The organism is Oceanobacillus sp. HCA-5259, from assembly GCF_037892815.1.
Taxonomy (GTDB): domain Bacteria; phylum Bacillota; class Bacilli; order Bacillales; family Amphibacillaceae; genus Oceanobacillus; species Oceanobacillus indicireducens.
On record NZ_JBBKBV010000029.1, the window covers coordinates 1 to 46,241 of the forward strand.

The following is a 46,241-nucleotide window of genomic DNA, read 5'->3' on the forward strand; positions in this document are numbered from 1 at the left end:
TGAAAACTTTATTTAAAAATTTATTTAAACAAATCGAATTATTATTAAGGACAACCCAGAAGAAGATACTTTGCGATGTCCCATTGTCATCAAGAGATGGATCTTGTGGGAATATGGCATAAGGATTATGAATAGATTTATCACTATATGGAGGATATAGAAAAGGAGAAATGTAGGAAATATGGTATTTCCCACCGAAAAAGAGCAGGATGATTCATTGGTAGACCCAAACTGGCTAGACCAGGAGGATTCTTTTGGTTTGAATGAGGAAATGGAAATGATCCTATTCAAATGTTTAGATTGTCACAAAACCGATGAAGTACCAGCATATAACATTGGTGAATTTAGTGTGGATTTGAATGAAGGGGAAGAACTGAAGATACACTGTCCCTACTGCAATGGCACTATGATAGAAACGAGATAAGTCCCAAATGACTAATTCTCATTTGGGACGTGAAAGGCGCGATAACGCTTTTGTTCTATACTTTGTTCTATTATTTATTCTTGTTCACGAAGCGCTTTCCTTTCTTTTTCTTCTCTCATCCGCTCCATGTATATTTCGCCTTCTCTTTCTATAAATTCCTGGTCTACTTTCCTATCCGTCTGCATTGCGCGAAAAGCCATATAGCCGCTGAAGAATACTAATAAGATGACAATAAATACCCATAAAGGAACACCTCCAATTATCATCTTTTCCCCCTCCTTGTCCAAGTGTTTCTATCTAACTATATGAAAAGAAACGGACAAAAATTCCTCTCCAGTGGAAAAGAAAATTCCTATTTCACAGTTTCTGTGTTCTCATATCTACTGTCCAAGTAGTCGACGATATGAATCAGATAGCCTTCAATAGTTTGCGGTTTCACACTTGCACCCCATTCCGGCAGACCGTGATGACAGAGGATGCAATGCGACATGAGATGGATATCTTCTATCGTAAATGCTATCCCCTCTCGCTCTACCATTTTTGTAAGGATTAATGTCCCATATGGAATATGGCCTATCATCACACCAAGTTCATCCATCGCTATTCCTGCCTGCTTTCTTTTTTGTAAGCTGCTCTTACCAGCCGTCGGATAAAGAAAGTCAAACGATTCATAGTGCTTACCGGCAAAATCATATTCAAGCATTTTCCCGATATCATGTAAAAGAATACTAGTAAGCAGTGCATCGTAATTCGCAACTTCTTCTTTATGATCCATCATCCCAGCGAGCATTTGATAGAGGTGATCAATTGTCTCTTGCCAGACCGGTCTCACCCATCTTTCCTCTGACTGGTAATTCGACCACAATTCCTGTTTGTAAGCTTTCTCGACGATTTGAATTAATTTCATCACAGCTTGAAACGGATTTTCTTCCTGCTTCACGATATAACGGGCAAAGCGCATGAGACCGACCGTGTGCTTCAACAAACCACCTAAATAATTGTGATGGAATCCTTTTGCGGCAGGACTAATGGAAAATTCTTGCCAGAACTGATCCAAAACAGCTATAGAAAATTCACGATACGGGCTGGATAATTCATCGATATAAGAGAAGATTTCCACCGTATAATCTTCAATACTCTGTTTTGTATAAGGCAAATAGGAAAATGGATCAATTTCTCCCTCACAAGGTTCAAGGCGCTGGATTGTAAGCGACTTAAAACCGCGAAACTCATCAACTACTGCATCCACATCAAAAACAGAGTATGCTTCTAGCAATGGCAAATTTTTCTCAACAGCTCCTTGATTATCCCACATTTTCGCTTGTATTGTTCCTGTATTATTACTGAACGTCATTTTTAAAAATTGCTTATTTGTCTTTGTCGTCTGGACATTCACTTCATTTAAAAGGAGCCTTAATGTGACGCTATTTCCCTTTGCTTCCTGATCTATTTCAAAAGTTGCTCCCTCGTCAGGCAGGACCGGAACCGGGTATTGCTGTAATATCTCTTCCTTTCTTTCCGGCGTCATCCGAACTTCAACGGGAATCACCCCATAGAAATAGTGTTGCTGCTCGTTCATCCTCTTCCCCCCATAAACATAAATTTATCACGTATTAACGCTCTGTAATACCCCGCTTCTAAACATGGGGAAAGCCCAATATGGGAAAGTGGGGGCTATACAGTCCGTAAATACCTGATTCTGTTCAACTAACATTTAGTGGGGGTAAGGATTCCCCACTGAATGAAGTTTCACTTTATACGTAGACACTTGGAATATTCTCTCTCTCACAAGCCGTCCTCACGTCTGATTTACAAGTAAACATAATGACCTGCTGCTTCGTTGCAATCTCTTGAAGGACACTGATCATTCGCTCGACGCGCAGCTCGTCAAAGTGAACGAATGCATCATCCAAAATGAAAGGAAGCTGATGTTTCTCAGTCATGACTTTACTAATCGCAAGACGCAAAGAAACATAAAGCTGATTCACTGTCCCTTGAGAAAGTTCATTCACGTTAAAGCGCAATCCTTCCGCCGACATTACTTGAAACGTCCCCTTCTCTTTTGGTGCAAAAACGTTCGTATAGCGTCCATCCGTAATGGTATGTAAAATAGTAGTTGTTTCCTCCACTACTTTCGTCAAATATTTCTTCTGGTATCGTTGCTTTGTCTCCGCTAACATTTCTCTCTGCATGCTAGCAATCGCCCAATCTTTTGCAAGTTGGTTTAATTTTTCCTTTTCCATTTCAAATTGATGGAGCTTCGATGAATAAGCATCCGAGCCTTCGAGTTTTTTTAATTCCATCTTCACTTCGGTAAGTTTCTTTTGAATTTCGTCTATTTCAGTCTCTGTTGTTGTTGCGAGAGATTCGAGTGCTTGCGCGCGTTCTTCCAAACTAAATGGATCGAGCTCTTCTTTCACAATGCTCGCCCAAGAATGCTGCGGAAAAATCGAGTCGAGCTGCTGTTTATTCGCTTCCAGTGCTGCTTCCAGCTCTCTTTTTTCTTTAAGATAATTTGCCAGCTTGTAAAATTCCTCTTCAGTTTCCACTTGAGCTTTCTGTAATAGCTCGGCTAACTCTTGCTGGTGCACAGCTATGCGTTTTAACATATTTTCTTTCTGTTCCTGAGTGTGATTGATTAATTCATGAATCTGGTTGATTCTTTGCTCTAGCTCCACTTCTCTGTCTAATGTTTGCTCAATGAATAGAAAAGCTTCCGCCAGTGATCCAATCGAAGTTTCCCCGAATTGATGAAGATAAGTGATCAGTTCTTCTTCTATTTGCTTTTCATCCATTCGAATCTCTTCTATTTCTTTTACCAAGCGATCCCGTTCGTTTTGTAGGCGAAGCAGTTCCTTGATTCGGTTAAAATAGTCTGGCCAATAACTGCTATTAATCGGTTCAAGGAACGGATATAACATAAGCTGTTCCTCTGTTTGATCCGTGAGTCGTCTTACCTTTTCCAAATACATACGTTCTTTTTCTTCCCATTTGAGGATATTTATTTGCTGTTTTTGAATATCCGATTGTACAGCTTTTAATTCACGCAACTTTTCATCCTCTGCTTCAAGCTGACTTTGCATGCGGTATATTTCTTCATCCGACAATTTTTGCGCATTACTTAATCCTGGTTGAGACCGGATGAGCTTCTCCATAGCTTTGATATGCAGTTTATGAAATAAATATTGTCCCGTCGCAAGCAGGAATAGGAACAGTGCAGCACCATAAAGTAAAGACACGTCCATACTAAATGCAAGAACCGTCGAGAGGATAGAAAGGATGATTCCAATTAGAAATAGTTGATTCGCACGCTTGATTCTTTGTTTCTTGTCTTCTGCAAAAGATTGCTGCTGATTCATACTTGCTTCATACAGACGTTCCAGTTGTTCCTGTTCCTTCCCTTTTTCCAGTTTCCGTTTCAACGAGGCGACTTCTTCTTCCGGTAAAAGCATGGTTTTTATCTCACCGAGTTTTGCTTGCAAGTAATTTTCTTCTTCCATAAATCCGTTCTTTTCCGTTTCAAGACTGATACTTTCCTGTTCAAGCTTCTCTTTATCTTCTTTGATTTGCTTCCATGTTTCTTCAATATAAAAGGGTAAGGATAAGTCCTGAAGTTCAGCTACATCTATCTTTAATTGTAAATCCGTTAGCTCATTCGTAATTTTCTTCGTAAGTTCCACTTTCCGCTGATACAAGTTTTCTTCTGTATTTTTTAAAACTGTGTATCGTTCTTTGTGACGTCTTTGAATTTTTAACGTTTCAACTGTCGATTCGGCCAAGCGCTGATTTTCTAATTGGGAAGCGTTATCGCGGTAATTTTCTTCATTACTCTTCAAAACTGCGAGTTCACTTTCAAGTGGTCGCAGTGTGTCGTGTAATTTTTCAAGGCGTGCGATGCCGCTTGCAGGAAAGTCATAGGTTGTTTCATATTGCTCTTGTTTCTTGGTGAGATGCTGGAATTCTTTCAAGACTGGTAGCGCTGTGAGTTTCTTTGTTATTGTGCGAATTTCTCCTGTCAGATTTGCTTGCTGTCGCTTAAGCTTGTTTAACGCATCCTCGAGTTCAAGGGATTCGAGAACTTTTTTGCGGTAAGTGGACTCTTCTTTTTGGATAGCGGCAAGTTCTTCTCCTAGATGCTCGACAACTTGCAATTGCTTGTTGATTGCCGGATTTTTCCCATAAGGTTTAAACATCTCCCCAAGCCGGTTGTCCAGCTGTTTCTCTAATTCATAAATGTTGCTTGAGCCAGTCAATCCGATACTAAGCAATACATCACCAAGATTTTCTTCCCGCATTTGTTTAATTGCGTTCAAATCTAGAGCTGAAAAAGAGAATATAGCTTCATAGATAGCTAGATTCATTCCTTGAAGTCGTTCTTTTAACCAAGTTTCTTCATACGTATCGCCAGAAGAAGTGAAGCATACTGCTTTCCCGTTATATTTATCATCGAAGCGTTCAATCGTGTAAGTACCGACTTTTGGATCTTCAATAACTAATTGTCCACCTAATTTGCTGCCCATCTTCGGCTGGTAAAACTTCCGCTCTTTCGGCTGCATCCCAAATAGCATAAACAATATAAATTGATGGAGCGTCGATTTGCCCGACTCATTTTCCCCGTAAATAAAAAGTGGATTGGCATTAAAATCAAATTCCTTATCGACCCATTTTCCAAAACCAAATAACTTGGCACGAACAAATCTCATCGCCTTCCCCCTCTCAACAGTTGATCGAACAGACTGGACTGTGCTGTTTCTTTCCATTCTGATATTTCCTCTTGGGTTGGAGGCTCTAAAAATTTCCGGGCTTGACGGTGCTGATAAAGTTGTTCTAAATATTCCATTCCAGAGTTCCTATCAAAAGTCCGCTGGAGTTCACCGATAAAATGCTCCCCATCCTGTGTCTCCCTTAACTCAAACATTTCTTGTATATCTAACTGCACATGAAAAATATAGCGCCAATTCGGATTCGTAGTGAAAGATTCATTTATTATTTCTAAAATATCTTCCAGTTGCCCGTCCGTTTGCCAATTTCGTAATATTGAATCGTTCGCTTGAAGTGTAAGGTCGATGAGCTGCGGCTTGCTTGTTTTCATTGTTTTAAGTTTCTCCGTCAAGATCGTTTCAAGCTGATAGGCTGCCTCACATTCTGACACATCAACCGTGAGCGGGACAAACAAAATTTGATTTAGCGGGATAAATTCGAGGGTCGTTTGACTTTCTGTTAACTGAACGAGATAACATCCCTTCTCCCCAGTTTCCTTGCGGTGTCTGCCTTGAATATTACCTGGGTAGACGATATACGGATCTTCTTTTAAAACAGCACGCTTATGTATATGGCCAAGAGCCCAGTAACTGAAGTCTTTTTCCATTAGTTCGGATAGCCGGAAAGGTGCATATGTATCATGCTCTTCATTGCCTTGGATGCTCCCATGCAACATCGCGATATGGAATGGCACAGTCGCCTGATCCTCTATTACATATTCACTTGTTTTATTTTCCATAACTGCGCGGTTCTCATAGCTAAAGCCATATATTTTCGCCAGTACTTCTCCATTTTTATAAAAGTCGAGGGCACGCACCTGTTCATCCGGGAAAAGATGAACATTGTCTGGATAAGTGACTTGGTGAATATTCCCATTCAGGAAATCATGGTTCCCACAACTTAAAAACACTTCAATTTCTTGTTCCTTCAATTGCTCAAAGGCTTTTTTTAACCGGATTTGCGCTTTCAGACTTTGCTTTTCATTATCAAAAAGGTCACCAGTAATTAAAACGAAATCCACCCTATTTTCAATAGCGGCACGAACAAGCTCATGCAGTGCTTGAAAGGTGCTCTCCTTAATTTCCCCAAATAATTCAGCAGGCATATCCATTAAACCTTTAAACGGACTATCAAGATGCAAATCAGCCGCATGAATAAACGTAACTTCACGATCCATTTCCCTACCTCCGTCCAACATCATACCTCTATTTTAACAGAGCACCAATAAGAATGCACGTTCTATTCACGGGACATGGGGTCAGAGCATTTGTCCCAGTCTAGATATTATTTTTCTTTTTTTGAGAGGCGGATTGCTTTTGTGAAGTCTTTGAGGGAGCCAGTTCTTCCGTACATGAGTACGCCGCCTTTATATACTCGTGCTCCTATTAGACCAAGGATAATGATCGAGATGATTAATATCACAATGGATAAGCCGATTTCCCAAATTGGCAGACTTAGCATCCCAATTCGCAAAATCATGACCATTGGAGTAAAGAACGGAATGAAAGAAGAGATCGTTACGATTGTCGATTCCGGAGCTCTCAGTCCAAATATGGCAACAAGAAATGCAATAACAATAAGAATAATCATCGGCATGATCAACTGACCAACATCTTCCGACCGACTTACGAGTGAACCGAGCATCGCTGCCAAGGTTGCGTATAACATATAGCCAAGTAAAAAGAAAATAATTGCATAAATAATCAGATCAACCGGAATATCAACTAACCCGACCTCATCAAGGAAACTTCCGACAAGTTCCTCTTTCCTGCTGATGATGAGCGTGTAACCAACACCGACTAGCAAAAAGATCTGTGTTAAACCAACTAGCGCAACTCCAAATATTTTGGCAAACATATGGGTCACCGGTGAGGCACTTGAGATTAAAATCTCCATTACCCGAGATGATTTCTCATTCGCAACGTCTTGGGCAATCATTTGACCGTACAAGATAACAACCATATACATAAAGAAAAGCATGACATAGACAATGCCTTGTGCTTGGAACATTTCCTCCAATGTTTTAGCATCCTGGTCGAGCGCCACTGTTTCAAAATTCACCGGAGCGTAAATCTCTTGAATCGCTTGTTCATCAAAGCCAGCTTGCTCAATCGATAATGCAACTTTTATCTGTTGCAATTGCTCCTCAAGGACGGATTGCGTGAACGAATCGGTAATATTATTCGCATAATAGGTCGCTTCTGGCCTGCCCTCTTCATTCATTTGCATAACGACGAGAGCGGCAAATTCCTCTTCTTCGACAGCTGCTTTCCCCGCATCCTCCGAGCTGTCATAAGAAATCAACTCCAATGAATCGTTTGCTGCCTCGACACTTTGCTTATACGGTTCAAATAGTGTATCCGAATGGTCGATGACAGCAATTTGGTCCTTTTCATCTTCGCCACCTACAAAAAAGTCTGCAATCGTTTGAAAATTAGCCGCAGCAACAACGAGTAGCAGCATAAGGGCTGTCGTAATGATAAACGTTTTTGATTTCATCTTTTCCAAATATGTATGGCCTAAAATAATCCAAAATTTATTCATATGACGAACCCACCTTTTCTATAAAGATGTCATTTAACGATGGTTCTTCCAACTCAAACTTGCGGATGAATCCTTTACCTTGTAATTCCCTAAAAATATCTTGTGACACAGCCTCATTTAAAATCTGCAAGTCACATCCTTCATTCATCCTTCGGTACTTTACAACTCCTGGAAATTCCCTTAAAAAGTCAAGTGGAAAATCGCCATGAATTCGTAAATTTTTCTTGCCAAATGATCGTTTAATTTCACGTAACGATCCTTGAACGACTGGTCTTCCTTTTTGTAAAATGCAAAGGAATTGGCACAGTTCTTCTACATGTGACATCTGATGGGACGAGAATACAATCGTCGTTCCTTGTTCTTTCAAATCTAAGACAGCTTCTTTCAACATTTCTACATTAATTGGATCCAGCCCAGAGAATGGCTCATCTAAAATAAGCAATTCCGGGCGATGGATAACCGCTGAAATGAATTGAATCTTCTGCTGGTTCCCTTTCGAAAGCTCCTCTATTTTCTTATTCATATATTCCGGTACTTTAAAACGCTCCAGCCATTTTTCAAGCTCCGGCAGAATCGTTTTCTTCTTCATCCCGCGAAGCCTTGCTAAATACACGAGTTGATTTTTCACGGTTAATTTCGGGTAAAGTCCACGTTCTTCCGGTAAATAGCCAATCAGATTACTCGTCTCGTAATCAATCGCTTTCCCGTTCCACGTTATTTTTCCCTCCGTCTTATCCAATAATCCGAGCAACATTCGGAACGTCGTTGTTTTCCCCGCACCATTTCCCCCAAGAAATCCGAATATCTCTTCTTTCGGTATTCTTAAATTCAATTGATCGACGGCGGTAAATTCACCAAATCGTTTCGTAACATGATCAATAATTAGCGACATTCTTCCATCCCCTCCCTTTCTAATACTACGGCTTTCCTTAGTAAATGGTTTCGCTTATTTTTCTACCGCAATTATTTTCGCATAATTTCGAGTTATGAATTATAATGGAAGCAAGAAACAGAGAGGAGCATTACATATGAGAGAATACTTTCTGACCGTATTCAATCCAGACGGGGAAAAATTGCTCGATGAAGCATTCACAGCAGAAAACGATGAACAGGCAAAGAAAATTGGTGAAGAAAAACTTGCGGAACATAATTATTCCGAACACACTCACCGTTGCGTCACCCCCGAAGCGAAACTAATCTTATTCCACCGCTAGTATCAAAGGGACAGATGGCTTGGCTACCACTAGAAATTCATTTTTGTTTTATAGTTTCCTACCCATAAAAAACTCACAGATATTATTTTCTGTGAGTTTTTTTATGCGCTTACTGTTCACCTTGGTTAAATCCATAAACTTCCTCTAATGGCTTGGTAATAATCGAGCTAATATCGCCGATAATAACATTTAAACGCTGCTCTTCTTCCATAAGTTTAGCGATTGTTGGATTATCCTGAACGAGCTCAACTACATTCCGGGCTTTTTCTACTTCTTCATCTGTAATATCCAAGCCTTGCATTTGTTTCTCCTGTAAATTCAACTGGGTATCCCGGAAACTTTCAAACATTTGCTTAGACTCCGGATCATTCATTACTGCATCATAAGCTGATTTTAAGTTTTGGAAATCAGTACTTTCTCGAATTGCTTTTTCCAAATTATAAGCATGATCATAAATATTTGACATCATACAGCCTCCCAAAAGTAAGATAGCCTTACTATATCAAATGAATTGGAGAATGTATACCATGAACTTATGTAAGATTTCTAAAATGGAAGTGGGCAAGCATCACTGCCTGCCCACTATTTATTTGCTTTTGTTATTGTCCGCCACCACTAAGCTGTTGCTGCGCAGTACGAACTAGACGTTTTGTAATTTCTCCACCAACGGAACCGTTAGCACGAGAAGTTGTGTCTGCTCCTAGATTAACACCAAACTCTTGAGCAATTTCAACTTTCATTTGATCAAGTGCTTGTTGTACACCAGGAACTAGTAATTGGTTTGAGTTATTGTTAGCCATTGGACTTTCACCTCCTTCTGTAATCCTATTGTCAGCTAAAACAACTAATCTTATGACAAAAATTCACTGGTAAAATGTAGCTATGATTCCAGTTCGCTGTAAACTTAAAGTGAAACTTCATTCAATGGGGTTTCCTTACCTCCCCCACTGAATGTTAGTTGAACAAAATCAGGGATTTACGGACTGTATATCCCCCACCTTCACAAGTTGGGCTTCCCTCATGTTTAGAGGTCGGTGTAGCACAGACCGTTAATGCGTGATAAAAAACGACCCTGCTTCATCCTGTGAAGCAGAGTCGTTTCATAAGCATAAAACTTATTTCGGATGTGTCATTTCTTCCGGTACAACATATTTATCAAATTCTTCTTCCGTCAATAATCCTAATTTAACTGCTGTTTCTTTCAATGTTGAATTCTCTTCAAAAGCAGTCTTAGCTATTTTCGCTGCATTTTCATAGCCAATATGCGGGTTTAATGCCGTAACGAGCATCAACGACTCATTTAAATGCTTATCAATTACTTCATGATTTGGTTCAATGCCAATAGCACAACGGTCATTGAATGATATTATACTGTCAGCCAACAGCCCGGCAGATTGCAAAAAGTTATAAGCTATCACTGGTTTATAGACATTAAGTTCAAAGTTTCCTTGGCTTGCAGCAAAGCCTACCGCTGCGTCATTCCCCATTACTTGAGCAGCGACCATTGTTACTGCTTCACTTTGGGTCGGGTTCACTTTACCTGGCATAATCGAGCTTCCTGGTTCATTTGATGGAATCATTATCTCCCCCAGACCCGAACGCGGACCGCTTGCGAGCCAGCGCACATCATTTGCAATCTTCATCATATCTGCTGCAAGCGCTTTTAAAGCACCATGTGCAAATACGGTTTCATCATAGCTTGTTAAAGAATGAAATTTATTTTTTGCAGTTACGAAATCTTTCCCTGTATAGTCACTAATTTGTTTTGCAACCCGTTCAGTAAATTCCGGATGAGCATTCAGTCCGGTACCTACTGCTGTTCCGCCAAGCGCCAATTCTTTTAATTCCGGAATACTGCTCTTGATCATATTTTCTGCTTTTTCAAGCATTCGATGCCAGCCACTAATTTCCTGCCCTAGTGTCAGTGGTGTTGCATCCTGTAAGTGTGTACGCCCAATTTTTACAATATCGGCAAATGCATCAGCTTTCTCTTTCAATGTCTTTTTCAGTACGTCTACAGCCGGTAATACATGATCCTCAAGCTTTAGAACAAAGGCGATATGCATCGCTGTTGGGTATGTATCATTTGAGCTTTGGGATTTGTTAACATCATCATTTGGGTGAAGGCGTAAATCACTTCCCTCTTGCTCCAGCCACTCGTTACCGATAAAACTAAGTACCTCATTTACGTTCATATTCGATTGAGTACCGCTTCCAGTTTGCCAGACGACTAATGGAAAGTGTTCATCAACACGACCCGCCAATACTTCATCTGCTGCATATTCAATTGCATCTGCTTTTTTTGCATCTAGCAGCCCGAGTGCACTATTCACTTTAGCTGCACTCTTTTTCAATACAGCAAAAGCTTGAATAATTTCTTTCGGCATTTTTTCTGTACCAATTGGAAAGTTCTGCTTACTTCTTTGTGTTTGTGCTCCCCAGAATTTATCTGCAGGAACCTTAATTTCCCCTATTGTATCTTTCTCCAAACGATAATCCAATTCGAGTTCCTCCCTGTATTATGATGATACCTCCTATATTGTATCAAATTTTTACCGGAAACTACACTTCTTTACTTCCGCAGTTCTTTGAGCGTCAATTGACACAAATTTGTACTACTACGGAGGTGATTCGGATAGATTTTACTATATACTATAAAAAGATAAACGTTATCACAGCATTTTTATTTAATTTCTTATTACTAATAAAAAGGAGGAAATCACGATGCCAAATATATGGACGCATATTCTCTTTTGTGAAGATGTAATTGATACAGTTGGAAAGTTACATCCATTTTCACAGCAGATTGAGAATTATATGAGATTAGGTGCTCAAGGGCCAGATCCTTTTTTCTATTATAACTTTTGGCCGTGGGTAAAGGATGAACCGGTTCATCAAGTAGGCACATCCTTGCATACGAGTCAGTGCGGAACATTCCTCCTCGATATGATTGAAGCCGCTAAAAATAAATCCAAAGAGGTAAAAGCGTTTGTTATCGGCTTTGTCACCCATCATGTACTTGATCGTAATACACACCCATACATCCATTTTCGTGCAGGTTATGAAGGTAATGACCACCAACGATTAGAGATTCAAATCGATACACTGATGATGGATAAATACCATAATTTAAAAACATGGAAAACTCCAGTCTATAAAGAAATTGATATTGGAAGAAAGCTCGACTCCCGGATTACAAGGCTGTTAGCAGCACTAATAAATAAAAACTATCCAAGCTTAAGAAGAGATGATGATACTTATATTCAAAAAGCATACCGGGATATGCTGCTCGCATTAAAAATATTGTCAGATCCTTCTGGCATTAAAAATAAATTACTTGGAAACTTTATCTCCGCTTATTCCCATCAGCCAATTCGTAATAATGTCGATTACTTAAATTTAAAGCATACGACATGGTTCCACCCTGCAACGAAGGAACCATCTAATAAAAGTTTTATTGAACTTTATAATGAAAGCCATGTGGAAGGTATCGATATTGTAACGGAGGTGTTGAATTACTGGGAAAAAGGGGCTTCCTTTTCCATGGAAAAATTGAAAGACTTAATTGGAAACATTTCCTACGATACAGGAAAACCCCTCGAACTTGGATTGGTAAATAAATATAGCGAACCGATTGTGTAAAACCAAAAAAAGACCGGAAACCGAATCCCAGTCCTTTTGCTTTCATACAGCGAAAGTGCAAGTTCTACTGGAGGTTCGCAGTCCAGACACCTCTCGCTTTCCGCGGGCGGCTGGTGAGCCTCCTCGCAGGCAAGCCTGCTGCGGGGTCTCACCAAGCCTATCCTCCCGCAGGAGTCTCGAGGTGTCTGGACTGCTCCGAGGAAAGGTCGATTTGAATTACTGTTTAATGTTCTGGAAAAGTATACTCCTTATCGTGATGGAATAATTTCTAATTAAAATAACCATCTTACCAGTTCAGTTGCCCGGTGGACGGTGACTCCTGCGGGAAAAGCACGAGTCTGGAGACCCCGCAGGGCGGTAGCCCGAGGAGGCTCCAGCTGTGCCCGCGGAAAGCATCCGTCCACCGGGCAACTGAACGGCGATTAGAGCGTCTTAATTAGTGAAAGAGCAGACATTTACGCTGTATGAAAGCAGCAGTAATTTGATTAGATTATTCGTTCTGATATTTTAGATGTGAAAGTTGTCATTTGGGTTTTACTTCTACTTTGCCTTCCAGTTTTATTTACTGCCCCGCTTCTTGAATGCCTTTCTCTACATCAACAAAGCGTAATAAAATAATTCCCGCGATAAAGAAGAAGATGAGGGAAAGGATGCCATAGCGGCTGTTGCCTGTTATTTGTCCAATGAAAGCAAAAAGGAACGGTCCGAAAATAGCAGCAAATTTGGAAGAAATCCCATAAAAACCGAAGAATTCTGCATGTTTATTTTTCGGAATCATCCGGCCAAAGATAGACCTGCTAAGGGATTGTGCACCACCTTGCACCATTCCAACAGCGATTGCTAAAGCATAGAAATGAAATGCTGAAGTCATAAAGTAGCCAAGAACAGTAATCACCATATACGTGGCAAGTGTAATATATAATGCTCTTTTTGCCGTAATTTTTGATGCGAGCCAGCCGAAGAAAAAGGTAAAGGGGATCCCAACAAACTGTGTAATTAATAACGCAACAATCAGATCATTACCGGCAATTCCGATCTCAGCCCCATAAATCGTCGCCATCCGCATAATTGTAGAAATCCCATCATTATATAACCAAAAGGCAAGCAAGAAAATCAAAACTTGCTTATACTGCCTTATTTGCTTGAATGTATCTCCTACTCGGGAAAATCCAATAGCAATATACGATTTATTCTTTTTTACAATAACCTTCTTCTCTTCTTTAATATTCTTGAATAATGGAATAGAAAATAATAGCCACCAAATACCGACCGAAGCAAAGGATAGTTGGGTCGCGATAACCGTATCTTTTAATCCGAACCAGTGCGGATTCAATATCATTAAAATATTTATTGTGAGGAGAATGCCCCCACCTATGTAACCATAGGCAAATCCACCGGAAGATACCCGGTCCATTTCCTCTTTTTCCGCTACTTCAGGCAGGAAACCATCATAAAATATATTCCCGCCGGAAAAACCAATTGATCCGACGATAAACAGGACGGAGGCAAGTATATAATCGCCTTCTCCTACGAATGCTAATAAAATACTTGCGATTATTCCCATGAAAGCAAAAAATTGCAGGAATTTCTTTTTTGCTGCGGAAAAGTCACTAATTGCGCCTAATATCGGGGCTAGAACTGCTATTATTAGAACTGAAATAGACTGGGAATAACCCCAATAGCTTGTTGCAACTCCCTCATCAAGTCCACTTGCGGCTACGTTTGAATAGTAGACAGGTAGTACTGCTGCCATAATGGTTGTTGCAAATGCGGAGTTACCAAAGTCGTACATCATCCAGCTTCTTTGTAATTTCTTTTTATCTTCCACCCAATCGCCCCCCTTTTGCCACAAGCATAGCAAAGACTTTACTAACTCGGGTTTCCCTCAGCAAAAAGTTTACAATCATTTAACCTAAGCTAATGATTGTAAACTTTTACTGTTATTCCCAAAGATATTGTTTATATTGTGCACTTAGTTCTTCAAATGCTTTAATATCGTTCGTTTCCAGGGCGCTGTTAATTGCTTCTTCCAGTTTAGCACGATTGTATTCAAAACATATTACATCCAAATTTAATCTAGCTTGCAAACGGATTTCATAAGGTATTTCTTTTTTAGCTTGGACTGGCTTTCCACTGTATCTGAAAAAATGCAGAGAGACTTTTTCTTTTTTCATGGGAATGGCCCCCTTTACTCTTTCTTTTATTATCCTAAATTTTCCGAATAAAAGCAACATATTTGTTTTGTTTACTACATGAAACTTCCTTCCAGTTAGCCAAGAGTGATAGCTTCGTGCGTTTCTTTTTCTCTGGACCCACACGAATCACATTTGGTAAACTATTGAAACTAGATATATTGGAGGACAGCTTAATGAATCATGCAGATAATTTAAGACTTGCTGAAAAAGGTGCTTGGATAAGCATTATCACATATCTTACACTTTCCATCATTAAATTATGGATCGCAACCTGGGGTAACTCACTTGCCTTACGCGCAGATGGTTTAAATAATACGACGGACGTCATTGCATCGATTGCGGTACTTGTTGGTTTACGTATTTCCCAAAAACCGCCAGATGAAAACCACCGTTATGGACATTACCGTGCGGAGACGGTTGCCTCTCTTTTTGCAGCATTTATTATGATGTTTATTGGGATTCAAGTAATTTATGACACAGTAAGGAAATTTATAACCTTTGAGGTGGAGGAACCGAGCATGCTTACTGCCTGGACAGCATTAGGGTCCGCCGTCATCATGCTGTTTGTTTTCCTTTATAATTTGAGATTGTCGCAACGATTAAACAGCCAAGCATTATTTACTGTTGCCCAGGATAACCGGTCAGATGCGCTTGTTAGTATTGGGGCATTTATCGGAATTATGGGAGCACAGTTCGGCATCTACTGGCTAGACCCACTCACTGGGACACTAGTTGGATTAATCATATGCAAGACTGCTTTTGATATTTTCAAGGATGCAACATTAACACTAACCGATGCATTTGATGAGGAAGAATTAGCACTGATTAAAAAGACGATTGCGAATGTATCAGAGGTAGAGAGGGTTGTGGATGTGAAGGGCAGGATCCATGGCAGTCAGGCATTACTTGAATTGACAATTCTTGTTGACGCCGATTTAACCGTGGAACATAGCCATAAAATCACAGAAAGAATTGAGAAATACTTAGCAAAAAAACATGGAGTCACCCATGCTCATATTCATCTTGAACCATTTTATGAAGGTTTAAAGGAGGACTCTGCAGAAAATCAACGCTCCTAAAATGCTTAACAAAAAGAGACTACCCTTTTCTCTGAGTAGTCTCTTTTCATTTTCTTAATTATTCTTTATCCTGATCCGTCAAGATTAGCGGACCATCCTTTGTAATAACGATTTGATGTTCGTATTGTGCGGAGCGACTTTGATCAACAGTGCGGGCGGTCCAATTATTGGAATCCATCTTACTCTCCCAAGCACCCTCGTTAATCATCGGTTCGATCGTAATGACCATTCCTTCTTTCAGACGTAAACCTTTATTCGGTAATCCGAAATGAGGAACATTTGGATCTTCATGGATTGTTGGTCCAATACCGTGTCCTGTAAAATCGCGGACAACAGAGAAGCCTTCACCTTCCGCATACGTTTGGATTGCATGTCCTATATCACCAATCCGATTTCCAACTTGAGCTTGTTCTATCCCTTTATAAAGAGATTTCTTTGTGACATCCATTAATCGAAGTCCTGCTTCATCAACATTCCCAACAGCATATGTCCAGGCAGAATCAGCAAGTCCACCGTTTAAGTTAACAACCATATCAATCGTTACAATATCTCCATCCTCTAATTTCTCTTCCCGCGGGAAGCCATGACAGATTTCATCATTAAGGGATGCACAAGTTGCATACGGATAGCCATTATAACCCTTTTGCTCTGGAGTTGCTCCATGTTTCCTCATAAACTCCTCCGCAAAAGCATCTATCTCCATCGTAGTAATTCCCGGTTTAATCATTTTTGCTATTTCCTTGTGACATTGTACAAGTATATCCGCTGCCGCTTGCATTTGAGCAATTTCACGAGCGCTTTTTCTAGTTATCATTTTAAGCCTACCTTTCCAATTTTCTATCTTAATTAAGTTCCCATTTATTTTAAAGTTAGAAGGAGCAAATTTAGTTTCCATTCTCCAGTCTACCATAATTTTAATGATCTTTCAGTTCAGACGAAAGAGTTGGTGTGTATGAACAACCAATACCATGTGAAAACCGCATGCATCCTTTTGAATACATACGGCTTTTTTGTACCTTCATTTATACAATTTCAGTTAACAATAATATCCTCCACACCCGTACCTAGGTCCACTGTATGCTGTTCCGATGATGATTAGCAGGATAAATAGTACAACAAGCAGTGCGAATCCTCCTGATGTGAATCTGCCATCTACTCCTCGGCATTCTTTTTTGCTCATAGCATTCCCTCCCTATATTCTAGACTACAATAATGTATGCATGCCTATAGAATATGGGAGGGCGAATGACTAATTTTTTTCAGTCCCTATGTTCAGATATAATCATTAATATAATAAATCTCACCGTTCCTCACATCTTCGTCCGTAATAATATCGATAAGGACACCGGCCACGAGATCGGCTTGCCTTAATGAGTTGTTTGCTTTATAGTCTTTAAACTTTTCAATTTCAGCGAACTGCTCCTTCGTGGCTGAACGGATTTCCGTTTGCATGTCTGTATCCATAATTCCAGGACTGAATGCAATAATACGATTACCTGTCTTCAATTCTTCTTGCTCAAGGGCAACTGTTCTCGTGTACATGTTCAGACTTGCTTTTGTTGAGCAATAGGCACTCCAGCCAAAAATTGGATTCTCAGCGGCTCCAGAGCTCACGTTTGCAATAACGAGCGGTATTTCGAGTTCCTTTTGCTTTTTTAAAAAATAATTCGTAAGGACCATTGGAGCAATCGAGTTGATCATCACGTGGTCAATCAGTTCCTTACTCTTTAAATGCTGCGACTGATCAATCGGGTGAACAACTCCGGCGTTATTTAATATAAAGATCGTTTCAATTTCCTGTTCCGCATTTCTCACCTTTATCTCTTCATCGATAAGTCGGGCCGTTTCTTCGAGTTGTGGAATATCGGATACATCACAAGCAAAATGCTGATAAAACTGATTGTTTTCTTTAGCAGTTGTCGGTAAGCGCCTATTCTCCGACCGGGAAATGCCGATCACATCTATCCCCGATTCCAAAAGAAGATTTGCAAGTGAAGCTCCTAGACCTCTGGAAACTCCTGTAATAATTGCAAGTTTCGCCAACTTTATTCCCCCTTATAAAAAACAATTCCTTATTGTTCTTTCACTTTCCGCCAATAGTACACAAGTGTTTCCATCCCTTTATCAAAACTATCGAGCGGGAAGCTTTCATTTGGTGAATGGAGACGGTCCTCTGGTGTCCCGAAACCAAGTAAAACAATTGGCATACCATAGATTGCGTCAATCCATTCTACAACTGGAATAGAGCCGCCCATGCGAACGTATACAGTTTCTTTTCCAAATGCTTCTGTATAACTTTCAGCAGCTTTCTGAATGAGCGGGTGATCTGGCGCTACCTTATATGCTTTCGATGAAAGTTTTTCCTTCTTCACTTCCACCGTTACCCCACTTGGTGCATGTTTATATACATGGTCCTCAAGTAATTGCTGAATCTTCTCCGGATCCTGACCTGGAACAAGTCGACATGTGATTTTCGCGGTAGCATCCGTTGGAATAATCGTTTTCGTTCCTTCTCCCTGATAACCACCATACATCCCATTCACTTCAAATGTCGGGCGTCCCATCGTATGCTCCTCAGGTGTATAACCTTTTTCAGAAACCGTTTTAGGAATTCCAGTTGACTCTACAAAGTCTTCACTAGGTGCTTTTTTAATTAGTTCCCGTTCTTCTTGTGTCAATGGTTCGACGTCATCGTAAAAACCATCTACTGTAATTACTTCGTCTTCATTCTTCATTGATGCCAGTATATGACTAAGAGCCATGATCGGGTTCCGAACCGCTCCCCCGTACATCCCAGAATGCAAGTCATGATCTGGTCCAGTCACTGTTATTTCAATCCCAGTAAAGCCTTTCAGACCGTAAAGAATTGTTGGCTGATTTTTCGCAATCATTCCGGAATCTGAAATTACAGCAAAATCAGCTTGGAATTTCGCTTTTTGTTCCTGTAGGATCTCATAAAGATTCTCACTGCCAATTTCCTCTTCGCCTTCGATACATACTTTAATGTTTACCGGTAGCACTCCTTCTGTTTTCAAATAAGCTTCGAAAACAGCAAGATGCATGAAAACTTGTCCTTTATCATCACTTGAGCCACGGGCATAAAGCCTACCGTCACGAACTTCCGGCTGAAATGGGTCACTTTTCCACTGTTCAATCGGATCAACCGGTTGAACATCATAATGTCCGTAAAAAAGAACAGTCGGTGCATCGGACCCTGCTCCGTTATACTCACCATAGACTAGTGGGTGACCGGAAGTTTTCTGTTTTATAACCTGTTCAAAGTTTAGTTCCTCCAAGTAATCGACTAAGAAGTCTGCCGCTTTTTCCACATCTTGTTTATATGTAGAGTCTGTGCTTACACTTGGAATCGATAAAAAATCGTTCAATTTCTTAAGTAAGGCTTCCCTGTTTTCTTTTAAGTATTGAATTACCTTTTCGCTCATTTCATTTTCCTCCTTTAAAGGGTGGCAGGTGTGAGCATTTGGGCAAATGCTCACACCGTGATCTTGATTTAAAATACTTCATGCCATTCATTTCTTTTTTCCAGCATTTTTTCTGCGATTTCTTTTGCGCCTTCTAGGCTGTGGCTTGCTGCCCAGCCGCATTGGACTTCGTTACATGCTGGTACTTCGTCAGCTTTCAAGACGTCTTTCAATGTTTTTTCCATGACATCCATAACTTTTTCATCTGTCGTGTTATTAATAATTGATAAGTAAAAACCTGTTTGGCATCCCATTGGACTTAAATCAAGCACGTTTGGCTCATGGTTTCTTATATGTTCAGCCATGAGATGTTCTAGGGAATGGAGCCCGGGCATATCCATATGTTCCTTATTTGGTTGTTTAAACCGGATATCATATTTATAAACTTTATCGCCTTTTTCCCCTTTTGTTACGCCTGCGAGTCGGATATATGGTGCCTTTACCTGCGTATGATCGAGATTAAAGCTTTCTACATTCATTTTCTTTACCATTCATATCTCTCCCTCTGCAATCTTGTATCTTAAATCATACACTAAAAACGCAGTATCTAAAAGCAATTCAATAGTAATTCACATAACCTTCGAATTACTTACATACAGCGTAAGTGTCTAGCTCTTTCAGTTTTTTGGCGTTCTAATTACCGTTCAGTTGCCCGGCGGACGGCTGCTTTCCACGGGCACGGCCTCAGCCTCCTCGGAAGAAAACCGCTTCCTGCGGGGTCTTCGGACTCGTGCTTTTCCCGTAGGAGTCACCGTCCGCCGGGCAACTGAACTGGTAAAGAGCGTTATTATTAATGGAAACTAACCCACCACTATGATAAACGATCTAATTTCTAAAAATGAAAAATAGTGTTCCAAATCAGGCTTTCCCTCGGAGCAGTCCAGACACCTCGAGACTCCTGCAGGAGGAAAGGCATAGGCGAGACCCCGCAGGGCGGTAGCCCGAGGAGGCTCACCAGCCGCCTGCGGAAAGCGAGAGGTGTCTGGACTGCGGACCCCGAGACGATAGCTGCACTTACGCTGTATGTAATCAAAAAAAGCATGCTAATTCAATGATCAGCATGCTTCTTGTTTATTTTATCGTCCGGCATTTTCAGGGAAGAGCCTGTCTAACATTGTGCCGATTTGATCAAAGAACCCGCCGATAGGGCGTCCTTGGTTCAAATCATCAGCATAGTTCGTAGTTAAATCAAGAAAATCGGGATTCGTTGAAACATAAACATTATCTATATCTTCGTCAACAGAACGGACGATATCACCAATTTTATCTTTAATTTCATCTGATAATTCATCATTATCATATCCGTTATTCTGGTTACGATTCTCCGTACGGTTTTCACGATCAATATCCAAATCTGCCGCAACATAAGCATTATTCCTCATCGTAAGGACATAAGCATTGTCAATCTCATCAATTTCATTCGTAATTTTATCTGCAGCTTCTTCAGCTATTTCATACCGGGATTCACCATCGTTTCCATCATTCCTGCGGTTATCATCTCCAATCCCGTTATCATCCCTACCCCAGTTATAGTTATCGTCTGTAACTCGGTTTTCATCATTTCTAGCCAAGTTATCGTCTCTACCCCGGTTATCCCTGTTCTGATTCCTATCCGCATTGCGCTCCATCACATAGTCCCTATCATCATTAGCGATTCCGTCACCAGTATTTCGATACGTTGTTGGATTAACGTTTGGATTATTTGTTCCTCGCTCTGCATTATTTCCGCCTTGACATGCTATTAGAGCTAGGACGAGCACAGCAAATATACTTAACAATTTCCACTTCATTCGTAAATTACCTCCTTAACTATTTGCCCTTAGTATGTTTCGTACGAATGAGTTTATTCTGGATTTCGGTCATCCTTTTTTTGGTACGGAGACCATATTTGTAGGTGGGAGGTAAGAGTGGAACTGGGAACAATACAACTAACTGCTAAAGAGTTAGGAGGAGAGAGATGATTCCTGATTATGATAAAGCATTGTATTATACACTTTGGGGACAATGGGATGAATTGTTAGTTTTGATGGTTCGTACAAATGACGACTTTTTATCAAAGAAAATTGAACATTTTTTAAATGCTTACCACTACTCTTTGGATGAGGATAAAATTATGCATTCACATGATCAATTGCTGTATTATCTCGATCATGCGATGCGCAATAATGAGGATGCTACGATTTATTTAGAGGTATAAAAATACAATTAGTCCAAATACTTGCTTTAGAGTGTTTGGACTTTTTTAATATTCCTTATTTAATTTCTTTATTTGGAAAGGTTCTTCAGGGATTGTATCTGTAAAGTAGAACGAATGGATCTTATCCATTTTTTCTTCATCGATTTTAATTGTTTCCAGCAGTTCTTCCTCATCAGACTGAATAAGTGTCGCGAATTCCTCATTCATTGATATGTCGTTTTCCATGGCACGCTCTCTTACTTCACCTGGTACACGGAAAGCGGTGTATTGCCAATCGGTATTTTCTGTTTGGAAATATTCTTTAATATTATTTGTTATTTCCATTTTTTCATCCGTTGTATAGCTAACCCCAATAAGAACTTCTTTTCTTTCAAACGTATCACAGCTGCCAAGTATTTCAGATAGTACTTCTTGGAAATTTCTATGTTCCAATCCATTCAACTGTGAGACAAGACCTTCTGCATCTTGGTTAAGTGCAGTGATGTCAAGAACACTTAGATTCTCATCAACCTTCAGCTCGATACTCGGATTAATATCAATATTTACGTAAGCGTATGTATGATCTTCATTAACAAAATACAGCATAGAGAACAAACTCAGAATTAAGATAAGGCATAAAGAAATAAGCTTTACGTTCCAGCGTTTCCTTTTCCGGGAACGGACCTTTGATATATACCTGTTAAAATAAACTTCTTCGCCAACCGAAGTTTTTTCGTCATAAGGGACAGCTTTTTCAAAGGATCCGTCAGCAGTAAGGACAATGACAAAATTCCGATGTTTCTCCATGATGATTCCTTTCCTCACTGCTACCCCTCCTTTATGTACTCCTTTAGATATAAAAAGTTTTCATCAAAGATTATAAACATCGCTAAGATATACTTTCTGTTTCTTTCGAGTGTTTTCTTACTAACAGGTACACGACTTTCCATTTTTTTAATTGGTAGTTTCTTTTTGGTTTTTACATATTCCCTAAGTTCTTCATCTTTTATAAGCATACGCGCAATTTGTACAGATGTTTCTCTCGTATTTCGGTGTTTCGGAGCAATTTCCGTCAATTCAAGGAGAGATAGATTATATTCCTCCAGCTTTTGATGATATTCCAGCGTCTCTTCCCGGCGATTAAGGGCTAACTGCTCATCCTGATATTGTTCAATGACAGCCGAAATCTCAGCAGGATTCTCCATCGTTTCCTCATCATACGTTTGATCGAATGACACGATATGCTGTCGCCTTGCATTATACCGGATATAATCAATAACCTTCCTTGAAACAATTAATTTAGCAAAAGAAAGAAACGACGAACCTTTCGCCGGTGAATATAAAAATATCGCTTCATTAAATGCTGACAACCCAATACTGAATTCATCGTCCCGTAATGGATCAATATACCGTTTGCACACTTGGGATACAATCTTCACCATGAACGGTTGATAGGACTTCAAGAGGTAGTCATGCATTTCTTTATCTCCCTGTTGCACTTGCATTACGATGTCTTCCAGGGGTACCTGATCTGTCTGGTTAGATAATTCCATTGCCAGCACCCCCTGCTACTACTATATATTTCGTTTCTCTGATTACTTTTTTGGGTGTAGTATCTATTTGTTTTAATTCTAGGTAGTTTTTATTCAAAATTATCTTTTTCATGTTTCTCCCACCAGTTTTTTTCTCTTTTTGGAACAATTTTATGACTTATGTATTACTTATCTTACCGTTTTTCTATCTCAAACGGTTTACAGCCCGATTAAAAATGTATTACTTATTCAAATGAGCCAGTTCCCTTGCTGGATAAGAACGAAACATAAGGGCTTTATTCCCGGGAATGGTGGTATTTCGGAGTTGTCCTGTACGGGGAGTTCTTAATAGAACATCTTCTTTACCAGTAGGATATCAAGGTATAAAGCCCTTTTAGGTTTAGGTTCCTGTACTTCTTTTTATTGGAGTGATTTCAATATATCTTCATGACTTGGGTAATTCGTCTTGTCTGCGAATTGCTCAACCGTTTCATCAAGATAGACATCACCTTCATACCAATCAACTGAAGTAATCCGATCAATTGCGTAAGGGTAATAATCTTTAACCATTACATTACTACTTGTTATAATAATATACTTCACATTCCAATCATATCATATATAAAATTAGCGACTTTACCAAGTTTCCCATTTTTCCCATGGACACGGGCCTGCATGATTTCTTCATAGCTGCGCAGATTATTATCCCGATGCTGCCTTATTAATTCTTCCTCGTCCGCATCGTACACCGGGTTTGCGATTCGCTCATACCATTCTTCTTCGTTACTTCCTACTCTTCCAAGTGGCCGCTTTTCACCACTCAGAATTACATCATCTGGCCAGTAACGGGTCCAGCCAAAATAGTTGAAGAGCTGATTTTCTTTATCCCTCGTTAAATCCGTTCCTTCTGGGACAGGAGGACTGTTTTTAATCGTATTTTTGTCATATTCTACTTCCATTGCTTCCTTCTCTGTATTTACACCGATAAAAATGTCCGGTGGAAGCAGGACTTTCCGTTCAGGCAGCCATTTTCTTGTATCGACAATAGCGTAGCGGATCTTCCAATCGTTGTCATCAATATATATGTCTTTAATTTTTCCCATTTCTCCGTCTGTTGCGTCGATGTTATAAGTCAACAATAGAGATGTCAAATGATACATACATTTCGCCTCCATTAGGGTTTTTCTTCTAATTGTTTCTTACCCGATAAGGCTATGGTTAAACTAATTGACATGATCGTAATAATAGTCGATTGGAATGAATAGACCCACTCTGCCGTGGATATCGTGATTCAATGTTGCAAAGATGACGCCAATCACCTCTCCATTTTCCGTAATAATTGGACTCCCGCTATTCCCCCGGTAAACCGGGGCCTCGATCATTAAAACCGGTTGCTCCCAACTTGATAGCTCTGTAAACCCGATAATCGTTCCTTCATTGGCAATCCCATTAAAGCGGAGCGGGTTACCAATGAAATTAATTTTTTCATTTTCTGAAAAAGTTGTCGCTTCAGCAAGAGTTAGGTGAGGGAGTTCCTCTCCGTCCACTTCCACAACCGCCAAGTCGACATCAGGATAACTTGCAACAACTTCCCCCCGATGAAGCCCATGCTCAGGGAATGCTACTGTAACGAACGTCTCCCCTTCAATGACATGATGGTTGGTGATAATTGTTCCTTTATCATTAATGGAAAAACCAGTACCCTTCCCGTCTGTCGTTTCAATTACAACGACTGCTTTCTTATATTCCTGAATATCCGTTTGCTGGGATAATTTCATTGATGTCTGTAAGAAATCAATTGCCGGAATTGAAAATGTTTGAGGAAGTAACGCAATCACATTAAACAGCATTGCTAAAGCGATTACCCAGAAGACCCACTTTGGAAAAATACTTTTTGCCGGGGCTTCTCTCCGCTCCTTTGCACGCTGCAGTGCCTTTTCTCGCTCCTCTTCCACAAGTTCTAATAATTCTTCTTCATCTATTTCTTCATAAAGATCCGTATCAATAATATTATCAATTTCTTTTTCTTCCCGATCCTTCTTTTCCATCATGCACCCCGCCTATGACACACTCGCTCGTGTTCTGCCTTGCTGCATTTGATACATTTGATAGTATAAACCTTTCGCTTCAATAAGTTTATCATGGTTCCCCTGCTCTTTAACAGCCCCATGGTCAAGGACGAAGATCATATCTGCCTCTTGAATCGTTGATAAACGGTGGGCGATGACAAGCGTTGTCCGGTCCTTTTGCAGAACTTCCAATGCACGCTGAATGATGCTTTCCGTTTCTGTATCCATATTTGCAGTTGCCTCATCTAATATTAAAATCGCTGGATCAAATGCGAGGGCACGGGCAAAGGAAATAAGCTGTCTTTCACCTAAAGAAAAAGTACTGCCATCTTCCGTTACGATTTCATCATATTTTGCTGGCAGTCTTTCAATAAAACTTGCAGCTCCAACTGCTTCCAGTGCTTGGATTGCCTTCTCTCGTGAAATACGGGGATCATTCATTGTCACATTCGTCAGGATTGTTCCCGTAAATAAAAAGGGATCCTGAAGCACAATTCCCATATGACTTCTTACTTGCTGTCTTGACCATTCGATTATCGAATAACCATCAATTGTTATTTCACCTTGGTTCGTATCATAGAAACGGAACAACAAGTTCATAATCGTACTTTTCCCCGAACCTGTATGACCGACGAAGGCCGCTGTCTCGCCAGGCTTTACTTCAAAAGAGATATCTTTTAACACATCATCGACACCGTTATATGAAAAGGTTACCTTATCGAAAACGACATGTCCCCGGTACCGTTGGATACTTTCTGTATTAAGCATTTCTCCCTCATGGTCCATCAGTTCAAATACTCGGTGACCTGCTACCCGCGCTTGCTCTATCAATGGGAGCTGATTCACAATATCTGTCACCGGCTCAAAAAGCCTAGTTATATAATCAACGAAAGCATACAGCATTCCAATCGATAGGACACTTGTTGCATGGAGAGAACCGGAACCGAAATACCAAATAAACCCAACAAAGGTGAGATTACGGAAAACCGTCACTAAGTTATAGGAGGTGAGTGCACTTAATCGGACTAATTTCTTCTGGTACGTATAATGTCTTTCATTTAACTGTTCAAATTCTTCCTGCGTTTGTTTCTCCTGATTAAATGCTTGAATAATCGTCATTCCTTGAATCGCTTCATTAATCTTTCCATTTATATCACTGATCGTCTTGCGAATGACTTTATTATATTTCGTGCCAAAGTATTGATACCCTTTCATCCATAAATAAATGAGCGGAATAACGAGAAGACACATCGCTGCTAGCTTCGCATCAAGAATGAATAAGGCAATAAAAATCCCTGCCATATAAACGAGGCTGGAAACAACGATGGATAATACCCGTTCATATAAATCACGGATTGCCTCTGTATCATTTGTTATTCGTGCAACAATCGTTCCTGCTGGTCGATCGACAAAGTAATTGATCGGAAGCCGTTGTATATGACTAAATAAGTCCATACGCATTTTTTTAATAATTTGATTGGAAGCTTGTTGCAACAAGTAAGTTTCAAAGAATTGAAAGACACCTGCTAAAAGTAACAGCACCATATAAAGAGCGAGTAAGAGAATGATTGGACGTTGCTCCGGATAAAAGAAGGCGTATGATTCACTAAAGTTCAGTCGCGTTGCCTCATATTCTGCCGTTTCCTCACCGAGTTCAATTGCAATTACTCCATCATTTGTAATATCTCTTGTTCCCTGTAGCGGCACTTCGTTTTCAATAAGATAATAGGAAATACCGATTTGCATTACCGTAAGTGGTTCCCCAACAATATTATCGTCCGTGTCCAGGCGGTCGACCCGTTTATATAACTTATCATTATACCTAATTGTATAGCGGTCTTTCTCCTCTGTTACCTCCTGCCAGTATCCTTCCACCCCTAGAATATGATCGTCGATTACAGTTTTTGCAATCAACGGACCGGCAAGTTCCAACGTAACAGCAATTGCAAGACAGATTAAGCCAATCAAGATACCTTTTTTATAATGCAATGCATAGCGGAAGAGACGCCTTTCTGTTGAAGGCTTTTTCATCGTACTCACACCTCCGTTCCTTCCAGTTGTTGCTGTTCGTACTGGTGCTTATACCAGCCATTATTTTTCATCAATTCTTCATGATTCCCCTCTTCAACAATTCGGCCTTGTTCAAGAACGATTATATGATCAGCATGTGTAACAGCCGACAGACGGTGCGCAGCAATGAACGTTGTTTTATTTTTTCTTTCGTTCCGTAAATTTTTAATAATCATCGCTTCCGTCTTGCCGTCAACTGCAGATAAGGAATCGTCAAGGATTAATATTTCCGGTTCTTTAATAAAGGCTCTAGCAAGTGCAACCCGTTGCTTCTGGCCACCGGAAAGCGTAATTCCACTTTCTCCGACTTCTGTATCAAGTCCATTCGGAAGCTGCTTCAAATCATTCAAGAAATAGGCAAGATCTAAAGCTCGATAAATTTCCTCGTCGGTTGCTGCTGATTTACCAAACTGAATATTTTCCCGGATTGTTTTTGAAAACATCATTTGATCTTGTGGAACATAACCAATCCAACTGCGAAGATTGGCTAAGTTCAATTTATCAATCTGGATCCCAGATAAGGTAATTTCACCTTTCATACCAGGGTACTGGCGAAGCATAAGTTTGAAAAAGGTTGTCTTCCCTGCACCAGTCTTACCAACTACACCAATTGTTGCACCTTTAGGTACGTGTAAATTAATATCTTGCAGTTGATTATAATTCGTATCCGGATAAGAAAAGCTGACCTGTTCAAAATCAAGCCGAGAAATACTACTTAGCTCCTGAGCCGCTTCCGGGTTCGTTACATCCGCTTTATAATTCAATGTAGCATCTACTCGGTCGAGAGAAGCATTTCCTCGCTGCAAAATATTAATCAGCTCGCCTACCGCAAACATTGGCCAAATAAGCATTCCAAGATATACGTTAAAAGTCACTAGATCGCCTAATGTCAACTGATTTTCAAAAACGAGAAATGCACCATAACCTAACCCGATCGTATAAGATAGACCGACTAAAATTTTCATCGTTGGTTCGAATAATGCGTCGATTTTTGTCACTGCCATATTTTTGAGATAGACATCTTCTGTCATTCTGCCGAACCTTTGCAGCTCTTGTTCCTCTTGAACAAATGCCCGGATGACCCGCACTCCACGAACCGATTCAAGCACGTCATTATTCATCTCGCCAAAAGCTGCTTGGGCTTTCATAAACCGCGCATGAATTGCAGCACCATATTTATTCATGATAAATGCCATCACAGGTAATGGTAATAACGCTGCCAATGTCAGCTTCCAACTGATTGTAAATCCCATCATTGCAATAATCATCAACATGAAAATACTCGAATCAACTAATGTCAACACACCGAATCCTGCCGTTTGACTGATTGCTTTCAGGTCATTTGTCGCCCGGGCCATCAAGTCACCTGTCCGATACTTCCCAAAGAATGTCGGCGTCATTTTTAGAAAGTGTGTCATCAATTTCGTCCGCATCCACTTTTCGAGAATCACTGCCCCACCAAACAATGTGTAGTCCCATAAGAAGGAAATCGTATAATGGGCAGTTAACAAAACGATAAGGATAAGTATAATCGACTGGAGCAACTCCAGTGTCAATGTATTGAATTGAATCTGATCAATGGTAAATCCAATTACTTTCGGAGGGATTAATCCGATTGCACTTGCCGTACATAAAGCAATAATTGCAAAGCTATATCGCTTCCAATAATGTTTAAAGAACCAATTCAGTTTTTTAAAGACACCAAACATCCCTTCACCTTCTCCAATTTTAATAAATCTCCTAATTACTTTCATTCAGCGTAAGTATTTTGCGCGTTCTCCAGACTGGCTCTCTAACCGCCGTTCAGTTTCCCGGAGGACGGATGCTTTCCGCGGGCTCCGCGCTGAGCCTCGACGCACAGGACGTGCTAATGCAGACGTTGCCACAGGACGTGGCGTTCTTAGTCTGCCTCGGAAGAAAAGCACTTCCTGCGGGGTCTCATCGTCTCCGCTTTCCTGCAGGAGTCACCGTCCTCCGGGAAACTGAACTGGTAGGGATGATTATTATGAATGGAAACTATCACCCTAAGATCAGCGTTCTATTCCTAAAATGAAAAATAGTGTTCCAAATTCGACTTTCCCCTCGGAGCAGTCCAGACACCTCGAGACTCCTGCGGGAGGAAAGGCATAGGTGAGACCCCGCAGGGCGACAGCCCGAGGAGGCTCACCAGCCGCCTGCGGAAAGCGAGAGGTGTCTGGACTGCGGACCTCCAGGAGAAGGTTGCACACACTTACGCTGAATGAAAGTAAACATAATAAAAAAACACACGTATGGTTGATGATTCGTGTGTGTCGGGGTAACGGAAGTGGAAGAATATTTCTGATTCCGTAATAAGTATAGTATCTTAATTTTTAATAGTCAATCTATTTTTTGTTCTGTTATGATAACACTCTAATGCGGCATAGTTTTAGGCACAAAAAAAGAATATCTCAAACTCCTTGAGTTATTCCAAAATATACGTATATGGGATGTTGATAATTTATTCTCTATTTACCGCGCGTTGCTGTCGTTCTTTCCCAAAGTTAATCATTCGTTCGACTTTTTCAAAACTCACCTCTGTGGCTACAGATATATCCTTTATGGAGACAAAAGGGTTTTTCTTGATGAAATTCCAAACTTGTTCGCTTTCCTTAAGGCATGTCTGGCACAACATAAAAGGACTGTTATCCATAGATTCCTGGCATAATCGGCAATTTCGAACAATTTCTCTCATCATCCTTCACCCCTTATTTAGTTTTTCTAGTTCATCATACCCTATTATTTTAAATAATACAAGCATTATTTTAGAATTTTGCAAAAAATGATACTTCTGTATTACTTAGCTCCCATACTAATTACTCATGAATTTTATGTCTTTTATTAATTTTGTCGAATTTCGGGTGTATATTAAAATGGACAACTGGATAATAAAACTACTATCCCAGTTGCCCATTTTTTATCTTTTCTCTACTTCCTTAATAATTTCAATCACACGGTCGCGGGTCGCTCCTGGTTCAAATTGCTTCATCTTATCATGAATGACGGGTGCTGTTTTTACTAGTTGAAGCAATTCCTCCGTCAGTTTATCCGGAGTTAGTTCTTCTTCTTGAAGTACACGGGCAAATCCTTTTTCTTTAAACGATCTTGCATTGACAATTTGGTCTCCTCTGCTTGCTTCAAGCGATAATGGGACAAGTAACATTGGAATACGGAGTGCTAAGAATTCATATATTGCATTGGACCCCGCACGAGAAAGAACAAAGTCAGTCGCAGCGAAGATATCACGTAATTCTCCATGAACATATTCAAATTGTGCATAGCCACGGGCGTCAATGGTTGAATTGACTTTCCCTTGACCGCAAATATGAATAATTTCAAATTGCTGCAACAATTCCTGTAAATTAGTTCGCACTGCTTCATTAATAATTTCTGAGCCGCCGCTTCCCCCCATGATAAGCAAGACTGGTTTTTCTCCTTTTAATCCAGTAAACTTCAGTCCTTTTTCTCGATTACCAGTAAAGAGTTCTTCTCTAATGACCGCACCAACATATTCCCGTTTTTGTTCCGGAAGAAATTCAAGTGTTTCTTCAAAAGTAGAAAGTACTTTCTTCGCAAATGGTATCGATAATTTGTTGGCAAGACCTGGTGTGTAATCCGACTCATGAATAACAGCCGGAACACCGCGTAGTTTAGCGGCAATTACGACAGGAACAGAGACAAAACCACCTTTCGAAAAAATGACGGACGGTTTTCTTTTGCCGATAATCCCGTAAGCTTGCACCGTTCCTTTTAATACTTTAAACGGATCTTTGAAGTTTTCTATCGACATATAGCGTCTTAACTTCCCCGTTGAGATTGGATGGTACGTTACACCTTCCAATGGTTCAATTAAATCCCGTTCGATTCCTTCATAAGAACCGATATAATCAATCTCCCAACCAGCCTGCTGATATACTGGGATAAGGGCTAAATTCACAATCACATGACCGGCAGTTCCCCCACCGGTGAAAAGAATGCGTTTATCATTCTCCATCTAACGCTCTCCCTCTCTTTATTAGAAAACTTGGTTATCACCAAGCCTTTCGGTGACAACCTTAGTTGCACTTATGCAGTAAAAAGATTTATACTTATCTTTCCGCCATAATGCCATATCCTTCAATTAGTTTATATGAAATAGCAGTAAAAAGGAAGGATAAAGTGAAACTTCATTCAGCGGGAAATTCCTTACCTCCTCACTGAATGTTAATTGAACAGAATCAGGTATTTACGGACTGTATATCCCCCACCTTAACATATTGGTTTTCCCTCTTGTTTAGAGGTAGGGTATCACAGACCGTTAATACGTGGTAAAAGCAAAAGCGAATCTATCAGGGGCTCTCCCTAACAGATTCGCTTTATAAACTTTCGATTAATCTATTAACCTTCAAGCAATAAATCGTATGGATCTTCTAGCATTTGTTTAATACGGACAAGGAACTGTACTGCATCTTTACCATCTACAATACGGTGATCATAAGAAAGTGCCAAGTACATCATCGGACGGACTTCAATCGTATCATCAGGCATAACAACTGCGCGTTTTACAATGTTATGCATACCGAGAATTCCTACTTGCGGTGCGTTCAGAATCGGAGTCGACAACATTGATCCAAAGATACCACCGTTTGTAATGGAGAATGTTCCTCCTTGCAGGTCGGATAAGGATAGTTTGTTTTCCCTTGCCTTTATACCAAGGTTCATGATCTCTCGCTCTACTCCCGCGAAGTCCAAACGATCTGCGTCACGGACAACTGGAACAACGAGTCCTTCTTCTGTTGATACTGCAATCCCGATATCATAGAATTTCTTAATAACTAATTCATTATCTTGAATTTCTGCATTGAGCAATGGGAATTCTTTAAGTGCACCGACAACAGCTTTCGTGAAGAAGGACATGAAGCCAAGTTTTACTCCATTCTTCTCAAGGAATTTATCCTTCCGTTCCGCGCGCAATTTCATAATTGCTGACATGTCGATTTCATTAAATGTTGTAAGCATCGCCGCTTCCTGCTGAACATTTACAAGGTTTTTTGCAATCGTTTGACGACGGCGGGTCATCTTCACGCGCTCAACTGGCTTCGTAAACTCCGTCTTCTCTTGTTTTGGTGCTGCTTCTGCTTGTTTTTGCGCTTTTTCTGCCGCTGCAATTTGTTGTTGTGCTGCCCGCTCCACATCTTCTGGACGAACACGCCCTAACGGATCAACTGGAGCAATTGAACTTAAGTCAATATTTAATTCACGCGCACGTTTTCTTGCTGCTGGTGTTGCAATTACGCCGTTTGTACCTGTTTCTTCTGACTCCACTACTTCTGGTGCTGCCTCTGTTTCTTCTTTAGGAGCAGGCGCTTCTTCTTTCACGGGAGCTTTTTCCTGTTTCTGCTCTGATGTGCTCGTTGCACCTGCTTCTGCATTTTCATCAAGCTTGCCAACAACGTCCCCCACCGTTACATCTTCGCCTTCTGGTGTTAGTATTTCTGTAATAACTCCGGTAAACTCCGAATTAACCTCTACGTTTACTTTATCTGTTTCAAGTTCAATGAGCGGGTCGCCCTTCTCTACCTTTTCCCCCTCTTTAACTAGCCATTCTGCGATTGTACCATCTGTGATTGATTCAGCTAATTCTGGTATCTTGATATCTTGCACCAGTAACTCCTCCTTAGTTTTGTGTTAATGCCTGGTTAATAATCTTGCTTTGTGCTGCCTTGTGGAAGCTAGGAACTCCTCCTGCTGGTGCAGCTCTCCTAGGTCGGCTAATTACACGTAATGTTTGATCATCTTTCAACAGATCCCGTAAATAGTCATCTACGAAATCCCATGCCCCCATGTTTCTCGGTTCCTCTTGTACCCATACAATTTCTTTCACGTTGGGTAATCTATCTAATTCGGCTTTCAAGTCTTTCTGTGGGAATGGATAAAGCTGTTCGACTCGTAAGATTTGGAGCCAATCATAATTCTCTTTCGACTCGGACATCTCTTCTTCAATATCGACCATTACTTTACCGCTTCCGATTAGAAGACGTGTAGCTTTTTCACGATTCGGCTCAAAATTCGGTTGCTGGCGCAGCGGCATGAATTTACCTTCTGAGAACTCTTTCGCCTCCGCTCCCATTCTTGGATTTCGAATCATACTACTCTTCGGTGTCATCATCACTAATGGTCTAGCTTCATTACGGCCTCTTAGCGCAGCTTGTCTGCGTAAAATATGGAATAGCTGTGCAGATGATGTGACATTTGCAATAATCCAGTTATTCTCTGCAGCAGATTGAAGGAAGCGCTCCAACCTTGCACTTGAATGCTCTGGTCCCTGTCCTTCATAACCATGCGGAAGAAGCATGACCATATTGGACTTTTCTCCCCATTTCGCTCTTGCGGAAGAAATGAACTGATCAAAAATGACTTGCCCAACGTTTGCAAAATCTCCAAACTGAGCTTCCCAGATTACTAGTGTATCAGGTGAATAGACACTATAACCATATTCGAATCCAAGTACTGCAGCCTCTGAAAGCGGACTGTTACGGACATCAAACGAAGCCTTCGCATCCTTTAAGCCATGGATCGGGCAATATTTTTCGTTTGTATTAACATCATGCAGGACAATATGACGATGCGCAAAGGTTCCTCGTTCCGTATCCTGTCCGGTAATACGAATCGGAATACCGTCATGGATGATGGAAGCAAATGCCAGTGCTTCTCCTGCGCCCCAGTCGAGTACATTGCGATCTTCAAGCATTTTTGCACGACGGCTTAAAACTCGTTCCGTTTTTCTAAAGCCAGTGAATCCTTCTGGTCGTTCCAGCAATTGTGTGTTTAGTTCCTTCAATACGTCCTCGTCCACTTTTGTCTCATGGCCATCCAGTCCATTCAACAGATACTCTGGCATCGTTGGTGGTTCTGGTGTACCGATTTCCGTTTCACTCATGTTGCTGTAAATTGAGTATAACTCATTATAGATTTCTTTCTGTAATTCCTCATATTCACCTTGCTCAATCGTTCCTCTTTCCTCCAGACGTTCAGCAAAGATTTTTGCCACTGGCGGATGATTATCAATTTCTTTATATAATTTCGGTTGGGTTGTCCGCGGTTCGTCCATTTCGTTATGACCGTGGCGACGGTAACCAACGAGATCAATAAGAAAGTCTTTCTTAAACTTCTGACGATATTTCCAAGCAATTTTAACCGCAGAAATACAAGATATCGGATCATCCGCATTCACACGGATAACCGGCACTTCAAATCCTTTCGCCAAGTCACTTGCATAACGTGTCGAGCGTCCATCTTCCCTATCTGTTGTATAACCGACTAGGTTGTTCGCAATAATATGCAAGCTTCCTCCCGTATTATATCCCGGTAGGTTGGATAAGTTGAGCGTCTCTGCAACGACACCTTCTCCAATGAAAGCTGCATCCCCGTGAATAAGTACTGCGACCGCTTTATTCGAATCCCTTTTCGGGTATCCTTTTTCTGAACGATCATCTTGTGCGGCACGTGCAAATCCTTCGACTACCGGATTAACAAACTCCAAATGGGATGGATTATGCGCTAATGTAATTTTCGTTTTTACTTCTTTATCGCTCGGATATGCTTTCGTTGCTCCGTAGTGATATTTCACATCATCCGTCCAGCCATAGCTAATGGATTGAGAGCCTTCTGAAGGCATTAATTCCTTATCGGATGAATAATTGAATTCCGAAAAAATCTTATCATATGGCTTACCAAGTACTTTCGCCAGGACAGCGAGTCTACCACGGTGAGCCATTCCCATCATGATATTTTCAATGCTTTCCTGTGTCGCATAATTCACGATTTCATCAATCATCGGCACCATCACTTCAAGCCCTTCAATGGAGAAACGCTTTTGTCCGACAAACGTTCTGGAAAGGAAGTTTTCGAACCCTTCCACATCAACGAGACGTTTCAATAATCGTTTTCTTTCATCGTCTGTCGGTTCAACCCTCGCATTTCCGGATTCTATTAAATTGATAAACCATTCTCTCTCTTCATGATTGTTAACATGCTCATATTCAAATGTAATCGTTCCTGTATAATATTTCTTTAAACGTTCAATAACTTCCAAACCATTATCCACACCAGCTGGTGCTTTATCCCATAACCATTTAGCCGGAATCGCTTTTAAATCTTCATCTGTTAAATCATACGTGCTCGAATCTAAAAATTTATCACCTTCACCTTTATAGCCGCCGACAGGATAAATATCAGCTTCAGTATGCCCATAACGACGAATAGCCTCAACATATTTCAAAGCTGAGGTGATTTTTTTCATATCTACGTCATTTACTGCTTCGGTTCCTGCCTGTGCCGCAGTACCGCTATCTCCGTTATACAGCCATGAAGGTGCTCCATATGTATTGAAAATTTCTTGAAGTGAAGCTTCTACTGCTTCACTGTTCTCCTTATACAATTCGTATTGTTCTTCGATATACCCCCTGTTTGGTCCGTAAATCTGTCGCCAAAATTGTTGTGCAGATTCCCCATTTTGTATCACTTTTGATACCCCCATTGAAGTAATATTGCCCGTCCTTGTAAACGGTTAATATTTTTGTAAGGACGGTTATGCATCCCACCTATAAATATACATGAAAATAATGCGACTTACAACGATTCAACCTTAAAAAAACAGAATAGAATCAATGATAACCCTTACATTCCACTAGTAACTTAAAAGCAGGTGATATCTGACAATTTAGGTTGGTAGTTCACAATTCAAGTTGAATCCGTTATAATAAAATCATATAATAATTATTGTGTCAGGGTCATATAGCTGAAGGAGGACTTTTCAATGAAATTAGCATTAATTATGGGAGTTGTCATTACATTCCTCGTTTCCTGTTTCACATCTGGTTATGAAGCAAAACCAGGAGTACCTAGAAATAATCAGTAACTTAAAAAACCGTCATCGATTTTTAGATGGCGGTTTTTTCATATTTAGACTAATCCTCGGAATTGCTGTTGTCTTAGCGCTTCATAAATAATGATTGCCGCTGTGTTCGACAAATTGAGTGAACGCACTTTATCATTCATATGGATCCGAAGACAACGGTCTTCTTTGCCTGCAATTAACTCTTTTGGTATACCGGTCGATTCCCTGCCGAACACAAAGAAAATATCCTTTGTTGTATTGCTAAAATCGTAATCCGTATAATGTTTCGTACCAAAGTTCTCGATATAATAAAATTCAGCCTCTGGATATATTTCAAATAGCTCTTCAATCGATTGATGTTCAGCAACATCCAGGTGCTTCCAATAATCAAGCCCAGCCCGGCGCAACATTTTATCATCTGTCGAAAATCCAAGCGGATGCACAAGATGCAACTTCGTATCGGTTGCGAGACACGTTCTCCCTATATTACCTGTATTTGCAGGAATCTCTGGTTGGTATAATACGACATGTAAACTCACTTTTCTATCTCCTTAATTTCTAAAACTTGTTCAACTTTTTCATTATAGCACGCTACTCTCCAATCCGGAAAAATTTATATTGAATATTCGGTGTCCAAGCAGCCGAATCCTCATAAGTCCAGTAGCGATTTCTGCTGTTATTCGTATGGGCATTCACAAGCGGCATGCCATTTGCATCCTTATTTACAACAATCGTATTATGATCCCAGCGCCCATCTCCCTCAAAATCATAACAGATCACATCCCCTAGCAGCAGCTCTTCTGGACTTTGTAATTCCTTCCCCTTAAGTCCCGATGTCGAGCCACTTAAATACCAGCGCAGCGAATGAGCAACTGCCCAACTGAAGCTCCAACTATTGCCTGTATACCACCAACCACGTTCTCGCACTGGGGCACCGCGCATCGGGGCTCCTCCAGCAAGCAAGCACTGAGAAATATAGTTCGTGCAGTCATCTTCAAATACACGGAAATCTGGATTATGGCTATTCCACCAACGTTCAGCATAGCGGACCGCTTCTCTTCTGTCATAGACAAAATCCTGTCTCACGCCACCTGAATCTTCCAACGATAAATTCGGACTTTCTTTCGCTGGCTGCTCCCTTGGAATTTCCTCATGTTTTATTATTTTTCCATTTTTCAGTTCCATACGATAAGAGATAAGCTGTTCTTCCAAATGATAATGCTCTTTTTGTTTTATTAAAAAACTAATATGGAGCAAATATTCCTGCAAGGTTTTATCATCGAATCGAAATTTACGAAACAGTTCACCTCTCCCACTAACTTTAACGATACTTGCCTTTTCCCTTTCCCATAAAGCAAGTTTTCGCTGCCACCATTCTGGCTGTTCTGTTTCATTCGAAAAGACTCCAAGCCAATATTCCTTAAGTGAATACATAAAAATCGCCCCCATTAAAGTATATGGGAGCATGCTTGTACCTATTTCTATCACTGTTTATCACGTATTAACGGTCTGTAAATCCCCAACCTCTAAACAAGAGGGAAAAACAAAATGTTAAGGTAGGGCTATACAGTCCATAAATATCTGATTCTGTTCAACTAACATTCAGTGGGGGTATGGATGCCCACTGAATGAAGTTTAACTTTATGCTCGCAATTCGAATTCTAGACCTTTTTCCATTTCATAAAGTACTTGTTCATCTTCTTCCGTCTGCATTGCCTCCCTGATCGCTTCGTGGGCTTCACGCGTTGCAATTTTACCGAGAGACCATGCAGCTGTTCCACGAATCACTGGTCGTGGGTCCTCTTTCATTACGATCGTTATTTCTTCAACGGCCGTTTTATCTTTATAATGGGCAAGGGCAAGCAGTGCATTCCGCTGGAGTGGTTTCTTGCCACGCCAGGCTCCAGATAAATGACCAAACTTTTCCTTGAATTCTCTGTTGGAGATTCGTAGCATTGGTTTTAGTTTCGGCTTCGCGATTTCCGGGTCCGGTTCTAATTCCGGATGGATATGGAAATCGACTCCTTTATTCCAAGGACAGACTTGCTGACAAGTATCACAACCGTAAATCCGGTTCCCGATTTTATCCCGGAAAGGTTCTGGTAAAAAATCTTTCGTTTGGGTAAGGAACGCAATACAGCGCTGAGCGTTCAGCTGTCCACCCTGAATGAGCGCCCCTGTCGGGCAAGCATCCATACAGATTGTACAATCTCCGCAGCTATCTGTGACCGGCTCATCCGGTATGAATGGCAGATTTGTGATTACTTCACCAAGGTAAACGAAGGAACCAAACTCTTTCGTAATAATGGATGTGTTCTTTCCACTGAAACCAATGCCTGCTCGTTCTGCGACTGCTCGGTCGGAAAGTTCCCCAGTATCGACCATCACCTTCGTATTTGCCTCTGGAACCTTCTCTCGAATAAATTCAACAAGCTTTTCCAACCGGTCGCGAAGTACAACATGGTAGTCTACACCCCAAGATGCTCGTGCAAAGATTCCTCGTCTTTCTTCTCTTGTACCGCGGATTTGATTTTTAATTCGGCTCGGGTAAGCAATTGCGATAGAGATGATCGACTGGGCTTCTGGAAGCAGGCGTGTGGGTTCAGTCCGTTCTTCTATCGTGCCTTTTTCAAATCCGGATTGGTAATTTAGCTCTTGCTGCCGGCGCAACCTTTCTCGGAGTTCACTGAACACATCGGCAGAAGCAAATCCAATCTTATCAATCCCAATTTCCTTGCTATATTCAATAATTTCCTGTTTCAATTCATCTATCCTCACAACGACCACCTCCTTCATCCCATAATAGTTTTCTTATTTTATCACGTATTAACGGTCTGTAATACCCCCATCCCTAAACAGAAAGGAAACCAATATGTGGAAGATGGGGATATACAGTCCGTAAATACCTGATTCTGTTCAACTAACATTCAGTGGGGCTAAGCCCCCCCACTGAATGAAGTTTCACTTTATCACGTATTAACGGTCTGTAATACCCCCACTTAATGTTTTCACTTTATCATTGAAACAATGCTCATTTCAACACATTGAATAGATGTTGCATATTGTAAAAATCCTTCTTGCAATCCACAGCACCCATTAAATATTACAACATAAAAACGCAGCGCCTCGAAACCATTGCATTTACGAGACACTGCGTTAATCACATATGTATGGAGCGGGTGAAGGGAATCGAACCCTCATCATCAGCTTGGAAGGCTGAGGTTTTACCACTAAACTACACCCGCAAACAAGATTCGTTTTTTAACGACAAATATTATTATAACAACAATGTAAAAATAAATCAAGTTAAATTTTATTTTAAGTTAACCTTTTCATCTAATCGGCATAAAATAATTATAGAAATTCGATTAAATTATTTCATTTTATTTAGATGGAACCATTTACATTTAAAAGTAAAACCGATAGACTAGGAATAAATTTGTAATACAGAAGGGTGAGTTTTCCGATGACTGTCTATCCAATCGTATTTGCACAAGGTTCTTTTATGCATAAAGATAAATTAAATTATCCCTTTGAAGAAAGAGGTTTGCAATTTGGGGATGGAGTATATGAAGTAATTCGAATTTATCAAGGGAAATATTATCTCCTTAATGAACATATCGATCGGCTTTATCGTTCCCTCTCTGAAATTAAATTAAGTTTTCCGTATAATAGGAAAGACTTTATTCACACACTTGAAGAGCTGCTTAAAAAAAATGAAATGAAAACAGATGGAAAAGTATATTTACAGGTTACGCGCGGATCAGCTCCAAGAGACCATGTTTTTCCAGACAATATTACACCGAATGTCTATGCGTATCTCGAACCAGCGAAACGAAATGTGGAATTGATGAAGCATGGTGTTCCCGTTATTACAATGCCGGATATCCGTTGGAGTCATTGCCATATTAAAAGCTTGAATCTTTTACCAAATTTAATGGCTAAACAGGAAGCGAAAGAACAAGGTTGTTTTGAAGCGATTCTTCATAAGGACGGTACCGTAACGGAATGTAGTGCTTCAAACGTATATTTTGTAAAAAATGGTAAGATCTATACTCATCCAGCAACGAACGCCATCCTTCATGGATGTGTCCGTTTGGCAGTGGAGCGCTTTGCTGATGAGTTGGGGATTCCTTTTATTGAAGAAGCTTACCATGTAGGCGATATTAAAGATGCCGATGAGGTTTTCCTATCAAGTAGTACAAACGAAATCACACCGATTATTAATGTGGATGGTCACACGATTCATAATGGTTCCTCGGGGCCAATTACGAAGCAGATTCAACATGCGTATGCCGTCGATGCCGGTATTGAACCAGTGAGCCAGCCGATGCAGGAGCAATAAAAACATCAGAATGAAGATCTACAGCTTTTCCTATTTGGGAAAGCTGTATTTTTATTAGGATTCACTCATCTTTCCAATTGATTCGAAATACGAAATAGTTTACGACAATCTTACATTATTAGAAAAAGTCAGCTTCTTAAGACTTCCGCTGTCCGATCGAACAGGGATAACAACTCTTCATTACGTTTAAGCACAATTCTTACACTTCCATTTTAAGAGAAAAATAATTCGCTAAAATATTTTTGAATGATTAAAAAGAAACCCCAACCCATAATTCCAAATAAAATAGCTACTGATAGATGAACAGAATGTTTAAGTGCCTAGCTTTACTGTTATTTGGATCACCGATTATTTTTCCCATTATTCCACAAACATATCTGTTACTTCTAAAGAAATTACGAAGACGGTGTAATAAACGATCCTTGACAATGTTCAAAAATCCATATTCCGACAGCTAGTCTTATGAGGAAGCGGAAAATTCATCAAAAGTGATAAGCAGGGTGCAATTCAAAATGTATTGGAATACTTTTACAGTAACTACATGGTTACTTACGATTATGGAGAGGTTAGTTTACTGGAAGAAGGCTTTTCACGCACTTCATATTGTAGCGAAAATATTATAAAGTAATTGAGACAAGATATGAATCGGATAGTTCTGAAAACAAACGATTAATAGTGCGTGTGGTTGATCAATTAACTAAACACTATGATCCAGTTTTTCCGAGGTATGCTAAAAAACTACAAAAACTAGTTTATAGTAAAGAGAAGAAGTAGGTATTTCCCAGTTATGCTACGGTATATCGTCAATCCTTTTAACCCAGTTGTAATTCTTTCTTGAGAGGCTTTATCTAATTTAGTGATGAATTTAACTGCAGATTTATGATAAATCAACTTGTAGTCCGAATTCACGCTTTGCATCTGTATCCTTCTTCGCTTTCTAACTGCTTAACTTCTTCTTTAGTCAACGATTCATTATCACTTTCTAATTCATCAATCTTTTGCCATGGTTTGGGCTTTTGTTTCTTCGAGCGTTCAATCAAAAATTCTATAAAATCAAGGGTTGCTTTCTTATCTTCATTGCTTAAGGAATCCAGCATTCGATATAAATCTTCCTTATGAATAGCCATTTCTTCCACCACCTTTATTTCAAGCATACTCTTATTTATACTATAACCATTTTCAACAACAGTTTAACCATTTACAGATTATATCTATGCCAATTGTAACAATGAAGCAAAATCAACCTGATAATAAAAGACGTCATTAACTATTGGTTGATACAAAATAAAATGCCACTTATAGATGAACAGAATATTTAAAAACCATATAAATTATCAACAGCATTGCAATTGTTGTGCTGGAATCCCTGCTATTATCACCCTGCCTGTGAATTCATTAATCGGCTTTGCAGATTCTCCTTGTACAGATAACTAAATTATAATGAATATGATGGTTAATAGTAAAGTTGCTATAATCCCATCATATATCGGAAATCGGATATTAGGCAATATTCTCATTAAAAGTGTTGAACTTAATATTAGAATTATTCTTTAATTCTATGATATAATAGCGGCACAATATAATATAGGAGCTGATAATGATTGGAAACAACCGCATTTATCCTCGAAAGAAAACCCTCATACACCGACCACGACCGCCTATTTAAAGAAGTCATTCAAGTCTTTTTTCAAGATTTCATGGAAGCCTTTTTTCCCGAAGTGTATGAGCATATCAACTTTTCTACTGTAAGTTTTCTAGATCAAGAGGTTTTCACCGATATCTTAAAAGGTGAAAAACGACGCATTGATATACTTGCAGAAGTAAAAATTAAAGGAGAGGACACGATTATCCTTATCCATGTCGAGCCACAATCATACTATCAAGAGGAATTTAACGAACGTATGTTTATCTACAATACCCGTCTCTACGAAAAATACCGCAAACCGATTCTACCGATTGCTGTTTTCAGTTATAATGAAAAGAAGGAACTGCCTACACAGTTTAGTATCGATCTACCAACCATCCGCATCATTGACTTTCACTTTCAACAACTTCATTTAATTAATAAAAACTGGCGTAAGTATATTAAGATGACAAATCCGATTGTAGCAGCATTCTTAAGTAAGATGAACTATACGGAAAAAGAACGTATACAAGTGAAATTAGAATTTCTCCGCATGGTCTCTCGAATGGAATTAGACCCTGCGAAAATGGAATTAATCTATGGATTTTTCGAAACCTATTTAAAGCTAAACGAGAAGGAGGAAAAGCAAATGCATGAGGAAATTAACAAGCTTCCACGTGAGGAAGCGGATCGTGTGTTAGAGTTGCCAAATACTTATCGGGATCAGGGAAGAGCGGAAGGAATAGCACAAGAACGAAAACATATTGCTTTAAATATGCTTAAAAAAGGGATGTCAGACGAAGAAATTGCCAATATAATTGGTATAACCGTAAGTAGAGTTAGACAGTGGAGAAAAGAGCTACAGTAGTTAAAGGATTATTAATAAATTTAAGGCGTGTAAAAAGAGGATAGATGCCTTTGCATCCTATCCTCTTATCGTCGTGTTATTTAGTTTTTCACTTTTCATTCATAACTTCTACAAATTGCTTGAGAAATTCATTAATCTCTTCTGTCGTGGTTGTAAGCGGCGGTAATATCCGTAAAACATGCTCGCCTGCGGATAATGCAAGTACATTTTTCTCCCTAAGAGCAGTAATGTACGTTCCCGCTCCTTTTTCCATTTCAAGGCCTATAAGTAGGCCTTTTCCTTTTACTTGTTTAATTTCCGGATATATTTCTTTCAACTCATTTAACTTGCTGAAGAAATATTCACTTAACATTTGCACATGCTCAGATATTTTATCTGTTAGCATCGTCTTTACCGTCGCATAACCCGCCGTAGCTGCAAGTGGATTTCCACCAAAGGTACTGCCATGCGTTCCTGGTGTGAACGTTGCTGCCACTTTGTCCTTCGCCAGCACTGCACCGATCGGAAAACCAGAACCAAGCCCTTTCGCTAGCGTAATGACATCCGGCTCAATCCCAAATTGTTCGTAAGCAAAGAGTGTGCCGGTTCTTCCCATTCCCGTCTGAATTTCATCCAGCATGAGTAGAATATTGTTTTCCTTACAGATTGCTGCAAGTTCTGTCACCCAAGCCTGCTGAACGGGATTCACTCCACCTTCTCCTTGGACAAGTTCAAGGAGAACAGCAGTTGTTCTGCCATTATGAATTTCTTGCAGTGCTTCTATATCATTATAGGGCAAGTAACGGAAACCTGGCGCAATCGGTGTAAAGCCCTTATGAATCTTTTCCTGCGCCGTTGCTGCAAGTGTCGTCCCTGTTCTTCCATGAAAAGATTGTTTGAAGGTGACAATTTCCGTCCGTTCTACATTCCCCTGATCTTTCGCATACTTCTTCGCTAATTTGATCGCTGCTTCATTCGCTTCTGCTCCACTATTAGAGAAAAATGCAGCGTCAAAAATACTATTCTCTGTTAAGATGGTTGCGAGCTTTTCTTGAATCGGAATATGATAGAGATTCGATACATGCCACAATGTATCCAGTTGTTCCTGTAACGCTGCTTGCACTTGAGCTGGAACATGACCGAGGTTACATGTGGCGATACCTGAAGTATAGTCCAAATATTTCTCTCCTGAATCACTCCAGACGTAGCTTCCCTTCCCTTTTACAATCGTTAATGGAAAGCGCCCGTACGTATTCATTACGGCAGACTTTGTTGTTTTGCTTAATGTATTAGACATGCTGGACCTCCCCGATCACAATCTTAGTCCCGACACGTTTCCCTGCAATATAGGATTTTAAATCTTCAGGTGTCAGTCCGTTTAAAATTACGGATTCTTTCACACCGCCGTTAAGTGCCTTTAGAGCGGAATATACTTTCGGAATCATGCCGCCATATATGATTCCCGCTGAAATTTTTGCTTCAATTTCCTTTTTCGTCAGTTGTCGGAGTAATACCTTTTCTCCTTGAATCTCTTCCAATACTCCTGGAATATCACTGATTAAAGCAAGCTTAGCCTGTAAACTTTCTGCTACTGCCGCTGCTGCCGTGTCCCCGTTAATATTGTAATGCTGACCCGATTCATGAATACCGATCGGAGAAACAACCGGGATTCCACCATTTTCAATAATTAACTTGAGCCAATCTTCATTTACTTCTTTCACTTCTCCGACATAGCCTAGCTTCCCTGAAGAATCCTTTGGTATCACTTTTAATAGTGCAGCATCCACTCCACTTAAACCAATTCCCGTACCACCGCTTTGTTGGAGCTTCGATACGATTTGTTTATTCACACTTCCACTTAAAATATGTTCAACTACTTCGAGCACTTCTTTCGTCGTCACTCGCAAGCCATTTACAAATTCACTTTTTACATTCATTTTTGTCAGTGCCTGATTAATTTCCGGTCCCCCACCATGCACGATAACCGGATGGATTTTTCCGCTTCTTTTTAATTGAACAACTGTTTCAAAAAAAGCTGTCGGAAGTTTCTTCAAAATACTGCCGCCAACTTTTAAAACAATAATCTCCATTTTATTTTCTCACCTCACGTTCGATAGGAAGCATTGATTTTCACATAGTCATAGGTTAAGTCACAACCCCATGCCGTTGCTTCCCCCGCCCCATTTTGTAAATCAACATGAATCGTTACCATTTCTTGCTGTAAATATTCTGTTCCCGCTTCTTCATCAAAGTCGATTGGTAAACCATTTTCTACAACTTGTAAATCTCCAAGAGCAATGGAAACTTTATCGACTTCAATCGGCTGTTCACTATAACCGACGGCACAGACAATCCGTCCCCAGTTCGGGTCTGATCCGTAAACAGCAGCTTTTACTAAATTCGAGGAAATGATTGCTTTAGCAATTTCCCCTGCCGCTTTGTCTGTTCCGGCACCTTTCACTTGCACTTCGATAAGTTTCGTTGCCCCTTCCCCGTCTTTTGCAATCTGCTTCGCTAAATCTTGACTAACATATTGCAATCCATTAAGAAATAGATCCCAGTCCGGATGAGATTCATTTAATGTTTGGTTTTTCTGTAATCCATTTGCAAGGACTAGGACCATATCATTTGTACTGCAGTCCCCGTCAACGGTAATCATATTAAAAGATTTATCTGTCACCTGGCGTAAACCTGCCTCAAGGCTTGACAGCTCCACGGCAGCATCGGTTGTAATAAAGGAAAGCATCGTTGCCATATTTGGCGCAATCATCCCAGAACCTTTTGCTGCTCCCGAAATTGTGACCAGCTTCCCGTCAATTTCAACTTCGACTGCTGCGTATTTTGTTACCGTATCTGTCGTCAAAATTGCGGACTCAAACCGTTCTGCACCTTGGTTCTCCGCTTCATCCATCCAATTGATCCCTTTGTATAGCTTTTCCATAGGAAGTTGCACACCGATGATTCCGGTCGAAGCAACAGCAACGTGATCTACTTCGACCCCCTTTTTCTCGGCAACTAACTTTTGGGTTTCTAATGCATTCTTCTCTCCTTGTGGCCCTGTGACCGCATTCGCGTTTGCAGAGTTTACAACAAGAGTCTGAATTTTTCCGGTTTTATCTAAGCTATTTTTTGTCACTTGCAACGGAGCAGCTTTAAATGCGTTTAATGTATAAACGCCCGCCGCTGTCGCTGGTACTTCGGAATGAATCCAGCCGAAATCAAGCTTTGTTTTCCGGAGGCCGGTATGGACGCCCCCCGCCTGAAATCCTTTAGGTGTCGTTACTTTGCCATTTTCCAATATTTTTATTTGTTTTTCCTTTACTGAAGTCATTTGTAAAATC

The 46,241-nt window shown here is 40.2% G+C and carries 43 protein-coding genes and 1 tRNA gene; 7 read left to right on the plus strand and 37 right to left on the minus strand.

Annotation, left to right across the window (positions count from 1 at the left end; translation table 11 throughout):
• Positions 1–181 precede the first annotated feature (181 nt).
• Positions 182–424, plus strand: coding sequence for a hypothetical protein (locus tag WKU33_RS14150; RefSeq protein WP_340455242.1), 243 nt, complete (start codon positions 182–184; stop codon positions 422–424).
• 74 nt (positions 425–498) lie between these two features.
• Here the strand turns inward: WKU33_RS14150 and WKU33_RS14155 are convergent, their stop codons facing one another.
• From WKU33_RS14155 to WKU33_RS14180, 6 genes are all read right to left on the minus strand, one after another.
• Positions 499–690 carry a sporulation YhaL family protein gene (locus WKU33_RS14155; RefSeq protein ID WP_308425602.1) on the minus strand — a complete coding sequence of 64 codons (192 nt, stop codon included), beginning with the start codon at positions 688–690 and terminating at the stop codon, positions 499–501.
• Positions 691–776: 86 nt separating this feature from the next.
• Positions 777–2,003 carry an HD domain-containing protein gene (locus WKU33_RS14160; protein ID WP_156854652.1) on the minus strand — a complete coding sequence of 409 codons (1,227 nt, stop codon included), beginning with the start codon at positions 2,001–2,003 and terminating at the stop codon, positions 777–779.
• 175 nt (positions 2,004–2,178) lie between these two features.
• Positions 2,179–5,127, minus strand: a complete 2,949-nt coding sequence (locus WKU33_RS14165; RefSeq protein ID WP_340455246.1) for an ATP-binding protein — start codon at positions 5,125–5,127, stop codon at positions 2,179–2,181.
• Positions 5,124–6,362: a metallophosphoesterase family protein gene (locus WKU33_RS14170; RefSeq protein ID WP_156854656.1), complete on the minus strand. Its 1,239-nt coding sequence runs from the start codon at positions 6,360–6,362 to the stop codon at positions 5,124–5,126. Before WKU33_RS14170 ends, WKU33_RS14165 begins: the two co-directional genes overlap by 4 nt.
• Before the next feature lie 107 nt (positions 6,363–6,469).
• Positions 6,470–7,729, minus strand: coding sequence for an ABC transporter permease (locus tag WKU33_RS14175; RefSeq protein ID WP_156854658.1), 1,260 nt, complete (start codon positions 7,727–7,729; stop codon positions 6,470–6,472).
• Entirely contained in the window at positions 7,722–8,621 is a 900-nt protein-coding gene (locus tag WKU33_RS14180) for an ABC transporter ATP-binding protein (RefSeq protein WP_156854660.1), read from the minus strand. Before WKU33_RS14180 ends, WKU33_RS14175 begins: the two co-directional genes overlap by 8 nt.
• A 136-nt stretch (positions 8,622–8,757) precedes the next feature.
• Here WKU33_RS14180 and WKU33_RS14185 point away from each other — a divergent pair, with 136 nt between their 5' ends.
• Entirely contained in the window at positions 8,758–8,943 is a 186-nt protein-coding gene (locus tag WKU33_RS14185; protein WP_156854662.1) for a YhzD family protein, read from the plus strand.
• A 109-nt stretch (positions 8,944–9,052) separates the two neighbouring features.
• Here WKU33_RS14185 and WKU33_RS14190 read toward each other — a convergent pair whose 3' ends face one another.
• The 3 genes from WKU33_RS14190 to fumC form a co-directional block, all read right to left on the minus strand.
• Entirely contained in the window at positions 9,053–9,409 is a 357-nt protein-coding gene (locus tag WKU33_RS14190; RefSeq protein WP_156854664.1) for a YlbF family regulator, read from the minus strand.
• Positions 9,410–9,542: 133 nt separating this feature from the next.
• Positions 9,543–9,743, minus strand: coding sequence for an alpha/beta-type small acid-soluble spore protein (locus tag WKU33_RS14195; protein WP_156854666.1), 201 nt, complete (start codon positions 9,741–9,743; stop codon positions 9,543–9,545).
• Between the two features lie 315 nt (positions 9,744–10,058).
• Entirely contained in the window at positions 10,059–11,444 is a 1,386-nt protein-coding gene (gene fumC, locus WKU33_RS14200; RefSeq protein ID WP_340455249.1) for a class II fumarate hydratase, read from the minus strand.
• Between the two features lie 223 nt (positions 11,445–11,667).
• On the opposite strand from fumC, the gene WKU33_RS14205 reads away from it, so the two are divergent.
• Positions 11,668–12,585 (plus strand): zinc dependent phospholipase C family protein, encoded by a 918-nt coding sequence (locus tag WKU33_RS14205; protein ID WP_340455251.1) that lies wholly within the window; start codon positions 11,668–11,670, stop codon positions 12,583–12,585.
• A 562-nt stretch (positions 12,586–13,147) separates the two neighbouring features.
• Here WKU33_RS14205 and WKU33_RS14210 read toward each other — a convergent pair.
• Positions 13,148–14,413: an MFS transporter gene (locus tag WKU33_RS14210; protein ID WP_340455253.1), complete on the minus strand. Its 1,266-nt coding sequence runs from the start codon at positions 14,411–14,413 to the stop codon at positions 13,148–13,150.
• A gap of 112 nt (positions 14,414–14,525) precedes the next feature.
• The gene (locus tag WKU33_RS14215; protein ID WP_156854672.1) at positions 14,526–14,759 is read right to left on the minus strand and encodes an IDEAL domain-containing protein; all 234 of its coding nucleotides are present in this window, start codon (positions 14,757–14,759) and stop codon (positions 14,526–14,528) included.
• A 194-nt stretch (positions 14,760–14,953) separates the two neighbouring features.
• Here WKU33_RS14215 and WKU33_RS14220 point away from each other — a divergent pair, with 194 nt between their 5' ends.
• The gene (locus WKU33_RS14220) at positions 14,954–15,859 is read left to right on the plus strand and encodes a cation diffusion facilitator family transporter (RefSeq protein WP_336252755.1); all 906 of its coding nucleotides are present in this window, start codon (positions 14,954–14,956) and stop codon (positions 15,857–15,859) included.
• Between the two features lie 58 nt (positions 15,860–15,917).
• Here the strand turns inward: WKU33_RS14220 and map are convergent, their stop codons facing one another.
• From map to WKU33_RS14250, 6 genes are all read right to left on the minus strand, one after another.
• Complete coding sequence (gene map / locus WKU33_RS14225; RefSeq protein WP_188857848.1) at positions 15,918–16,673, minus strand: type I methionyl aminopeptidase; 756 nt, start codon at positions 16,671–16,673, stop codon at positions 15,918–15,920.
• A gap of 222 nt (positions 16,674–16,895) precedes the next feature.
• On the minus strand, positions 16,896–17,039 hold the full coding sequence (locus WKU33_RS14230) for a YjcZ family sporulation protein (protein ID WP_156854676.1): 144 nt from the start codon (positions 17,037–17,039) through the stop codon (positions 16,896–16,898).
• Between the two features lie 92 nt (positions 17,040–17,131).
• Positions 17,132–17,902 (minus strand): (S)-benzoin forming benzil reductase, encoded by a 771-nt coding sequence (locus WKU33_RS14235; RefSeq protein WP_156854677.1) that lies wholly within the window; start codon positions 17,900–17,902, stop codon positions 17,132–17,134.
• Positions 17,903–17,931: 29 nt separating this feature from the next.
• The gene (locus WKU33_RS14240; protein WP_340455257.1) at positions 17,932–19,302 is read right to left on the minus strand and encodes a dipeptidase; all 1,371 of its coding nucleotides are present in this window, start codon (positions 19,300–19,302) and stop codon (positions 17,932–17,934) included.
• 68 nt (positions 19,303–19,370) lie between these two features.
• Positions 19,371–19,832, minus strand: a complete 462-nt coding sequence (locus tag WKU33_RS14245; protein ID WP_156854679.1) for an S-ribosylhomocysteine lyase — start codon at positions 19,830–19,832, stop codon at positions 19,371–19,373.
• 585 nt (positions 19,833–20,417) lie between these two features.
• Positions 20,418–21,131 carry a YhcN/YlaJ family sporulation lipoprotein gene (locus tag WKU33_RS14250; RefSeq protein WP_156854680.1) on the minus strand — a complete coding sequence of 238 codons (714 nt, stop codon included), beginning with the start codon at positions 21,129–21,131 and terminating at the stop codon, positions 20,418–20,420.
• 167 nt (positions 21,132–21,298) lie between these two features.
• Here WKU33_RS14250 and WKU33_RS14255 point away from each other — a divergent pair, with 167 nt between their 5' ends.
• Positions 21,299–21,538, plus strand: coding sequence for a YhdB family protein (locus WKU33_RS14255; RefSeq protein WP_156854681.1), 240 nt, complete (start codon positions 21,299–21,301; stop codon positions 21,536–21,538).
• A gap of 45 nt (positions 21,539–21,583) precedes the next feature.
• Here the strand turns inward: WKU33_RS14255 and WKU33_RS14260 are convergent, their stop codons facing one another.
• The 16 genes from WKU33_RS14260 to WKU33_RS14335 all read right to left on the minus strand — a co-directional run bounded on the left by WKU33_RS14260 (position 21,584) and on the right by WKU33_RS14335 (position 39,329).
• Positions 21,584–22,342, minus strand: coding sequence for an anti-sigma factor domain-containing protein (locus WKU33_RS14260; protein ID WP_156854682.1), 759 nt, complete (start codon positions 22,340–22,342; stop codon positions 21,584–21,586).
• A 2-nt stretch (positions 22,343–22,344) separates the two neighbouring features.
• On the minus strand, positions 22,345–23,070 hold the full coding sequence (gene sigI / locus WKU33_RS14265) for an RNA polymerase sigma-I factor (RefSeq protein WP_156854683.1): 726 nt from the start codon (positions 23,068–23,070) through the stop codon (positions 22,345–22,347).
• The gene (locus WKU33_RS14270) at positions 23,057–23,182 is read right to left on the minus strand and encodes a hypothetical protein (RefSeq protein ID WP_255454331.1); all 126 of its coding nucleotides are present in this window, start codon (positions 23,180–23,182) and stop codon (positions 23,057–23,059) included. The genes sigI and WKU33_RS14270 overlap by 14 nt, the downstream gene beginning before the upstream one ends.
• Before the next feature lie 287 nt (positions 23,183–23,469).
• The gene (locus tag WKU33_RS14275; protein WP_340455260.1) at positions 23,470–23,619 is read right to left on the minus strand and encodes a hypothetical protein; all 150 of its coding nucleotides are present in this window, start codon (positions 23,617–23,619) and stop codon (positions 23,470–23,472) included.
• Between the two features lie 29 nt (positions 23,620–23,648).
• Positions 23,649–24,209, minus strand: coding sequence for a PRC-barrel domain-containing protein (locus tag WKU33_RS14280; RefSeq protein ID WP_340455262.1), 561 nt, complete (start codon positions 24,207–24,209; stop codon positions 23,649–23,651).
• Positions 24,210–24,272: 63 nt separating this feature from the next.
• The gene (locus WKU33_RS14285; protein ID WP_340455264.1) at positions 24,273–25,097 is read right to left on the minus strand and encodes a S1C family serine protease; all 825 of its coding nucleotides are present in this window, start codon (positions 25,095–25,097) and stop codon (positions 24,273–24,275) included.
• 12 nt (positions 25,098–25,109) lie between these two features.
• The gene (locus WKU33_RS14290; protein ID WP_340455266.1) at positions 25,110–27,149 is read right to left on the minus strand and encodes an ABC transporter ATP-binding protein; all 2,040 of its coding nucleotides are present in this window, start codon (positions 27,147–27,149) and stop codon (positions 25,110–25,112) included.
• Positions 27,150–27,154: 5 nt separating this feature from the next.
• A complete protein-coding gene (locus WKU33_RS14295; protein ID WP_340455282.1) occupies positions 27,155–28,897 on the minus strand; it encodes an ABC transporter ATP-binding protein in 1,743 nt (580 codons plus the stop codon).
• A 770-nt stretch (positions 28,898–29,667) separates the two neighbouring features.
• A complete protein-coding gene (locus WKU33_RS14300; RefSeq protein ID WP_340455268.1) occupies positions 29,668–29,901 on the minus strand; it encodes a hypothetical protein in 234 nt (77 codons plus the stop codon).
• A gap of 222 nt (positions 29,902–30,123) precedes the next feature.
• On the minus strand, positions 30,124–31,200 hold the full coding sequence (locus tag WKU33_RS14305; RefSeq protein ID WP_340455270.1) for an undecaprenyldiphospho-muramoylpentapeptide beta-N-acetylglucosaminyltransferase: 1,077 nt from the start codon (positions 31,198–31,200) through the stop codon (positions 30,124–30,126).
• 383 nt (positions 31,201–31,583) lie between these two features.
• On the minus strand, positions 31,584–32,849 hold the full coding sequence (gene odhB / locus WKU33_RS14310) for a 2-oxoglutarate dehydrogenase complex dihydrolipoyllysine-residue succinyltransferase (protein ID WP_340455272.1): 1,266 nt from the start codon (positions 32,847–32,849) through the stop codon (positions 31,584–31,586).
• Between the two features lie 13 nt (positions 32,850–32,862).
• On the minus strand, positions 32,863–35,709 hold the full coding sequence (locus tag WKU33_RS14315; RefSeq protein WP_340455274.1) for a 2-oxoglutarate dehydrogenase E1 component: 2,847 nt from the start codon (positions 35,707–35,709) through the stop codon (positions 32,863–32,865).
• 440 nt (positions 35,710–36,149) lie between these two features.
• Positions 36,150–36,623, minus strand: coding sequence for a tRNA (uridine(34)/cytosine(34)/5-carboxymethylaminomethyluridine(34)-2'-O)-methyltransferase TrmL (gene trmL, locus WKU33_RS14320; RefSeq protein ID WP_156854695.1), 474 nt, complete (start codon positions 36,621–36,623; stop codon positions 36,150–36,152).
• A 52-nt stretch (positions 36,624–36,675) separates the two neighbouring features.
• Positions 36,676–37,518 carry an amidase domain-containing protein gene (locus WKU33_RS14325; RefSeq protein ID WP_340455276.1) on the minus strand — a complete coding sequence of 281 codons (843 nt, stop codon included), beginning with the start codon at positions 37,516–37,518 and terminating at the stop codon, positions 36,676–36,678.
• 207 nt (positions 37,519–37,725) lie between these two features.
• Entirely contained in the window at positions 37,726–38,880 is a 1,155-nt protein-coding gene (gene queG / locus WKU33_RS14330; protein ID WP_445321706.1) for a tRNA epoxyqueuosine(34) reductase QueG, read from the minus strand.
• A 375-nt stretch (positions 38,881–39,255) separates the two neighbouring features.
• Positions 39,256–39,329 (minus strand) — tRNA-Gly (locus WKU33_RS14335).
• 221 nt (positions 39,330–39,550) lie between these two features.
• Between WKU33_RS14335 and dat the strand changes: the two genes are divergently transcribed.
• On the plus strand, positions 39,551–40,429 hold the full coding sequence (dat, locus tag WKU33_RS14340; protein ID WP_336252765.1) for a D-amino-acid transaminase: 879 nt from the start codon (positions 39,551–39,553) through the stop codon (positions 40,427–40,429).
• 905 nt (positions 40,430–41,334) lie between these two features.
• Here dat and WKU33_RS14350 read toward each other — a convergent pair.
• The gene (locus WKU33_RS14350) at positions 41,335–41,583 is read right to left on the minus strand and encodes a hypothetical protein (RefSeq protein WP_336252766.1); all 249 of its coding nucleotides are present in this window, start codon (positions 41,581–41,583) and stop codon (positions 41,335–41,337) included.
• A 447-nt stretch (positions 41,584–42,030) separates the two neighbouring features.
• Here WKU33_RS14350 and WKU33_RS14355 point away from each other — a divergent pair, with 447 nt between their 5' ends.
• Positions 42,031–42,921, plus strand: a complete 891-nt coding sequence (locus WKU33_RS14355) for an Rpn family recombination-promoting nuclease/putative transposase (RefSeq protein WP_232334295.1) — start codon at positions 42,031–42,033, stop codon at positions 42,919–42,921.
• 88 nt (positions 42,922–43,009) lie between these two features.
• On the opposite strand, the gene WKU33_RS14360 is transcribed toward WKU33_RS14355, so the two are convergent.
• Genes WKU33_RS14360 through argJ form a run of 3 tightly spaced genes read right to left on the minus strand, consistent with a single transcriptional unit; the run spans position 43,010 to position 46,231 of the window.
• Positions 43,010–44,197, minus strand: coding sequence for an acetylornithine transaminase (locus tag WKU33_RS14360; protein WP_340455280.1), 1,188 nt, complete (start codon positions 44,195–44,197; stop codon positions 43,010–43,012).
• Positions 44,190–44,990: an acetylglutamate kinase gene (gene argB / locus WKU33_RS14365; RefSeq protein ID WP_156854707.1), complete on the minus strand. Its 801-nt coding sequence runs from the start codon at positions 44,988–44,990 to the stop codon at positions 44,190–44,192. The genes WKU33_RS14360 and argB overlap by 8 nt, the downstream gene beginning before the upstream one ends.
• Positions 44,991–45,004: 14 nt before the next feature.
• Positions 45,005–46,231: a bifunctional glutamate N-acetyltransferase/amino-acid acetyltransferase ArgJ gene (gene argJ, locus WKU33_RS14370; RefSeq protein ID WP_336252767.1), complete on the minus strand. Its 1,227-nt coding sequence runs from the start codon at positions 46,229–46,231 to the stop codon at positions 45,005–45,007.
• Positions 46,232–46,241 lie beyond the last annotated feature (10 nt).

What these genes read in the sequence shown, in the direction of transcription:
- WKU33_RS14150 (WP_340455242.1), top strand. Translation starts at nt 182, where the DNA reads ATGGTATTTCCCACCGAAAAAGAGCAGGATGATTCATTGGTAGACCCA.
- WKU33_RS14155 (WP_308425602.1), bottom strand. Translation starts at nt 690, where the DNA reads ATGATAATTGGAGGTGTTCCTTTATGGGTATTTATTGTCATCTTATTA.
- WKU33_RS14160 (WP_156854652.1), bottom strand. Translation starts at nt 2,003, where the DNA reads ATGAACGAGCAGCAACACTATTTCTATGGGGTGATTCCCGTTGAAGTT.
- WKU33_RS14165 (WP_340455246.1), bottom strand. Translation starts at nt 5,127, where the DNA reads ATGAGATTTGTTCGTGCCAAGTTATTTGGTTTTGGAAAATGGGTCGAT.
- WKU33_RS14170 (WP_156854656.1), bottom strand. Translation starts at nt 6,362, where the DNA reads ATGGATCGTGAAGTTACGTTTATTCATGCGGCTGATTTGCATCTTGAT.
- WKU33_RS14175 (WP_156854658.1), bottom strand. Translation starts at nt 7,729, where the DNA reads ATGAATAAATTTTGGATTATTTTAGGCCATACATATTTGGAAAAGATG.
- WKU33_RS14180 (WP_156854660.1), bottom strand. Translation starts at nt 8,621, where the DNA reads ATGTCGCTAATTATTGATCATGTTACGAAACGATTTGGTGAATTTACC.
- WKU33_RS14185 (WP_156854662.1), top strand. Translation starts at nt 8,758, where the DNA reads ATGAGAGAATACTTTCTGACCGTATTCAATCCAGACGGGGAAAAATTG.
- WKU33_RS14190 (WP_156854664.1), bottom strand. Translation starts at nt 9,409, where the DNA reads ATGTCAAATATTTATGATCATGCTTATAATTTGGAAAAAGCAATTCGA.
- WKU33_RS14195 (WP_156854666.1), bottom strand. Translation starts at nt 9,743, where the DNA reads ATGGCTAACAATAACTCAAACCAATTACTAGTTCCTGGTGTACAACAA.
- WKU33_RS14205 (WP_340455251.1), top strand. Translation starts at nt 11,668, where the DNA reads ATGCCAAATATATGGACGCATATTCTCTTTTGTGAAGATGTAATTGAT.
- WKU33_RS14215 (WP_156854672.1), bottom strand. Translation starts at nt 14,759, where the DNA reads ATGAAAAAAGAAAAAGTCTCTCTGCATTTTTTCAGATACAGTGGAAAG.
- WKU33_RS14220 (WP_336252755.1), top strand. Translation starts at nt 14,954, where the DNA reads ATGAATCATGCAGATAATTTAAGACTTGCTGAAAAAGGTGCTTGGATA.
- map (WP_188857848.1), bottom strand. Translation starts at nt 16,673, where the DNA reads ATGATAACTAGAAAAAGCGCTCGTGAAATTGCTCAAATGCAAGCGGCA.
- WKU33_RS14230 (WP_156854676.1), bottom strand. Translation starts at nt 17,039, where the DNA reads ATGAGCAAAAAAGAATGCCGAGGAGTAGATGGCAGATTCACATCAGGA.
- WKU33_RS14240 (WP_340455257.1), bottom strand. Translation starts at nt 19,302, where the DNA reads ATGAGCGAAAAGGTAATTCAATACTTAAAAGAAAACAGGGAAGCCTTA.
- WKU33_RS14245 (WP_156854679.1), bottom strand. Translation starts at nt 19,832, where the DNA reads ATGGTAAAGAAAATGAATGTAGAAAGCTTTAATCTCGATCATACGCAG.
- WKU33_RS14250 (WP_156854680.1), bottom strand. Translation starts at nt 21,131, where the DNA reads ATGAAGTGGAAATTGTTAAGTATATTTGCTGTGCTCGTCCTAGCTCTA.
- WKU33_RS14255 (WP_156854681.1), top strand. Translation starts at nt 21,299, where the DNA reads ATGATTCCTGATTATGATAAAGCATTGTATTATACACTTTGGGGACAA.
- sigI (WP_156854683.1), bottom strand. Translation starts at nt 23,070, where the DNA reads ATGGAATTATCTAACCAGACAGATCAGGTACCCCTGGAAGACATCGTA.
- WKU33_RS14270 (WP_255454331.1), bottom strand. Translation starts at nt 23,182, where the DNA reads ATGAAAAAGATAATTTTGAATAAAAACTACCTAGAATTAAAACAAATA.
- WKU33_RS14275 (WP_340455260.1), bottom strand. Translation starts at nt 23,619, where the DNA reads ATGGTTAAAGATTATTACCCTTACGCAATTGATCGGATTACTTCAGTT.
- WKU33_RS14280 (WP_340455262.1), bottom strand. Translation starts at nt 24,209, where the DNA reads ATGTATCATTTGACATCTCTATTGTTGACTTATAACATCGACGCAACA.
- WKU33_RS14285 (WP_340455264.1), bottom strand. Translation starts at nt 25,097, where the DNA reads ATGGAAAAGAAGGATCGGGAAGAAAAAGAAATTGATAATATTATTGAT.
- WKU33_RS14290 (WP_340455266.1), bottom strand. Translation starts at nt 27,149, where the DNA reads ATGAAAAAGCCTTCAACAGAAAGGCGTCTCTTCCGCTATGCATTGCAT.
- WKU33_RS14295 (WP_340455282.1), bottom strand. Translation starts at nt 28,897, where the DNA reads ATGTTTGGTGTCTTTAAAAAACTGAATTGGTTCTTTAAACATTATTGG.
- WKU33_RS14300 (WP_340455268.1), bottom strand. Translation starts at nt 29,901, where the DNA reads ATGAGAGAAATTGTTCGAAATTGCCGATTATGCCAGGAATCTATGGAT.
- WKU33_RS14305 (WP_340455270.1), bottom strand. Translation starts at nt 31,200, where the DNA reads ATGGAGAATGATAAACGCATTCTTTTCACCGGTGGGGGAACTGCCGGT.
- WKU33_RS14325 (WP_340455276.1), bottom strand. Translation starts at nt 37,518, where the DNA reads ATGTATTCACTTAAGGAATATTGGCTTGGAGTCTTTTCGAATGAAACA.
- queG (WP_445321706.1), bottom strand. Translation starts at nt 38,880, where the DNA reads ATGAAGGAGGTGGTCGTTGTGAGGATAGATGAATTGAAACAGGAAATT.
- dat (WP_336252765.1), top strand. Translation starts at nt 39,551, where the DNA reads ATGACTGTCTATCCAATCGTATTTGCACAAGGTTCTTTTATGCATAAA.
- WKU33_RS14350 (WP_336252766.1), bottom strand. Translation starts at nt 41,583, where the DNA reads ATGCTTGAAATAAAGGTGGTGGAAGAAATGGCTATTCATAAGGAAGAT.
- WKU33_RS14360 (WP_340455280.1), bottom strand. Translation starts at nt 44,197, where the DNA reads ATGTCTAATACATTAAGCAAAACAACAAAGTCTGCCGTAATGAATACG.
- argB (WP_156854707.1), bottom strand. Translation starts at nt 44,990, where the DNA reads ATGGAGATTATTGTTTTAAAAGTTGGCGGCAGTATTTTGAAGAAACTT.
- argJ (WP_336252767.1), bottom strand. Translation starts at nt 46,231, where the DNA reads ATGACTTCAGTAAAGGAAAAACAAATAAAAATATTGGAAAATGGCAAA.